At 32.6% G+C, this 45751-nt stretch carries 40 protein-coding genes and 1 pseudogene (1 of these 41 running past the window's edge); 14 read left to right on the top strand and 27 right to left on the bottom strand.

Features of this window, described 5'->3' with window-relative positions; genetic code table 11:
• Positions 1–113 precede the first annotated feature (113 nt).
• Positions 114–869, bottom strand: a complete 756-nt coding sequence (locus ACFQ1Q_RS13730) for a DUF4391 domain-containing protein (RefSeq protein ID WP_386132669.1) — start codon at positions 867–869, stop codon at positions 114–116.
• Positions 870–873: 4 nt separating this feature from the next.
• Positions 874–4074, bottom strand: a complete 3201-nt coding sequence (locus ACFQ1Q_RS13725; protein WP_386132667.1) for a helicase-related protein — start codon at positions 4072–4074, stop codon at positions 874–876.
• Between the two features lie 255 nt (positions 4075–4329).
• Here ACFQ1Q_RS13725 and ACFQ1Q_RS13720 point away from each other — a divergent pair, with 255 nt between their 5' ends.
• A complete protein-coding gene (locus tag ACFQ1Q_RS13720) occupies positions 4330–4842 on the top strand; it encodes a GrpB family protein (RefSeq protein WP_386132665.1) in 513 nt (170 codons plus the stop codon).
• Between the two features lie 13 nt (positions 4843–4855).
• Here ACFQ1Q_RS13720 and ACFQ1Q_RS13715 read toward each other — a convergent pair whose 3' ends face one another.
• The 4 genes from ACFQ1Q_RS13715 to ACFQ1Q_RS13700 are packed head-to-tail and all read right to left on the bottom strand — an operon-like array spanning position 4856 to position 9952.
• A complete protein-coding gene (locus ACFQ1Q_RS13715; RefSeq protein ID WP_386132662.1) occupies positions 4856–7444 on the bottom strand; it encodes an NAD(P)-dependent oxidoreductase in 2589 nt (862 codons plus the stop codon).
• Positions 7431–8648: an ATP-binding cassette domain-containing protein gene (locus ACFQ1Q_RS13710; protein WP_386132660.1), complete on the bottom strand. Its 1218-nt coding sequence runs from the start codon at positions 8646–8648 to the stop codon at positions 7431–7433. The genes ACFQ1Q_RS13715 and ACFQ1Q_RS13710 overlap by 14 nt, the downstream gene beginning before the upstream one ends.
• Positions 8641–9348 (bottom strand): hypothetical protein, encoded by a 708-nt coding sequence (locus ACFQ1Q_RS13705; RefSeq protein WP_386132657.1) that lies wholly within the window; start codon positions 9346–9348, stop codon positions 8641–8643. The genes ACFQ1Q_RS13710 and ACFQ1Q_RS13705 overlap by 8 nt, the downstream gene beginning before the upstream one ends.
• 1 nt (position 9349) lies before the next feature.
• Positions 9350–9952, bottom strand: a complete 603-nt coding sequence (locus ACFQ1Q_RS13700; RefSeq protein WP_386132655.1) for a hypothetical protein — start codon at positions 9950–9952, stop codon at positions 9350–9352.
• Positions 9953–11120: 1168 nt separating this feature from the next.
• On the opposite strand from ACFQ1Q_RS13700, the gene ACFQ1Q_RS13695 reads away from it, so the two are divergent.
• A complete protein-coding gene (locus ACFQ1Q_RS13695; protein WP_386132652.1) occupies positions 11121–11543 on the top strand; it encodes a hypothetical protein in 423 nt (140 codons plus the stop codon).
• 196 nt (positions 11544–11739) lie between these two features.
• On the opposite strand, the gene ACFQ1Q_RS13690 is transcribed toward ACFQ1Q_RS13695, so the two are convergent.
• Complete coding sequence (locus tag ACFQ1Q_RS13690) at positions 11740–12108, bottom strand: helix-turn-helix domain-containing protein (RefSeq protein WP_386132650.1); 369 nt, start codon at positions 12106–12108, stop codon at positions 11740–11742.
• A gap of 73 nt (positions 12109–12181) precedes the next feature.
• Positions 12182–12883, bottom strand: a pseudogene (locus tag ACFQ1Q_RS13685) (magnesium chelatase domain-containing protein); the annotation flags it as partial.
• 133 nt (positions 12884–13016) lie between these two features.
• On the opposite strand from ACFQ1Q_RS13685, the gene ACFQ1Q_RS13680 reads away from it, so the two are divergent.
• On the top strand, positions 13017–13277 hold the full coding sequence (locus ACFQ1Q_RS13680; RefSeq protein WP_386132647.1) for a hypothetical protein: 261 nt from the start codon (positions 13017–13019) through the stop codon (positions 13275–13277).
• On the opposite strand, the gene ACFQ1Q_RS13675 is transcribed toward ACFQ1Q_RS13680, so the two are convergent.
• The 6 genes from ACFQ1Q_RS13675 to pabB all read right to left on the bottom strand — a co-directional run bounded on the left by ACFQ1Q_RS13675 (position 13207) and on the right by pabB (position 22002).
• The gene (locus ACFQ1Q_RS13675; protein ID WP_386132644.1) at positions 13207–14172 is read right to left on the bottom strand and encodes a YheT family hydrolase; all 966 of its coding nucleotides are present in this window, start codon (positions 14170–14172) and stop codon (positions 13207–13209) included. The genes ACFQ1Q_RS13680 and ACFQ1Q_RS13675 overlap by 71 nt on opposite strands.
• 141 nt (positions 14173–14313) lie before the next feature.
• Positions 14314–16212 carry a CocE/NonD family hydrolase gene (locus tag ACFQ1Q_RS13670; RefSeq protein WP_386132641.1) on the bottom strand — a complete coding sequence of 633 codons (1899 nt, stop codon included), beginning with the start codon at positions 16210–16212 and terminating at the stop codon, positions 14314–14316.
• Between the two features lie 114 nt (positions 16213–16326).
• A complete protein-coding gene (locus tag ACFQ1Q_RS13665; protein WP_386132638.1) occupies positions 16327–17433 on the bottom strand; it encodes a thioredoxin-like domain-containing protein in 1107 nt (368 codons plus the stop codon).
• Between the two features lie 122 nt (positions 17434–17555).
• The gene (ade, locus tag ACFQ1Q_RS13660) at positions 17556–19202 is read right to left on the bottom strand and encodes an adenine deaminase (protein WP_386132636.1); all 1647 of its coding nucleotides are present in this window, start codon (positions 19200–19202) and stop codon (positions 17556–17558) included.
• Between the two features lie 61 nt (positions 19203–19263).
• Positions 19264–20631: a tRNA lysidine(34) synthetase TilS gene (gene tilS, locus ACFQ1Q_RS13655; protein ID WP_386132633.1), complete on the bottom strand. Its 1368-nt coding sequence runs from the start codon at positions 20629–20631 to the stop codon at positions 19264–19266.
• A gap of 54 nt (positions 20632–20685) precedes the next feature.
• Positions 20686–22002, bottom strand: coding sequence for an aminodeoxychorismate synthase component I (gene pabB / locus ACFQ1Q_RS13650; RefSeq protein ID WP_386132631.1), 1317 nt, complete (start codon positions 22000–22002; stop codon positions 20686–20688).
• Positions 22003–22097: 95 nt separating this feature from the next.
• On the opposite strand from pabB, the gene ACFQ1Q_RS13645 reads away from it, so the two are divergent.
• Positions 22098–23468, top strand: coding sequence for a DEAD/DEAH box helicase (locus ACFQ1Q_RS13645; RefSeq protein WP_386132628.1), 1371 nt, complete (start codon positions 22098–22100; stop codon positions 23466–23468).
• Between the two features lie 49 nt (positions 23469–23517).
• On the opposite strand, the gene ACFQ1Q_RS13640 is transcribed toward ACFQ1Q_RS13645, so the two are convergent.
• The 3 genes from ACFQ1Q_RS13640 to ACFQ1Q_RS13630 all read right to left on the bottom strand — a co-directional run bounded on the left by ACFQ1Q_RS13640 (position 23518) and on the right by ACFQ1Q_RS13630 (position 25071).
• A complete protein-coding gene (locus tag ACFQ1Q_RS13640) occupies positions 23518–23925 on the bottom strand; it encodes a DUF2721 domain-containing protein (protein WP_386132626.1) in 408 nt (135 codons plus the stop codon).
• A 107-nt stretch (positions 23926–24032) separates the two neighbouring features.
• A complete protein-coding gene (locus tag ACFQ1Q_RS13635; protein ID WP_386132623.1) occupies positions 24033–24686 on the bottom strand; it encodes a hypothetical protein in 654 nt (217 codons plus the stop codon).
• Positions 24673–25071, bottom strand: coding sequence for a MotA/TolQ/ExbB proton channel family protein (locus ACFQ1Q_RS13630; protein WP_386132620.1), 399 nt, complete (start codon positions 25069–25071; stop codon positions 24673–24675). Before ACFQ1Q_RS13630 ends, ACFQ1Q_RS13635 begins: the two co-directional genes overlap by 14 nt.
• 192 nt (positions 25072–25263) lie before the next feature.
• On the opposite strand from ACFQ1Q_RS13630, the gene ACFQ1Q_RS13625 reads away from it, so the two are divergent.
• Both ACFQ1Q_RS13625 and ACFQ1Q_RS13620 read left to right on the top strand, forming a co-directional pair.
• The gene (locus tag ACFQ1Q_RS13625; protein WP_386132618.1) at positions 25264–26322 is read left to right on the top strand and encodes a sensor histidine kinase; all 1059 of its coding nucleotides are present in this window, start codon (positions 25264–25266) and stop codon (positions 26320–26322) included.
• Positions 26315–27025: a LytR/AlgR family response regulator transcription factor gene (locus ACFQ1Q_RS13620; protein WP_386132616.1), complete on the top strand. Its 711-nt coding sequence runs from the start codon at positions 26315–26317 to the stop codon at positions 27023–27025. Before ACFQ1Q_RS13625 ends, ACFQ1Q_RS13620 begins: the two co-directional genes overlap by 8 nt.
• A gap of 1 nt (position 27026) precedes the next feature.
• Here the strand turns inward: ACFQ1Q_RS13620 and ACFQ1Q_RS13615 are convergent, their stop codons facing one another.
• From ACFQ1Q_RS13615 to ACFQ1Q_RS13590, 6 genes are all read right to left on the bottom strand, one after another.
• The gene (locus ACFQ1Q_RS13615) at positions 27027–28337 is read right to left on the bottom strand and encodes a DUF2254 domain-containing protein (protein ID WP_386132613.1); all 1311 of its coding nucleotides are present in this window, start codon (positions 28335–28337) and stop codon (positions 27027–27029) included.
• A 95-nt stretch (positions 28338–28432) separates the two neighbouring features.
• Positions 28433–29266 (bottom strand): hypothetical protein, encoded by an 834-nt coding sequence (locus ACFQ1Q_RS13610; RefSeq protein ID WP_386132611.1) that lies wholly within the window; start codon positions 29264–29266, stop codon positions 28433–28435.
• An 84-nt stretch (positions 29267–29350) separates the two neighbouring features.
• Entirely contained in the window at positions 29351–30751 is a 1401-nt protein-coding gene (lpdA, locus tag ACFQ1Q_RS13605; RefSeq protein WP_386132609.1) for a dihydrolipoyl dehydrogenase, read from the bottom strand.
• A gap of 185 nt (positions 30752–30936) precedes the next feature.
• On the bottom strand, positions 30937–32526 hold the full coding sequence (locus ACFQ1Q_RS13600; RefSeq protein ID WP_386132606.1) for a S41 family peptidase: 1590 nt from the start codon (positions 32524–32526) through the stop codon (positions 30937–30939).
• Between the two features lie 106 nt (positions 32527–32632).
• The gene (locus ACFQ1Q_RS13595; RefSeq protein ID WP_386132603.1) at positions 32633–33259 is read right to left on the bottom strand and encodes a CPBP family glutamic-type intramembrane protease; all 627 of its coding nucleotides are present in this window, start codon (positions 33257–33259) and stop codon (positions 32633–32635) included.
• Positions 33259–33717, bottom strand: coding sequence for an Lrp/AsnC family transcriptional regulator (locus ACFQ1Q_RS13590; RefSeq protein WP_386132600.1), 459 nt, complete (start codon positions 33715–33717; stop codon positions 33259–33261). The genes ACFQ1Q_RS13595 and ACFQ1Q_RS13590 overlap by 1 nt, the downstream gene beginning before the upstream one ends.
• A 161-nt stretch (positions 33718–33878) precedes the next feature.
• Between ACFQ1Q_RS13590 and ACFQ1Q_RS13585 the strand changes: the two genes are divergently transcribed.
• The gene (locus ACFQ1Q_RS13585) at positions 33879–35078 is read left to right on the top strand and encodes an aminotransferase class I/II-fold pyridoxal phosphate-dependent enzyme (protein WP_386132597.1); all 1200 of its coding nucleotides are present in this window, start codon (positions 33879–33881) and stop codon (positions 35076–35078) included.
• Between the two features lie 73 nt (positions 35079–35151).
• Here ACFQ1Q_RS13585 and ACFQ1Q_RS13580 read toward each other — a convergent pair whose 3' ends face one another.
• On the bottom strand, positions 35152–36186 hold the full coding sequence (locus ACFQ1Q_RS13580; protein WP_386132594.1) for a metal-dependent hydrolase: 1035 nt from the start codon (positions 36184–36186) through the stop codon (positions 35152–35154).
• Positions 36187–36336: 150 nt separating this feature from the next.
• Between ACFQ1Q_RS13580 and nhaC the strand changes: the two genes are divergently transcribed.
• From nhaC to ACFQ1Q_RS13560, 4 genes are all read left to right on the top strand, one after another.
• Positions 36337–37794: a Na+/H+ antiporter NhaC gene (gene nhaC, locus ACFQ1Q_RS13575; protein ID WP_386132591.1), complete on the top strand. Its 1458-nt coding sequence runs from the start codon at positions 36337–36339 to the stop codon at positions 37792–37794.
• A 224-nt stretch (positions 37795–38018) separates the two neighbouring features.
• Entirely contained in the window at positions 38019–38663 is a 645-nt protein-coding gene (locus tag ACFQ1Q_RS13570) for a peroxiredoxin (RefSeq protein WP_386132588.1), read from the top strand.
• Between the two features lie 78 nt (positions 38664–38741).
• Positions 38742–39050: a thioredoxin family protein gene (locus tag ACFQ1Q_RS13565; protein ID WP_386132585.1), complete on the top strand. Its 309-nt coding sequence runs from the start codon at positions 38742–38744 to the stop codon at positions 39048–39050.
• 5 nt (positions 39051–39055) lie between these two features.
• Positions 39056–39313, top strand: coding sequence for a DUF6952 family protein (locus tag ACFQ1Q_RS13560; protein WP_386132583.1), 258 nt, complete (start codon positions 39056–39058; stop codon positions 39311–39313).
• Between the two features lie 51 nt (positions 39314–39364).
• Here the strand turns inward: ACFQ1Q_RS13560 and ACFQ1Q_RS13555 are convergent, their stop codons facing one another.
• Both ACFQ1Q_RS13555 and katG read right to left on the bottom strand, forming a co-directional pair.
• On the bottom strand, positions 39365–39835 hold the full coding sequence (locus ACFQ1Q_RS13555; RefSeq protein WP_386132581.1) for an ankyrin repeat domain-containing protein: 471 nt from the start codon (positions 39833–39835) through the stop codon (positions 39365–39367).
• A gap of 109 nt (positions 39836–39944) precedes the next feature.
• Entirely contained in the window at positions 39945–42173 is a 2229-nt protein-coding gene (gene katG / locus ACFQ1Q_RS13550) for a catalase/peroxidase HPI (RefSeq protein ID WP_386132578.1), read from the bottom strand.
• A 260-nt stretch (positions 42174–42433) separates the two neighbouring features.
• Here katG and ACFQ1Q_RS13545 point away from each other — a divergent pair, with 260 nt between their 5' ends.
• Both ACFQ1Q_RS13545 and ACFQ1Q_RS13540 read left to right on the top strand, forming a co-directional pair.
• Entirely contained in the window at positions 42434–43153 is a 720-nt protein-coding gene (locus ACFQ1Q_RS13545; RefSeq protein WP_386132575.1) for a hypothetical protein, read from the top strand.
• A gap of 66 nt (positions 43154–43219) precedes the next feature.
• Positions 43220–43456, top strand: coding sequence for a putative signal transducing protein (locus ACFQ1Q_RS13540; RefSeq protein ID WP_386132572.1), 237 nt, complete (start codon positions 43220–43222; stop codon positions 43454–43456).
• Between the two features lie 110 nt (positions 43457–43566).
• On the opposite strand, the gene ACFQ1Q_RS13535 is transcribed toward ACFQ1Q_RS13540, so the two are convergent.
• Positions 43567–45192, bottom strand: coding sequence for an ABC-F family ATP-binding cassette domain-containing protein (locus ACFQ1Q_RS13535; RefSeq protein WP_386132569.1), 1626 nt, complete (start codon positions 45190–45192; stop codon positions 43567–43569).
• 152 nt (positions 45193–45344) lie between these two features.
• On the opposite strand from ACFQ1Q_RS13535, the gene ACFQ1Q_RS13530 reads away from it, so the two are divergent.
• Positions 45345–45751: the 5' portion of a TlpA family protein disulfide reductase gene (locus ACFQ1Q_RS13530; RefSeq protein WP_386132567.1), read on the top strand. It continues 1042 nt past the right edge of the window; the window shows 407 of its 1449 coding nt (coding positions 1–407); the start codon lies at positions 45345–45347; its stop codon lies beyond the right edge, outside the window.

Below are 45751 nucleotides of genomic sequence, written 5' to 3'. Positions count from 1 at the left end.
CAGAAACAATATCTGCGCTTTTACTTAATGGGTCGTTATGGTCGATTTTGTTCATGTTTTGATTATATGCTAAATCATTAATTTTTTAAAAGTATTCATAATCAATACTTATCTCATTTTAATTCTTCTATTAATTCTTCTCTTTTACCTTCAAGATTTTTTAAAGTCATATTTAAATGAACCTTATTACTAAAAACCGTTTCTTTTTTTATCTGACTTTTAAGGCTAATTATCTCTTTGTCTAAACTTTCTATTTGTTTTAAAATATCACCACCATCTTTCAATGTATTTCCTTTACTGTTTTTCCCGACAGTTCCTGTAAGTAAATTTGCTTCATACTGCTGAATAGCTCGGATAAAACCTTGATAAAATGCTTTCAAGTGAAGGTTATGGAAAGATTTTGTATTTAGTTGTTTAATAAAATCGTTATTAACTGAAGTATCTATTGATGTATCCATCCATGTCGATGTAATAACTTCATCGATTGTTCTTTTTAATTTATCAGTTTGATTAATGCTCTTTTTAGCGACTGAAACAGAAAATTTGTTTCCAACTTCAAGTAACAGCACTAAAAAGTATGGCATACTCTTTTGTATCAAATTAATTACTTGCTTTGAATATTTTGTGTCTGAAAAGTTTACCGAAATGATTTGTATCTCATCATAACTTTCTAATTGAGTTATAAATTCAGGTATTGCACTATTGACGGGTTTATAACTAGCTAACCAACGAATATCATTAATTACTTCTTTGAGAATTTTCTTTTCGCTTGCGTTTAAAGTACTATTATTACTAATAGCAACTTTTGTTATTCGCTTGTCGACTACACATCGCTTATCTACATTTAGTAATTCAATTAGATTTCTCATAACGCTAATTTTTTATTACTAAGTAAGAGACTACTTCGAAGTCATCAAGGGAACGTATTTCCTCATTAAGACTTGCTGTTCCACCAGCAGTAAATAAACTTGCAATTCCCTTTTCTTCGTTCTTACCGACAATTTCTTGTACTGTTGATTCAAGAAGTTCAACATAATTACTCATGTCTTTACCTTGCTTTGTTTCCTTTTTAAAATTATTAACTAAATCAACAAATACTTCTGTTTCTCCTGCTGATAGTTTTTGGTAAACATCAAGAATTTTTTTGCTTTGAGTAAAGCCTAATACAATCTCTCCATCAAAACTGATATAGGTAAGATAAAATGGGTCAATAGGATTATGATATTCTTCTTTTTTATTCTTTTTACGTTGTTTTAAGCAGAAAATCACACCCTCTGGTAAATCATCTATATTAATTTTAGTTACTGCATGAATACCTGTTGGTGTTTGTTCTAAGATACCCTCATGTTCTTTTAGATATTCCATTAAATCCATTTTGAAATCATTGAACGTGAAGTCGGTTATGGAAATACCACCATGCACATCTTCTAAATCAACTACTTCATTTTGCATCTGTTGTAATTGTTTTCGACGGTAATCTAAATCATTCATCTCACCATTATCCTCAATCACATTTTCTTCCCCAGTTGCAGAAATATCTAAAAGTACCATACGACCGCTTACGCGCGCTTCAAGGTTGATATATTCGTCCAATTCCATATTCGGCCAGAAATTAACGAGTTGAATTTGAGTATTGGTAGAACCGAGGCGGTCAATACGTCCGAACCTTTGAATGATTCTCACTGGATTCCAGTGAATATCATAGTTAATTAAATAATCACAATCTTGAAGGTTCTGCCCTTCAGAAATACAATCAGTAGCAATTAGAATATCTATTTCTTCTGTTAACTCAGGATAGATTTTATTTCGTTCTTTTGATCGCGGAGAGAAATTAGTAAGCAATTCATTAAGGTCTGTTCTAATACCTTTCATAGTCGTTTTATTACTTCCAGTTCCTGTTACCAACGCTGAGTTAATTGAATGATGTTCTTTTGCCCATTTACTTATATGTTCATACAGATAAAGTGCGGTGTCAGCAAAGGCCGTAAATACGATAACTTTCTTGTTTTCTGAATTTAAGGGTTCGCTAATTTTAGCCTGAATTAACTGTTTAAGTTTAACAAGTTTTGCATCTCTTTCGGCGCTGATAGTATTCGTCTCACTTAGAAGTTTTGATAGTCTCATTTTGTCTTCTTCAAGGTCTTGTTTCCAGCGAACTAAATCCATATCTTGAATAAGAACTTTTACTTTATTCCCAATCAGGTAGTCATCTAGGGTTGGGTCATCAGTATCAATTTCCTCGATAGATAAATCATCATCTGAATAATCCTCTTCGTTTTTAATTTTGTTCAGAAGGATATCTATTTTATTAAGTAAGCTCTCAAGGGTTAATCCAAATGAGTTAATAGAACTCTCCATTCTTTTCAGCAAATTAACCCGCATTAAGTGGATTAAACTTTGCTCACGGTCAACTTGTTTAAAAACACTACCTGAAGCCAAGGTCAAATCATAACTACGATTGTATTCGTCTTGTTTATCAGGACGAACGTATTTAAGTGGTGAATATGAACTTAAATTAAGTTTACGAATCTCCCTATTGATGTCTTGTAATGACGAAAACTCACTTAGTACATCTATATCAGATTTAACATTTTTAGGCTGTAGTCGTTCTGGAAATTTTCCAATATTTTTAAGGTCATAATATCTCTCAATGTGTTTTCTTGAACGAGCTATGGTAATTAAATCTAATAGTTTAAAATACCTTGCATCCAGAGACTCAAGTAATTCACTGGTGTTTTTTTCTTCACTAGGGTTTTTCAACCATTTATTAAATTGCGTTTGAGCAATTTTCATAACGTGATTGATATTATCAATTCCATATTCAGAAAAAGCGGTCTCTTGACCTTCAGTTATAAACGCAACTTGATTCTTCAAGTCATTCATTCGGTTATTAACTGGTGTAGCAGAGAGCATTAACACTTTAGTCTTTACACCTGCTTTGATGATGTAGTTCATCAATTTGCCATAGCGTGTTTCTCTATCACGTCTTGGATTATTGTTTCTGAAGTTGTGAGATTCATCAATAACTACCAAGTCATAGTTCCCCCAATTAATAGTTTCAAGATTTATTTCGCCAGACAATCCACGTTCTCTATTTAAGTCTGTATGGTTTAAAACATCATAATTGAAACGATCATCTGCTAATATGTTCCGTTTGTCATTTAAAGTATAGACAGTCCAGTTATCTCTTAGTTTTTTTGGGCATAGTACAAGTACTCTATCATTCCGTAATTCATAATATTTTATTACTGCTAAAGCCTGAAATGTTTTACCTAATCCCACGCTATCTGCCAAAATACATCCACCATATTTCTCTACTTTATCGATGGTGCCGAGCACTCCATCTTTTTGAAATTTGTAGAGCTTATTCCAAACCAATGTGTCTTTGAAGCCAGTTTTGGTTTTGATAATCTTTTCTTCATCTAAATCAACCAAGTAGTCCTTAAAAATGTTATACAAGGTGAAATAGTATAAAGAAGAAGGAGAATTGTCTTTATATGCTAATTCAATTTGATTAAGAATATCTTTTTTCACATCTGACATCAAAGCTTCATTATTCCAGTTTTGATTGAAAAAATTAAGCATCTGTTCAGTAACCTCTTGGTCATGAGTTACTGTATTCATAGTAATTTTATCGTTGGGAGCGAAGCCTAAATCTGAGGCAGATAGGTTTGACGTAGATATATTTATTCCTGTAGATTCTTGACCCTGTAGATGAATAAGATTAGTACCTATAACACCTGGGATTTTTGTCGATTTGATATCGGTTTTTGTTCTTACCCAATCAGCACACTCTTGAGCAATTTTATGAATGTTTAATTGGTTTTTAAATCGATATTCGTATTTGTCACCATTAATATCTGATGGTGTTTCTGTAAAAAATTGTCGGTCTTCGTAAGTGAATAGACCAGAGCTAAGAATTAATTTAAAGTTATCTATCTTGGATAACTCTTTTTTAAGCTTATGGAATCCGTATATAGTAAAATAGGCAGCTATAACAGATGCCTTATCATTTTCATTGATATTCTGTATTAAAGTTTCTCCTAACGTTTTTTTCGTATAGCTCTTGGTCATTATTCTGCCTTGATAAATAATTGGATGAGAGGTGTGTGCCTGACATATTAATCAATACTACCATCATATCACTTCATCAGATTTTATAAATCCCTAAAGATAAAAATTATTAGTAGTTAAATTTAACATTTAGATCATTAAATTTAACACATAGAAACTATTCAGGATTTTAAGCATAGAGATTTAAAAAATTTAATTATTACTACAATCCAAAATATTTTTATTTGATTTTGAAGTGAAAAAAATAGACAAAAAATGTATCAAAATTTAGGTTTAAAAAGAGATGAGCTAAGGATAGAAAACTACAATCCAAAATGGAAAAAGCTATTTATCAAAGAAAAAAATAGGCTTTTAGATTTATTTGACAACTATATTATTCAAATTGAACATATTGGCAGCACATCTGTTGTCGGTATGTCTTCGAAACCAATAATTGATATCGGAATATTAACACAAAACATTGACACTTTACCCTATCAAAATTTTGATAATAATTATTTTGAACTTGTTGGTAGATTAAAAGGAAGACAGAGGGTGTTTATCAAAAAAGAAGAAGATTTGAATACTCACCATATCCATTTTATAGAATACGGAGAAGATGCATGGAATAGAAAATTAAAATTTAGAGACCTCTTAATCAAATATGAAGATTTAAGATTGGAGTATAGTAAACTAAAAACTCAACTTAAAAATAAATATCAAAACGATAGAGCTTTGTATTCAGAGGGAAAAACAGAATTTATCGTGAATACCATCAATAATTTTTAACAAAGTTAAATTATTAAATTCTTTCTCCGTAAGAGTTATTTTCAATCCAATGAGTTTTAGAAAAATTATTAATTAGCGTTTTAGTATAGTAACTTCTTTTATCTTTTTGGTCATTAAACCATATTTCTAATGCCTCCTGCTGAAGATCTGAACTTAATTTAACAAATCCCTTAGTATTTAATATGTTCTCTTTATTTTCAATAATTTGAACTATTGCAGCTAATAAAATACCCCTAGTGATTTGGATATATTTCCCAGGACTAGAATCTGGTTGCCCTGTAAAATTTGCAACCATACCTCCTCTTAAAATTCTGATATCCTTATTATTTTTAGTTTTTAAAATTTTATCTTGTAACTCATAGCGTTTTGATGATTTTTCACAAGAATAAAATTTATTCTCCATCATTTGAATAAGAAAATTAAACTCAATATCTCCAGACGATACGCTTATAAATGTTTTATCTGTATTGACAGTCTCCAATAAGTCTTCAATTTTCAGATTAGCTGTTATATCCTCGCCAGTAGCACCTATAATGACGTCTGAATTATAGATTAAACTTTCTAATGTTGAAGAAATATTATAATTACCAATATCTTCAGTTGTAATTTCTTTCTTGATATCATAAAGGTTTATGTTGTAACCTTTTAAAAAATATTCTCTTGCAACGGCTTTACCAATATGACCAAAACCAACAACTCCAATTGAAAGTGGATTTAAATTACTTATTTTCTTGTGTAGTTGAATGTTAATTGCCTCACTGACAAGACTTGGCTCTATATTTACCTTCACCGCAGAACCAGCAACATCTACAATAGGAATCTTATTTTCCTTTTTGTTTAATTTGATACCTGAGGTAGTTTGTTCTATACCAAATATATTATATTTCTTTAGTGCTTTAGTTGGAGTGTTTTTCAAACAATAACCACCATCATCTAATATTATAATATTACTATTTTCAGGTGCATTAAGTATTAGGTCATTCCACATCTCTTTAACCACTTCTGTCATGGATTCAGGGTATCGTCCAAGCTTATTTTTTGCCTTATAATCGTATAAATTTATACCTAGATCGTCTTTAAGTATTCTTTTTGTTTCTGAATGTGTAGAATAAATTTTTCCGGTTAAATATATGTTTTGTGAAGGGAAGTTATTTTCTATAAGGCTCTCAAACATCGACCCTGTAGACCTTAAAAGATGCTGTACTGAAATTAAATAGAAATCGTTTAAGTCATACGACAATATTTTTTCTGAAATACCTGAAATAACAGGATATTTTGGAAAGTAATTATTTAATTTACTTTCTATCTTTATGTAGGTATTATTACACCCTTTAGGTTTGGGGAACTTTACATTACTACTAACATTAAATTCTTCATGGAGGTCATTACCGTCTGGCATTCTAATATTTGAGCGCTTATCAACTCTTCCTCGATGATGATAAAATTTCAAATTTAGATTTATGTATCTTTCTTTTAAATCATCTGGAATTGAAGTGCTCTTTCTTATTTTTTCAATTAAAAGTTTGTAAGCCTCTATTAAAACAGCTCCATCTATATCGCTTTCTTCTAAAAGAAATGGCGGGAAATCCATTGAAATATATCTAATTTCATTTTTCCTTGTAATTTTTCTATTTTTCATTAACAAGGGTTCAAATCCTATATCATAAAATTGATTATTAAAAAGTTCTTTAAAGTCATTTAAAAATTCATCGTTTTCATCTAAAAATGTTAATGCATACTCATTCCCGTATGCAACATCACTACAATATTTAAGTAGATATCCTAAATCCATTTTGTTGTAACCAATGAGTTTACTACCATCAATTCCTTTTTTTATCAAATTGTTTAAACTAGAATGATCAAAAATGAAACTTCTTAAACTCAGTGTTTGTTTCCAAGATGTCTTTAAAATATGATTTATAACCTCAATATGATTAATCAGTGTGTCGTTCGAATCTATGTTAAAAATATGTCTAGGGAAATAAGCAACTTTTACTTTTTTATCTAGTTCGCTGACATATTTAATTAGTTCCTTATTCGTCTGTACCTGATTTTTATTTCTAATATTTGTGTAAAAGTCGTCCGTACCATAAACATCCGTAAACCTTTTGTCTTTGAAATCAAATATTAAATTAAACGATAAATCCCCTGCAATTAAATCCCAATTTTCTTCACCTTCTTGCATATCCTTGCCATAAACAAACATGTCTGATGCTCCAAACACCCCTATCAAGTCTCCCTCATTAATCCTTGCGATAGGATATTCATTATTACCTTCTTTACTAACAATAAGGCCTTGACCTTCTATAAAAATTGCTAAGGGGTCAATAGAGTAACTTAAATCTTCTTTAAATTTTTTTTCACCAGCAAATTCATTGCCTTTAAATTCAAAATTTTCAAAATCAACTATTTTTCCTTTAGAAATTATATTTTCCCCAAAGTCAAACTCGGCAAAATATAGATAACACTTATTAGGGTTTTCTTGTGCTAAATCTTTAAATATAATATTGAGTTTATTAAAAAATAAGGCATTATCCGAGTTAATTGGAAGCTTTTTGTAAATCTCAAACCAAGATATAGGTGTTACACTAATTTTCTTCATTTTTATCTTTTATTTTATCTAAATCAAGAGCTATGTGCTTGATTTTAGATGTAAGTTTTAAAGAGTGAGATATTAAAATAACACCTTTATTATTTCTATTTAAAAATTCTAAAATACTAATAAAAAATTCAGTGAATTCATCATCTTGTCCCAGAGTAGGTTCATCAAAAATATACCATGCCTTGTCTAAGGCTATTGAACTAGCAATTGATAATCTTTTTCTCATGACAAATGGTAATTCAGCAGGGTTTACTTCTGATACATCGTCCAAACCAAACATTTTAATCAAAATTTGTCGTCGACTTGAGGCTGCTAAATTTTCCTTTTTATGAACTTTCAAAACTTCATCTAAAACTGTCATAGAAAAAAGTTGTTCGTCAGGGTTTTGAAAATTATAACTTACATACTTACTAGGATATTTGTAAATTTTTTTGACACTCCCATTAACAATTATATTTCCTGTTTTACATTTTAATAAACCTGTTAAAATCTTACCTAAAGTTGATTTACCAGCACCATTAGAACCTTTTAAATGATAAATGTTACCAGCATTTAGTTCTAGCGATAAATCATTAAAAACATTCTCACTACCATAATATGAAAAAGATAAGTTTGAAATTTTAATATTCGATGGAGATGAATGATAAGTAAGTCCTTCTTCAAAAAATTCACATTTATTGAATTTATACTTGTACTCTTTTTCAGGATTTATTTGAATTTGTATTTTTTTCAGATTAAAATCATAGTATTCAAATCTATTGTCAATAATATAAATTTCAATATGTTCAAACTTTTTCCTGAAAAAATTCTCTATGAGTGGTGAAACCCATTTACTATTAAGTTGTTCTAAAGTTAAATCAATAAAGAGCTTCTTAGGTTCAAGAAGTAGTGCATTAATTATTACTAATAAAGTTTGTTCTCCACCACTCAAATCAAAAGGATTCTTGCAATAGTGATTATGAAAATCATAATACTCAATTATTTCATTTACCTCATCGAGCGTCTTATCTGATGTATTACTTGAGTGTAGTAGAATTTCGTGCTCCACTGTTGGCATAATGCCGCTTATAGAATTTAATGGAATCTCTCTTATCAAAATCGATGAAGAGCTTATATTATTATTTTGTGCTTCTGCTTCATTTTTAGCTTTCTCAGAGCGTCCAGAAAAATTACTCCCATGTATGTGAAATAAACCTTTAGCCATTACTTAAGACAGTTAAACCCAAAAAACTTAAACAAACTAAAATAAGTATCAAATTATAGCAAAAACTATATTCTATTACTCCCAACTTACTTATATAACTGTTTAGAAGAGCGCCCATATCTTTTTGCGACCAATCATCAGCACGTTCATGTGAAGTTCTTAAAACACCTATAAATAATGGGATAAATAATTTTGGTAATTGAAATAATTTATTTGCCATTGCTCTTTTGCCAATAAAACCCCGAGAATACCTAGCGTCTATAATTTTTTCACCTCTTGTAATTAAGTCTCTTGTAGAAGCTATACCACCCAGAATGTATAATAGATTTTCATTTTTAACACCCATCTTCAATAAAAAATCTAAAAGTTGCCTATGGGTAATGAGAAATAAAGCTTGAAATATTGAAGTTATTACCAAAATGGTGATAACCTTTTGATTAATGAAATTCCATTTCTTTGATGGGTCATCTATAACTATTATATATAACAGAATAAATGAAAGGAAGATTGGAACGAAACCAAAAAACAAGGTTTTTAAGTGAATTTTAAGCCTATTATTTATTAAGATTATCGGTAGAATTAAGATTAAATAGAATAAACCAAGATAGACAATATCAGCACATAAAAATGCAAATAGAGAGGAAACAACTAAAATTAAAAGCCTTACTCTTGGCTCAATATGTAAATTATTAAACCTCAAACTAATCAATGAAATTATTTTCTTTTAGACTCCCACTTTTGAAAGGCTCTAATAAGATTTTTGGCACATATTTAAGGACAATAAATACAATTACAGTTTGGATGGTTTTATCGATTGGTTCTATCGAAATTCCAGAGAGGAGAACAGATTCTAATATTTGATTACCAAGCTTAGCAAAAAAAGAAGTTACTAATGCTGCTCCATTTCCAGTAGCTCCTTGAAACACATACACAATAACTGGAGCTGAAACTATTGCAGCTAAAACACCCAATAATAGCCCTAAGCCTATAACCCTTAAGAGATTTTTATACCAACCCCTTTTCGCCATTATATGTACGAATACAGCTATAGCTACTTGAGTTAAGATAAAATAAATTGCAAATGGATTTATTACTAACGAAGTAATTACAAAGCCTAAAACCCCAACTATAGCACCTCTTTTCCAACCTAAAAGCAATGTTGCAAATATGGTACCGATGCTGTCCAAATACAATGGTAAACCAAATGCTTTTACTAACGCACCAATACCAACATTAATTGCTATAGCAATAGGAATAAACGTTATGACAAGCATTCTCTCTTTCTGACTGTTTGAATCACTCATGTCTAATAAATTTTAAAATTTAAAATTAGATAGTACACACATCCAAACCCAGTTGTTTACAATAAAAAAATAGCGATAAAAAATAGCGTTATTTTTTATCGCTATTTTATTCAGAGTAAATTTAAAGCTATTAATATACACTCTAATGTAGCTGTATATCAATGATTTAAGTCGATTTTATTCAGCTGATATAAATAAAATATTTGCTAAAACAAAAATTGAGTTTTGGCAAAAAAATCGGTCCATAAAGTACACATCATATTAACGTGGTTACATCTCTTCTCACTAACCAGTAGAATTTTTGAAGAGTTTATCAAATCTCACATAAGAGTTTGCAAAGCGTATGCCAAACTAAAAACCGTATTAAAGTTTCTTGTCTACACTAAGTCACTTGAGGTTTTCTCGCCACCGTAAGTGAGGGACAAAGGGATGTCTTTCGTTGCGGTTAATCATCCTCCCACCTAAGTACTGCCAAAGAAAAAAGAGGCCGTTACACAACCTCTTTCTGTTTAATGTAATTGTAAGTTGAATTTCGAAGCCCAACTTTTAAAAAGAACAAAGATAACATCTATGTCTCACTTTTTAGTATACACATTACAAACACGATGCCAAGTACATAAAGCATTGACAAGCAGAATAATAGATTGTGTTTCGGTTTCATCTAAAACATTTTTTAAATAAAATAAGATGAAGAAATTCACAAATAAATACAGTAAGCAAATTGAGATTATAATTTCAATAATAGGATTAGTACTAACGTACATAACCTTGACCCATAATGTACACATTGTAAATGTACTCGTTTCATTTGAAACATTACAAGTTGAATACCACAACGCTAAAATAGATTCTTTGGAATTGGTTCTTTTCTTTATCCCTGTAAAGTACAGAAAGGCTATAGTCCATTTTTACCATACACACTTCTGTAAGCTTGCTTGGTGTAATTTTACGTTCTTCATAGCAGGAACTATTTATACGAACGTTATGCTTGGAAATTCTCCTTTCCATCATATCGGAATTGTAGCGATTATGGAAGGCATCGTCTTGATGTTAGAAAAGAACCCTGTTCAAAAGCTCCATAAAACCATAGATTTTATTAATAGATTATTCAGATAAATTAAAGTAATACCGCCTGTTTAAAACAGGCGGCATTTAAAAGCAAAATATTATGTCCAAAATACTTACACATATAAAACAAGGTATAATAGTATATACCACATTAGCGCTTCAGAAGATTAATCAGCTTTCAATTGATAAACTAAAGAAGCAGCCAAAAGAAACATTTCTCAAGTTTAACGAGATTGCATCTGTCTCTACTGATGGTATGCCAGACAATTGGATATCAATAAAAACGATAAACAATGAGAGTATATTTTATGAAGATAAAAGCATCATTAACTTCGTCAAAATAGCAGAAAAAAATAGCGTGATTTTTCAGAAAATTACAGGCAAGTTGGCAGTCAATATCGCTTTATTAAAATATAAAAGTAATCTATCAGTAGTTGAATTAGTAAATGGTGATATCCATAAGGTTAACCGAAGATTTAAGACCAGACTTAAGAACTCACTTTCCAAAATTTGGGAAGAATAAAGTTTCTGACTTAATAAATAGATTTCAAACCCAATCTGAGATACAGATTGGGTTTTGTATTTTTATGCTATGAAAAACTTCGACAGAGACGCACGGTTTTGGTTTGTTACAACTAAGTTTGGGAAAATACTTATGGTACTTTTTGGTATTTTCATTCTGATACTCGTTATCCTTGAAAAGGTTTTTAGCATTACCATCACGCTATAGTTTCCATATATCTGAGAATTTTTTGTAGGGATTTTTCTTTTGCTATTCTGCCACGTTCCCAACGCCCAAGAGTAGATTTATCAATTCCTATTTTCTCAGCTACAAATCGCAGAGGATATCCATTAATAATTCTATACGCATACATCTTTCCACGAGGAGTAGTTTCATCTATATTGAGAACCTTTGGAACATATCCAATGAACTTCGCAGCCTTATGAAGCACGTAAATTGAATTTTCTCGATTGCCCATCTCAAGTTCGTTAAAAAACCCACGATGAGCACCTACTAAATCATCAGCATCCCATTGTCTTAAACCTCTATCAATCCGTATTTGTCTGACTTCATCGCCAACGGTCAAAACCTCCTTCGGATACCGAAAATGCTTGGGTTTATGCGACTTTAGAGCCAGTGGTAAAATGGGGGACACAACCCAAACGCTTTGCTAGCATTGTTTTACCTGAACCTGGCGGACCAATTAAAATAATATTATGTCCGCCAGCAGCGGCGATTTCCATGCAACGTTTAATACTTTCTTGACCTTTGACATCAGCAAAGTCAAATTCAGGAAAATTCAAGCTTTTATTAAACTCCGCTCTTGTATCTATAATGGTTTGCTCAAGTGCTTCGCCTTTATCAAAATAATTGATGACTTCGGTAATGTTATTAACACCATAAACTTTTAAATCATTAACAATAGCGGCTTCTTTTGCATTCTGACTTGGGAGAATAAATCCTTTAAAACCTTCTTCTCTAGCTTTTACGGCGATTGGTAATGCGCCTTTTATAGGCTGAAGTGAACCATCGAGAGACAACTCGCCCATAATGAGATAATCCTCTAAATTTTCGGCTTTTATTTGGTTTGATGCTGCTAAAATTCCGACTGCCAAAGTTAAATCATACGCCGAACCTTCTTTACGCAAATCAGCTGGTGCCATGTTTATTGTAATTTTCTTGCCCGGAATTCTGTATCCATTGTTCTGAAGTGCCGCCGCAATACGGTAATTACTCTCTTTAATAGCATTATCTGGCAAACCTACCAAATGGTAACCAACACCTTTATCAACATTGACTTCAACAGTTATAGTTGAAGCTTCAACACCAAAAACGGCTGAAGCGAAAACTTTTTTGAGCATAGAAAATTGTTTGTTTAAAACTACAATTAAAGTTTAAACTAAACAACATTTCAAAAATTTCAAAAGGATTAACCATTTTCTCAAATCAGTTAAAACCAAGTCTTTATTCAAAATAACTTTACCAAAAAAAGCCATGACACAATATAGAGATGAAATAAAAACGAGAGAGCTCATTGAAAAAATTGAGCCATATTATCAAAGTTTAAGTAATCAAGACCGCTTAAAACTTGATGTAATAAAACAGACTATTGAGAGTACAGCTTTAGACCATTCTGGTTATGATGATATTTTAGAGACTTTAGAGGATATTGAAGTAAATTTAGTTAGCCACCGTATTTCTGTACAAACATCAAAGCCTTTTTCTCGTTATAATAAACGTTACCTTTTTCTATAAAACCGACATGTCCTCCATATTTGGGCATCTCGAGAAATAAATTAGAATTTTGTTTGGCTTCCTTTACAGGATAACATTCTGAAGACAAAAAAGAATCATTTAGTGCATTAATAAGCAATGATGGCACTTTTATATGGGGCAAGTAGTTTAAACTACTTGCCCTTTTATAATAATCAAAAGCATCTTTAAATCCATGCGCTTTTGATGTGTACACATGGTCAAAATCTATAAGGGATTTAATTGACTTGTAATCAGAAACTGAGATTTCTTCAGGAAACTGTTGCAATTTCGGTTTTAGTTTTTGCTTTAAGTGGTCGAGAAATCGGATGGCATAAGCTCTATTTTTAAAGCTTAACAATTCCTCGCAAGAACCCTTTAAATCGCATGGTGCCGAAACTGCAATTATAGCCTTAAGTTCTTTAGGCACATCTCGTTCTTCTCCGGCATATTTTAATGCCATATTTGCACCAAGACTTATGCCTTTAATATAGATTTCCTTGTATTTTTTTAACGAAATAATATGCTGAATAACGGCATCTAAATCTTCCGTAGCGCCAGAATGGTAACTACGATATAACAAATTAGGTTCGCCACTACATCCTCTAAAATTTACTGCGCAAGCGTCAATTCCGTTGTCATTAAATAATTTTGCGGCACCAGTTAAATATGGGCGTTGGGCATGACCTTCAAGTCCATGAAGTAGAATAATGACTTTTTCTGATTCTTTATTAGCATAACTCCAATCTAAATCCAAAAAATCAGTATCCGGTAGCGTGATGCGTTCTCTGATTTGGTTAACACCATTGACTTTTCTAGCTAAACCAGAAAATACTGTAGAAATAAAACCACTTTTTGTCCAAAAAAGTGGTTTGTAAGTTGATTCTATTATTGGCATATTCCCAATTGTCCTGCGGACATTTCCCCAAAGGGAAAAAACTGCAATTCGTAAAAAAGCGAAAAATTAAATTGTCGTAACATGGTTAAGAGTTATAAACCTTTGCTCCCGATAACTATCGGGATTGCGCGAGAAAAACCTTTATTTCAAAATTGTAAACTCAATTGAAGAATCGTTATACACCTTATGTGTTTGTGTTTTAAAGTCTTCTTCCTTGGCTTCAAAAATATTATCTACATACGTTTGTGGGTTTGCATCTATGTAAGGAAAAAAAGTACTTTGTACTTGCACCTGAATTTTGTGCCCTTTTTTAAATGTATGAAATACATCTTGTAACTGTAAATTTACAGGTGTTTTTTGGTTTGGTACGAAAGGTTCCGGATTAGTCATACTATTTCTAAAACGTCCACGAAGCACTTCACTTCTCACCAACATGTGATAATTGCTTAATTTTAAATGATCTTGAACATCATCTGTATTTTCTGTATCTGCAGGAAAAACATCTATGACCTTTACAATCCAATCGGCTGCTGTTCCTGTTGTTGATACATTTAGCTTTGCTAAAATATCACCAGCAAGCGTGACATCGGCTTCTAAAACTTCAGTTTCAAATGTTAATACATCTGGACGACGTGCTGCAAAACGCTGGTCGTCTGTCATAAATTTACGCGGTGTAAATACGACTTTAATATCTTCGGAATATGGAACTGGTTTCTTAGGGTTACTCACAAAATCTGACGTTGCAATATTTCTTGTCGCTTGTTTTGTTAGCTTTTCTTCTGGTTGCATAAACCAACTTTGCCTTGTTGTATTTTGTGGTGGCCATTGCTCAAAAGTCTGCCATTCTTTAGTTCCTGTGTTAAACATATTGGCTTCAGCCAAACCTGTTTCACCATTGGCTTCACCTTTAAGAAAATGATTAAAGAATTTAGTTTCAATCTCTTTCTGAAAATAATCTGAGATATTATCACCAAAATGAATATTTCCTATCACTTGTCGCTCTCTGTTTCGTGCCCAATCGCCATGACTCCAAGGTCCAAAAACTATAGTATTATAGTTATCACTGTTTTTTTCTATGTTTTTATAAGTGCTGTATGGTCCGTATAAATCTTCAGCATCGAACTGTCCGCCAACAATCATCGTTGCTGGCTTTATGTCTTTTAAATGCTGAATAATGCCGCGGCTCTGCCAAAATTCATCATAAGTAACGTGTTTTTTTAATTGCTCCATAAACACATTATCCTCGCCATAATACCCATCTAATTTACTTAGCGGCATATTATCAAGGAAAAATTGATATTGGTCTTCTGTGCCAATATCCGGAAACTCGTACCATGCTTCTTTTGTTGGCTTGTCTTTCATATATCCGAATACCGAAGTTGCTCTCCAATAACTCAATAAATACGCACCGTTATGAATAAAATCATCAAAAAAGAAATCACCAATACAGGCTTGTGGTGATACTGCTTTTAGTGCAGGATGCGAATCTAATAGTGAATATGTTGCATAAAAACCTGGATAAGAAATTCCGTATGTTCCAACGTTTCCGTTGTTGTTTTCAACATTATTTACTAACCATTCGATGGTATCGTAAGTATCGCTGGCTTCGTCTGTTTGGTTACCTGTTTTATTGGGAATGTATGCCCGCATGTTATCGTAAACACCTTCACTATTCCAACGTCCACGTACATCTTGATAGACCATGATATTGCCTTCTTCCATCAAATATTTATTTGGTCCTAATTTAGATTTGAATTCGTTTTCTCCATAAGGTCTACAACTATATGGTGTACGCATCATTAAAATTGGATATGTTTTTGATGTGTCCTTTGGTGAATAAATTGTTGTGTGCAATTTAATGCCGTCGCGCATTGCAATCATCACTTCTTGCTTATTGTAATTGTCTTTTGCAAACGTATCGACAGACTCCGACACTTTATTTGAAGCTGTCTCTGCTTCAGTGAGATTGATGTCTTTGGTGTCTTTGCAACCTAAAATAGCGATTGAAAACACTGCAAGTAGTAAAATTCTTTTAATCATGGTGGTTAGTTGGTTTGAATTTAATGCTTAAAGATAAATGAATTTTGATTTTTTGAATAGGACTTTAGAAACCTTTAGGATTTTAAACCTTGGTAGTTTTTTACAAAATCATTTTTACGGAAATATTTCAGCTAGTTTCACTTTTAATTGGTCATTATCTAGATTTCTACCTATTATAAAACCACTTTCATCAATCAGCACATTATCTGGAATACCGTTTACATAGTAGATTAATGCTGCTTCATTATCAAATGGCTCTAATTCTGTTAGGTTTACCCAAGGTAAATCATGCTTTTGGATTGATTTTAGCCATTTTTGTTTTTCCTCATCAAGTGAAACACCGACAATTTCAAATCCATATTTTTTATAAGTACTATAAACATTTTTTAATTCTGGGAACTCTTTTATGCAAGGTAAACACCAAGAAGCCCAAAATTCAATTAATGTTACTTTTCCTTTTATCTCTGAAAATTTTACAATTATATCTTCCGTGTTTTGCTGCTGAAAGTCAACATATTTGTCTCCCAACTGAGGATTTGCTTTAGGATTTAAATGTAATGCAATTAATTTTCCATAATAACTGTCTTTATAAACTTGGTTCATTAACGAAAATAACTCTTTCACCTCTTGTTTAGACCATAGTCCTTTTCTAGCATTTAGCATATAAACAGCTGGATAAGAATTAGGGTTTTCTTTTACAAAACGCTTTGTATTATAATCGCTTTTTTGAGAAACCTTTTTAGTTTTACTGCTTAAATCTTCTTTTTCCGCTTCTGTTAATTTCTTATAATTCTTAACGTAATATTTGTTAAGACTATCCCATTCACGGTCTAATTTTATATTAGCTTCAATTAATTTGTTAGAAACACTTTGTTGCTCTCCACCATTAACTTTAACAGAATAATTATTAGTTACGTCACCCTTGATTTCAGTTACGACATTCTCAATCCATAAGCCCACTGAAAATCTTGATTTATTTAAGTATAATATTCCGTGAGTTGGTTGTTCAAATTTACCTGAGAATTTAAATTTGCCATTAATAATGTAAGTAGAGTCAATATATTTTTTGGTCTTTAAAAATACCAACGTACTATCAGTTATATTTTCTAACTTACCTTTAATTTGAAAACCTTTGTTTTGCTCTGTTCTTTTTTCACAAGAAAATGAAAAGCATAAAATAAATAGTGTTCCTACTGCTACGAATACAAATCTTTTAATCATTTGGTTAGTTATTTTTGAAGTCTAAAGATAAGTGAATTGTGATTTTTTGAATAGGACTTTAGAAACCTTTAGGATTTTGCGAGATGCTGAATCAAGTTCAGCATGACAAATCGATTATTTCATTATTTAACTTCCAAATCTGTAAACTGAAAGGAATTTCCATCAAATAAGCCTTTATCTCCCAATTTTAAAACTGGAATTACGAGTAATGCCATGAAGGACAAACTCATGTAAGGCGCGTGCAATTTACTTCCTAAATCTTTTGCCATTTTATCTAATTCTGCGTAAGCTTTGCCAATGGTTTCGGCATTTTGGTCGCTCATAATTCCTGCAACAGGAAGTGGAACTATTTTTTCTTCAGTATCTGAAACGGCGCAAATGCCACCTTTGTTTTCAATCAAAAGATTTACCGCTTTGCATATAGCCTCGTCCGAAACTCCAACGGCAACTATGTTATGTGAATCGTGACCTACCGAACTCGCAATTGCGCCTTCTTTTAAACCAAAGTTTTTGATAAATGCTATTGATGGATCAGTATTCATATAACGATTAACCACTGTCATTTTCAAGACATCAGTTTCTGTGTTTGAAATGAGATTTCCGTTTTTAATCGTAGCATCTTCTATGATTTCATTGGTCACCAATTCGCCATCGAGACATTCAATAACTCTTATTTTTGCTTGCCCTAAGCGGAGTCGAAGGACTGAATTAGATTCAAATCTAAAATCTGATACTTTCTTTTTTTCGGTATTGAAATTATTCAGAATTTCGAAATCGACATGTTTTATTTTTGATACGCCATTATCAAATACCAATTCACCATTAATATAGGTTTGAAGTGTTTTGAAAGCCTTTAAATCTTCAACGACTATGCAATCAGCTGCATCTTCTACTTGCAGTAAACCTACGTCTAAATTATAATGCCTTACGGGATTTACGCATGTGGCTTGCAAAACTTTAAAAACATCAATTCCCTTGGCAATAGCACGTTCTACGAGTTGATTGATATGACCGAGTAACAAATCGTCAGGATGTTTATCGTCACTACAGAACATCATATTTTCGAAATGCTCAGGTAACAAATCGATTAAAGCGTCGAAGTTTTTGGCAGCACTTCCTTCACGGATAATGACTTTCATCCCCTTTTGAAGTTTCTCCAAAGCTTCATCATAAGTAAAACATTCGTGGTCTGTAGAAATTCCAGCGGAAATGTATTTGTCTAAATCATCGCCTCGTAAACCTGGAGCATGACCATCAATTGGCTTATTAAAATTTTTTGCCCATTCTATTTTTTTATGCACTTCTGCATCATCGTAAATAACGCCAGGATAATTCATCATTTCCGCCAAATATTTAATATCTAGATGAGATAGTAAATGCTTAATATCATTAGAATCGATGATAGCTCCTGCAGATTCAAACGAAGTCGCAGGCACACAACTAGGTGCACCAAAATTGAATTTAAACGGTGTTTTCTTGCCGTTTTCTATCATAAACTCCACACCTTTCACACCAAGTACATTAGCAATTTCGTGTGGGTCAGACACTGTGGCAACTGTTCCGTGTTTAACCGCAATTTTGGCAAATTCCGAAGGCACCAACATAGAACTTTCAATATGGATATGAGCATCTACGAAACCAGGAAGTATGTAATGATTTTCTTCACAATCTTTTTCTATGATAGATTTTATTTTACCGTCTGCAATATGGATTTCACCTTTAAAAATGTTACGGTTTAAGATATCTACAATATTTCCTTTTAATGTCATAAGCTATGATTGTCTCTTGTTTTACGATAAATAAATGCAGTCGTAATACTTTGAGTTGAAATTAAGGTATTATTTGTGTTATTGGCTTGCGACCATTATTAATCCGCATATTTAAAGTTATTTTTAATATGTGTGATGTATTATTTGATACTTTAAATCGCTCATCTACTCGCATTCCTAAGACCCAAACTATTTTATCGTTTGAGGTTAATACCCAAGTATTTTCTTTAGTTAAATAAGGCGTTTTTTCGTCTTTTAACAATTTACTAACTTTTTTCTTACCGTTTAAACCTAAAGGATAAAATACATCGTCAGTGTTCCAAAGTCTAAGTTTTAATGGAAATTTTAATTTTCCAGCATCTAAATAGATAATATTTTCAGCAATTTCACCAATATCCTCAACATGTTTAAAATTGAAATGGCCCACATAATTTTCAGAAAAACCTGATTCTACTTCTTCTTTGCTTAACAGAATTTCTGAGTGCGCTTCAGTATTAATTTCATCGAGAATAAGTTCATCTCTGTCTTTAATTAAGCGGTGTGTTTTTGAATAAACTTTCTTTCCTGTTTCTGCAGATAAGAGACTTACAATATCATTCCATTCTGTAAAACCATACTGATTAAAAATTTCAAACAAAACAGCTTTTGGATTTTTCAATTTTTCGAAATATGAAATATCATAAACTGTAGTTCTGTGATTTGCAAAAACCACGCTATCATACAAAAACTGATTGATATAATCGTCTTTTAGATATGCTGTATCTTTTAGATTTTCTAAGGTATTTTGAAAACTATCTAACAACTGCGGATTGATTTCTTTAAGAATTGGTACTAACTCGTGACGCAATTTATTTCGTAAATACTTCCGAGAAGAGTTACTACTATCGTCTCGCCATTTAATATCATTTTCTTTTGCATAATTCTCGATAGTTTCACGAGAGAATGGTAATAATGCCCTTACTATATTACCATTAATCATAGGAATTCCTATGAGTCCGTTTAGACCTGTGCCTCGAGTAAAATTGATTAGAAATGTTTCTAAATTATCGTCGGCATGATGCGCTGTTAATATGTAATCAAAATCTAGTTGTTCAGCTAAATCATTAAACCAACCGTAGCGTAATTCGCGTGCAGCCATTTGGATAGACAGCTTGTTTTCTCTAGCGTAAGCTTCGGTATCAAAACGCTGAGTAAATACTTCGACATTTATGTCTTCTCCTAACTTTATGACAAATTCTTCATCGGCATCACTTTCTTTTCCGCGCAGTAAAAAATTACAATGTACTAAAACAAAATTGAAATTTAATTGCTTACTTAAATACGCTAAAACCACAGAATCTATTCCGCCAGAGATGGCTATGATGAGTCTGCTTTCTTTTAAGAAATTAAGTTCTTGATTAATATGTTTTTGAAATTTACCTAACAACATTATCCATTAATTACACGAATATAAGAACTGCTATCCGAATACTGCGAGTGCGTGTTAACTTTCTAAAACCTCACGCATGGCCTTTGCCTTAATTAGACATTCCTCGTACTCTTTTAATGGGCTGCTTTTAGCGGTAATTGCACTTCCTACAGAATACGATACGTATTTTTTTGATGCGTTATATAATATGCTTCTAATAATTACATTAAAATCGAAATTACCCTCTGGTGTAAAATAACCGACCGAACCTGAATACAAACCACGCTTAGTTTCTTCAAGTTTTTCGATAATTTGCATTGCCGAAATTTTTGGAGCGCCTGTCATACTTCCCATTGGGAAAGTTGTTTGTATTAATTCTGAAGCACTTGTGTTTTCTTCAACTTTAGAAACTACTGTTGAAATCATTTGATGTACTTGTAAAAACGAATATACTTTACATAATTCTTCGACTTTTACACTTCCTTTTGTTGCGGTTTGTGATAAGTCGTTGCGCACTAAATCAACAATCATAATGTTTTCGCTGCGTTCTTTTTCGTCCTGAGACAAGTCGTATGCCAATTGCTGGTCTTCTTCTTTATTTTTAGAACGTTTGGCTGTGCCTTTAATGGGTTGCGAAATAACTTTTTGACCTTCTTTTTTTAAGTACCGTTCTGGAGAAGCTGATAATAAATAATTGTCATCCAATTTTAGAAATGTAGCAAATGGAGGTCGAGAAATATCATTTAACTTCTGAAATGTTTCTAAAGGCTGTATTACAGTATTTTCAGCATAAAATTCTTGACAAAAATTGGCTTCGTAAATATCACCTCGATGAATGTGAGCACGCATTTCTTCTACTTTTTTGAAGTAGTCATCTTTGGTGATTCGGAGTTTTATTTTAATTGGTTCGTTACTTTGAGACTTCTCGACTCCGCTCGAAGTGACAGCAAACATTTTATTTGAATTCTCAATACGTTCTAAATCCTCTTCAATTTCATCATAAACCATTCGCAGATACTGCACTTCAACCGTTTCATCTTTTATTAAAAAGAGTTTTTTTGGTTGAAAAAAGTATAAATCCGGAAAGTATAATCCATCAAAATTTGTGGACTTTAAATCTTCAACAGTATTCTTTAAATCGTAAGTTAAATACCCAAAAATCCAATCATTCGTTGTGGATTGGTAATCATTTAGTTTATTGAAAGCATCAAAATAATCGGTTTTTAAACTTGTAAATGCATCAACTGCTAAAACCGCATCATACGAGTTATAATTTCCTTTATGGTTATTAGAATCTAACCAAACTACATCATCGTATTGTTGTGCCCAAACCAACAGTTGTTGTTTGAAATCTGAAATGGATTTTGGATAAAAATTTCTTTGTGTTCGCAATGCAATATTTTGAAAAACAAAAATATTGAAATAAAGCTGTAATACCTATTTGGTTTTGTGAAGGATTGCTAAAGAGGAAAATGTATCTTTGCAGCATGAATAAAGAAGACATTACTTTTCGTGATTTAAATTTAAACACACCTCTTTATAATGCCTTAGATGACTTAGGCTTTACTTCGCCAACACCAATACAAGCAGAGTCTTTTGGTGTGGTTGCGTCTGGAAAAGATGTGGTTGGTATTGCACAAACTGGTACTGGTAAAACCTATGCTTATATGTTGCCTATATTGCGAAATTTAAAATATTCGCGACAAGAAAATCCACGTGTTTTGGTTTTAGTACCAACTCGAGAATTGGTGGTACAAGTTGTTAATGAGATAGAAAAATTATCTAAATACATTAATAATCGTGTGCTTGGCGTTTATGGCGGAACCAACATTAATACACAAAAACAAGCTGTTGCACAAGGTTTAGATATCATCGTAGCAACACCTGGGCGTTTGTATGATTTGGCTGTGAGCCGCGTTTTACAATTAAAATCGATACAGAAATTGGTAATTGACGAAGTTGATGTAATGCTCGATTTGGGATTTAGACATCAACTGATGAATATTTTTGACATCTTACCCGAGCGACGCCAAAACATAATGTTTTCTGCAACCATGACAACTGACGTTGACGAATTGATAACTGATTTTTTTATAAATCCAACAAAAATTTCAATAGCAGTTTCTGGTACGCCCTTGGAAAATATTGAACAGACACGATATAATGTGCCCAATTTTTACTCGAAAGTGAATCTTTTGGAAGAAATTCTTCAAGATAAAGAGACCTTTTCTCGTGTGCTGATTTTTGTGGCTTATAAGCGAATGGCAGACCGTTTGTTTGATAAGTTAGAAGAATTATTTCCCTCAGAAACATGTGTTATACACTCCAACAAAACACAAAATTATAGATTGCGAAGCATTGAGCAATTTCGCGAAGGTAAGAACAGACTACTTGTGGCCACAGATGTTATGGCGCGCGGTTTAGATATTGATGACGTATCACATGTTATAAATTTTGATACACCAGATTATCCTGAAAATTACATGCACAGAATCGGTAGAACTGGTCGTGCTGAACGCAAAGGTGAATCTATTTTGTTTTCTACTGAAAAGGAACAACAAGCTCGAGAAGATATAGAAGCGTTAATGCAAATGGAAATTATAACGCTCGAAATACCTGAACATGTAGAAATTTCTAAAGAACTTATTGAGGAGGAACGTGATGTTATTAAAGAACGTTACAACCCAACTAAGCGCCGAGACCTTGATGCGCCAGGACCAGCTTTTCATGAAAAGAAAGATAAAAATAAAAAGGAAAATCTTGGTGGTTCTTACAAATTTAAAATGGCTGCGAAATACAAGAAACCTAAAACACGTGGCGATAAAAATTATAATAAGCGGAATAAAAAGAAGAAATAATTTTAGCTCTCAACTACGTTGAAACAAAACACAATATTTTTATGGTTTATTAGCGATTTTTCAAATCATCCTCAATATCGCTTAAGTGGTGTTTTAATGCTTTTGCCGAAATCTGAATTTCCCAAATTAAAAAGGCTAAGGATATAATTAATAAAAGTAAAGCCACACCAAATACCCAAACTGCAACAACTTTGTATTCTATATAAATAAGAAACATCGTTAGCACACACAATAACAAACTACTAATACCAAAAATCTGCATTTGTCGGGTTAAGTTTAATCGTAGTTTTAGATTGTTTATTTGACGAATTAAAGAGGTTTCTTGGTGTTTTAAATACTGGTCGCGTAAATTTCTAATGACCGCTGCATAAGCTAAAAACCGATTGGTATAAGCCAACATGATTAAAGAAATTGCAGAAAATAAAAGCGCTGGTGTTGTAAGTGTGAGCTGTTCCAAAAGAATGTTTTTATCAAAGTTAGGTATAAAGTAGGAAGCATTAAAAAAAAGCGAACTTAAAAGTTCGCCTTAGACAAAATAACCCATTAAGATTAATAATTAAACTTTTAATTATTTGGCCTTTCAGGAATGTAAGCCATCTCAATTTCGATATCATTACCGTAGTTAACTATCAAGGAACATAATACAGAAACATTCGCCCCATTGTGAATAGCTGGTTTCATTATTGGTATCTTTCTGAGTACTCTTAAGATTTCTGCCTGAATGTTTACTTCTGCATCTCTAACTTTCATCCCAGTTCGGTTTCCGTTTTCATCGATAATAAAAAAAGCTTCAACTTGCTTTTGCTCTGCAAGATTTAAATCTTTAGACACCTTCAAATTAAACTCTCGTTTTATAAATGCTGTCACTTTATTGTTAAAACATGCTTTTGTTTCTTCAGTAGAAAGTTTCTCACAACCTTCGTACACGGGCGCTACATCAACATCTTTTAATACCATTCTGTTATCTGGATCGTAATCACCTAAGCCATCACTCTTTGAGATAATACTGCATAAACTTAGCATGGCCTGCTCCTCTTCTTCACTTATATTTCCTTGCACCATTACCTGCTGTTGAACAGCATTTATTTTATATATCAATTCGCTTTCTGATGTATTTGATGGTGATTTTTGCTCACAAGAAAAAATAAAAGCTATTGCGAGAAGTGATATTAATTTAGTTTTTGAAATTTTCATGTTGTCCAATTTATTGCTTAGCATTGTCTGAGTTTAAACTCCATTTATATGCTAAAATGCCTATTCTCGCTACTGTGAAAGAGAATAATCCAAACGTTATGGTCAATAACGATACTTTGATACCAGCGGCAAACAAATCTGGTCTAGTTTCTCCAATGGCTTCTAACATATCAAACAACTCAATAATTCCCATAACAGAAGCTAAACATCCCATGACCAAAGCCACTAAACTAGATTCAGCAGCTAAACCAATCATTTTATTTGATGATCTCTCATTTTTATTCTTTTTTAAAAAAGCCAAAACTATAAAAACTATTGATAGCAAAAACGCTATTAAAATAAAGTACATACCTGTTCCGCCTTCACTTAGACGCTGTAAAAAAGGATTTGATGTGATTAAAGCAATCATAATTTATATTTTTTAGTTAAACTGAAAACAAACATAAGATGAGATTTGCTTAAAAAAAGTAGAATGCGACCAATGACAAATTTCCATCGGGATTTAACACAGATGTCAAAACAGGCACAAAATCTGTTATTCGTCTACAAAATAATCTCTGCACCTAAAAATAAACTATTATTGTGCCGAGAATATACAAACGTGAAGAAAAACAAAACAACAACTAGTAGATTAAAACGAGTGCTTCTGCACGTTTTGTTTTGGCTAGCCATAATTCTCTTTTTTACACTCACGTTCAGTGCTGACAATACTATTAATAGTAATATTTTTTATTTTTCTCTGTTTTTAATGCCCATAACTATTGGCACTACTTACATTTCCGTTTACAAACTTATACCCGATTACCTCGTTAAAAAACGTTATTTTCTATTTGGGCTTTATAGTTTATACACGATAATTATATCTGTCTTTAGTATTATGTTTTCGGTATTTTATGGTATCGCATTTTTAACTGACTTTATGTTTACTAAGGTGGAATCTTTAACGCGTAACACGTTATTTATTATTGCTTGTATTTATCTAGTCGTCATTGTAGTTAGCGCTTTTAATCTCTTAAAGTTGAATTTAAAGCAATCCAAATATAATGCTGAGCTCGAAGCAAAAATTTTTGAAGCGCAACTGAAGTTAAAGGAACAAGAATTAAATTATTTAAAGATGCAGATTCATCCGCACTTTTTATTTAATACGCTAAATACAATGTATGGTTTTGCTTTAAAAAAGTCTGATGCTACTCCAGAAATGATTCTAAAACTTTCCAATTTACTTGACTATTTATTATATCAAGTCGATAAACCTTCAGTCGCCTTATCTGAAGAAATTAATCACATTACAGATTATATTAGTTTAGAAAAAATGCGTTTTAATGATACGCTTCTGGTGAATTTTAAAGCCGAAAAGTGTACTGAAAATATATCCGTTCCACCGATGTTATTTTTACCATTTATAGAGAATAGCTTCAAACATGGAAAAATTATAAATGGTCAGTTAAAGATTGACATCAACTTTAAATGTTTTAAAAATCACATCAATTTCAGTATAAAAAATTCTCATAAAAAAGGAGAAATATCTTTAAATGGAATAGGTTTAGACAATATAAAAAAACGCTTAGAATTGCTTTTTCAAAATAATCACGAATTAGATATTTTGGAAACTGAAACTGAATATTCTGTTAACTTAAAATTGCATATCTCTAATGGCTAAAAAGGTAAATTGCATTATAGTTGACGATGAAGCCATAGCCAGAGATATTGTAGCGCTACATCTCCAAAAGATTGAACGCATCAATGTAATAGCCAAATGCAAAAACGCTATTGAAGCCTTTAATACAATAAGTCAACACGAAATTGACTTAATATTTCTAGATATTAACATGCCCGAAATTTCTGGGATTGCTTTTGCCAAATCTATAAACAAAAATGTCAAAGTCATTTTTACTACTGCCTATCGCGATTATGCAGTTGAAGGCTTCGATTTGCAGGCTGTAGATTATGTTTTAAAACCTATTTCTTTTGAAAGATTACTCAAAGCCGTCAATCGTTATTTTGAAGTTTCAAATTCTAATATTACTGAAGCTGTTTCAAATTCTGAAAATTCAGATTTTATATTCGTGCGTGCCGACAGACAAATGCAAAAAATAGATTTTGATAATATTATTTATATTGAAAGTTATAGCGATTATATTAAAATTCATTGCAGAGACAAAACAATAGTCACCAGAGAAACTATAAGTAATATAGAAGTTAAATTACCTCAGCAACAATTCTTAAGAATACATAGGTCTTACATAGTGGCAATAACTAAAATTAGGTCATTTTCTAACGAATCGGTAAGGCTTAATGATAAAGAATTAACCATAAGTAGAAGCTACAAATCTAAGGTATTAAATTTCTTGCAAGCTTTATAGACTACTCCAAAATTAACTTAGCCCGTCGCTCTAAATCTTCAACATCATTTGGTTCTATAAAATGATTTTTTCCCATATTAAGCAGCATTGTCGCATGTTTTTTTATAGCCTCTTTGTTTTCTGGTTGGTCAATAAATTTATGTATTGTAATTAAGGATTCCATCATTCGTATAACCACTGATGGTACATCTTTTGAAAATTGCCGTATTTGATTAAATGCTGCATTTAGCACACCTTCAAAATCTAAAATCTCGGTAACAATTCTCAAATTGCCTTCAGCATCTAATCTAAATTTTGAAGGAAATTTTACTTTAGATAAATACACTAATGACTTTGTTAAATTATCTACACAAGCTATGGCTGTATATGGATCGTTGATTCCTGGAGATAAAGCGCGCGCAGCAATTTCTACCAATTGGTGTATAGAATGCTCTGCATCTTGTTCTGTTGTTCTCGTATCTCCTGTAACAAATGATTTTTTAAAATTATTTAAATCATCTTCACCTAAAATTTCATTTGAATAAATAGTGGCACATTGCACGTCTTTAACCGTATAATCACCGGGTTTACAATCTAATTTAAGTAACACATCATATTCTTTTGTCTTTTCTAATAACGCCTGACTATCAATGTACTGAATGTAACCGCTAGAGCGCGAATTTAAGTTATGTGTAATTTTATATTTCTGTAATTCGTTTTCAAATTTCTCATCATCCCAATCGTCTTCAGCTTGTTCACCAAGAGATTCTGGAAAAAGCGTATTTAAAGATTTTGAAAGATGTTGAGATATTTCTGAAACTACCGTATCTGCCTGAATACTCACAGCTATATGATGAATAAATACAATTAGTAAAATTACGTTTGCAATGGCTAAAAAAGTAGCAAACATTATGGTGAGATAAGGAATGTAAGCATTTCCTTCAAACTTGTTAATTACATTTAAAATAATAATACAGCAAACAAATGTCGAAATGTAAGACCCTAAAACCACTTGATTAATTCGGTCGTACATAAAATTTTTAATTTGTCGCGACCCTAATTGAGAAGATGTTAAAGACAATGCAACTAATGTCATAGAAAATACCGTACCTGCAACACCTATCATAGCACCAGAAATTGTTGTTAATAAACTACGAGCAGATTCTAAACTGTTTACAAACAAAAATCTACCAAAACCATCAGTAGGTACATTAACTACACTATCTAATTTTAAAAAACATGCTACTAAAATTAGAGCAATAACTATAACCAAAGACGGAACAAACCAAAACGTGGCTGTTAATCGGCTCCACAAGAAAAAGATTTTTTTCATCAAATTTAATTTGATGTAAGCTAATAATAAAGCATGAAACCTATTAACCGATTTGAAAGAATTAGTACAATTTTAGATTTCAATGTATAAATTAATTAGTTTTTGTATGCTTCGTATTTTGCCAATTCAATTTCTACAATTGCTTCCCATTTTTTCTGAGTTTCTTCTTTAATTCCCTTCTGAGTATCTGTATCATAACGGTCTTGAAACTCCCTATATTCAGCAAACAAAGCATCAAATACTTCTTTAGCTCTTAAGTAATCTGCAGATGTAAAATTATTTTCTTGAAATATTTTTCGAAGTTTTCTCGAATAGATTTCTGTAATGTCAAAATGAATTTGCTCATGTTTTAAAACATAATCTGTTCTGCCTTCTGGTAATGCCCAACTTTTATTGGTATTCATTGTAGCTTGAATAAAAAGCTTACCTTTTTTAAACAAACTAAATGCACTCGGCTCGAAACCAAAACCAGAATTTGTTACTGCTAAAGCTGTTGGAAACTCCTCTAAATTGGGATTGCCTTTAAAATCATCCCAAGTGAGTTTTCTGTTTTCGTTCCATGTAATTCTAGATTCGTAGTCTTTTGGATTTTTTACAAAATATAATGTTCCCCAAACGCGATGACAGGTGCTCCAACCATCTGGCTTTTTGTGTTTGGTAATTTTAATAAGATTTGCGCCTGATTCTCTTGCTTCAGCTTTAAGATTTTGAACATTTTCATAATACGAACATTGTGCTGCTAATCCGCCATCTTGAATCTTAACCTCACCTATTTCCTCTCCGATGATATCGGGATTTTCGTCATAGGCCACGACTATTACTGTGGCATTATAAGGTAATGGCTGTCTTTGGGTATTTATAACGCTTCGGACTTTGGGTCCGCACGCAGTTACTGTAAAAAGTATTAATATAAAAACTAATTTTTTCATATAGTAAAAATAAAAAAAGCGAATCAAAATGATTCGCTTTCATATAATAAGATTCTGAAACAAGTTCAGAATGACACATCAATTTTAAACGTGTAACGCTCTATCGTCGGTAGCTGCTAAAGCCGCTTCTTTAATTGCTTCTGCAAATGTTGGGTGTGCGTGTGAGTATCTCGAAATATCTTCAGCAGACGCTCTAAATTCCATTGCTGTAACTGCTTCAGCAATTAAATCTGCACAACGTGCGCCAATCATGTGTACACCAAGCACTTCGTCTGTAGTTTTATCTGCTAGGATTTTTACAAATCCATCGATATCGCCACTTGCACGTGCACGTCCTAAGGCTCTAAATGGAAACTGACCGACTTTATATTCTATATTATCTGCTTTTAATTCCTCTTCTGTTTTACCAACTGCAGCTACTTCTGGCCATGTATACACAACACCTGGGATTAAATTATAATCTATATGTGGTTTTTGACCTGCTAAGGTTTCAGCAACAAATACACCTTCTTCTTCGGCTTTGTGCGCTAACATAGCTCCACGAACACAATCGCCAATTGCATAAATATTGGAGGTCGAAGTTTGTAAATGTTCATTAACTTCAACTTGTCCTCTATCGTTAATTTTTACGCCTGCAGCTTCGGCATTTAAGCCATCTGTAAACGGACGACGACCCACAGAAACTAAACAATAATCGCCTTTAAATTCTACAACTTCGCCCTTTTTATTTTCAGCTTTTACAATAACTTCATCGCCTTTACGCTCCACAGATTGTACTTTGTGAGACATCATCATATTACACTTGGCTTTTTTAAACACTTTGTTCAATTCTTTGGACAAGCCAGCATCCATAGTTGGTAAAATACGGTCCATATATTCAATAACCGTAACTTCAGCACCTAATCTGTAATAAACTTGACCAAGTTCTAAACCAATAACTCCACCTCCAATAACAATCATATGTTTAGGGACTTCTTTTAGCTTTAAGGCTTCTGTAGAAGTTATAATTCGTTCTTTATCTAACTCAATAAATGGTAAATTACTTGGCTTACTTCCAGTGGCAATAATTGTATTTTTCGCTTCAATCTCTTGAGCATCTTTACCCTCAATAGCAATGTGGGTTTTGTCTTTAAAAGACCCAACACCTTCAAACACATCTATATTATTCTTCTTCATCAAAAAATTAATACCGCCAGTGGTTTGGTCTACTACAGCTTGCTTTCGGCCAATCATTTTTTCGAGATTAACTTTAATATCTCCAGGAATATCGATACCATGGTCAGCAAAATGCTTAGTGGCTTCCTCGTAATGATGAGAAGAACTCAAAAGTGCCTTACTTGGTATGCATCCTACGTTAAGACAAGTGCCACCTAAAGTTGGATATTTTTCAATAATTGCGGTTTTCATCCCGAGTTGAGCACAGCGAATTGCTGCAACATATCCACCAGGACCAGAACCTATAACTACGACATCGTATGATTTCATAAGAAGTATTTTTCAATTTTAATGAATAACAAAGATAATACTTATGTAAACGAATTACGAATTTTGAAATAGATATTTAGTCAGTGATTGCAGTGAAATTCGATGAATAAAACTGGCAAAGAGATTTAAACATTTTTGATGATTTTTAGTATCAAAACTGCGTACAGCTTTCTACTTACTAAAAATTACTGTTTGCTTTCAATATCTTTCAAAATCCATTCTAGCTCTGGGTCAACACCGTTTATCCTATCTTCATAGGTTGGTATAATTTTTACGTCTGGCTTTACACCGTAACCATCTGGCTCAGTTTTGTATTTTGAGTCGATGTGCATTAGTCCTATACGTGCTTTGACTTTTGTGTTTGGCAATTCATAAATTTTATAAAAACCTGCCACAGTTCCGTTGTAAGCACCACCAGTTTCTTCGCCAACAATGGTTGCGCGCTTACTTCCTTTTAGTTGGGTTGATAATACGGATGAAGCCGAAAATGAATTACCATTAGTCAGCACATATACATTCCCCTTAAAATTGAGTGATTTTGGCTCTGTTTCTTTTGCTGATTTAAATTTATAGTACAATTGACCGTCTTTTTTACTAGTATGCAACAAATCATAAACCAAAAATCCTGGAGATAATAAGCCGTAAATGACCTTAGTACCCACTGATGTTGAATTACTAAATCCTGTTTTTAAAATAGGAATTCGTGTATTTGTTTCACTTTTATTAATTAGTTGAAAATTTTTATCTGTTAAATATGAATACAATTCGGTAATTTCATTAAGTCGTCCACCAAAATTATTTCGTAAGTCAATTATTAGATTATTAGATTTTGCAGAATCAATTTTAGTAAAAACTTCTTCGTAAAAAGCCTCATAGTCACCAATACTAAAACCACGTATTTTCATAAGCGCTATTGTACTGTCTTTACCAATAAAACTTAATTCTCTATTATTAGTTTTAGTCTCGTAATTGTACCCGTATTTTTGACGATTTTTAAATTTCTCTTTAGATTTTGCTTTTTTTGCTTTCTTCTCAGCTTTTGTCAATTTCTTTTTAGGCACATTTTTTAAAGAATCAAGTTTTGCAGAGTCTATTTTCTTTTTAGGTTTTGGTAAACGCTTAAACTTTTTAATAAAAGTAGAATCGCTATTTTTTAGTTTTAAGCTTATACTATCAAATCTTCCTTTGTCATAATAGTAATATCTAAAAAAACGATTACCAGAAACACGAGGATGAAATGTAGTATTATATCCATCTGAAGCTATTCGTTTTTTAAATTGTCTAAGAAAATCTTCTGTTTTAATGCCGTCAACTTCAATAATTTCAGCATATTTTAAAAGAGAATCTTTGCCTTTTGCGCTACTTATAAATAATGTATTATCTAGATATTCGGTATCAATATTATTAATATCAAATTCTAGTTTTCTAAATTCTTTTTGTTCTTTTCTATTCAATTTTTTTGAAGGTGGTGACACCGACATGTGTCCTTGTCCGACATACTTTGTGACTTGCGATAATTGCTTGTAAAAGTCTCGACTTGTCATCGGTTGCTTTATCGCGGTTTTTAAACTATCAAACTTATAATCTAAAGTTTCCTTAGGAGTAAATTGATACAATCTTGGATGTAATCTTTTTAATTGTTTGTAAACAGCATCTACATCTTCTTGCAAATCTTCTACTGGGTGCATTTTAGAAACAGCCTCATTATAATTAGCAATACTTCCGCAAGAGTGAACTAAAACTGAAACGACAAGGAGTAATATAATTTTCTTCATATAAATTTTGATTTAATGATAAATATATAGTCTTTGTAATTAAAGACGATAAAATTTTGAAGAAGGTTGCCTAAAGAAAATTTAATTACTAAAAAAATTAGTTTCACTAAGTTGGAAATCCTAACATCTCGCCCATACCAACTGTATATAACCAGCAACCATAAATCATGTGCTCAACCATTACTAACACAGTTGAGTTAGTCTTGTAAAATGTAAATGCAAAAAGCAATCCTCCTATAAACGTGATTATCATTACTAAGGTATTTCCAAAAAACAAGTGGCCTAACGAGAATAAACCAGCATTAATAAGAATTAGCAAATTCTTGTTTTTAAAAAAAACTTGATACCGACTAAAGAAAAAAGTACGGTATAAAAATTCTTGAGGTATAACTGAAAATAAAGTATAAACACCTAAAAAAAACAACCATATCTTAGGTTTTTCTATAACATAAAATAACTTTTCTGGTGTTGTTAAGTAAACAAATACAGCTAATACCAAAGCAATGATTATAAATTTCACTAAAGTTGATTTTAAAAACGACAACCACTTATCTCTATTTGGCTTAACAAACTTTGGATGTTCTGCAAAAACGGAAATTAAAATCACATACAAAAAACCAAAAGCTCCTAGTGTTAATTTGCCTTCCATTGGCCAATCTAAAACTAAACTTATTGGTACAATTACAAAAAGCAAAAATAGCTCTAAAGCCCTAAATTTTAAAGTATTAATCATTAAATAACGATTTGTGTTGTGTGCTTTACCTCATTAATCATAAACATACTATGTGTACTACCAATATGGCTAATTGTGGTTAATTTTTTCACCATAAAATCTCTAAATGCTTCCATATCTTCTACCAAAACTTTTAGAAGATAATCATAATCACCACTGATATGATAACATTCTAAAACCTCCGCTAATTTAGCTACTTCGCGCTCAAATTGCACTACGTATTCTTGCGTATGTTGTGTGAGTTTCACATGACAAAACGCTACAAAATCCTTATCAATTTTATGTTTATCTAAAAGCGCTACATAACTATTAATGACGCCTTGATTTTCGAGTTTTTTTACGCGTTCATAAACCGCAGTAACGGATAACCCCAAATTATGAGACAACGCTTTTGTAGTTTGCTTACAGTCTGTCTGAAGTAATTTCAACAAACGTTTATCAGTTTCATCTAGATGCATGAAAGTAAATTTTTCGGTTTTATTAAAACAAGATAGTCATAAATTAGAAAATTTATCTACAAAACAAATAAAATTACGTTTTATAATCTAAATTAGATATAAGTAATTGATTATTATTCACAATTTCTTCAATTTTGAATTGAATTTAAAACATAAAAATCATGGCTTTTAAACCTGCAAACAATATTCAAGACCTTCAGTATTTTGGGGAATTTGGTGGTGTTAATCCTTCTATTTCAGATTCTTCAACCTATACCTTTTTATCGGCAAAAACGATGTTTGATACGTTTGAAGGTAATGCCGATGGCTGCTATTTGTATTCGCGTCATTCGTCACCTTCAAATTTATATTTAGGAGAAGCACTCGCTGCAATGGAAGGTACAGAAACGGCAACCGTAACTGCTTCTGGAATGGGCGCAATCACTCCAGTTTTATTACAATTGTGCGGCAACGGTGACCATATTGTGAGCAGTCGAACTATCTATGGTGGCACTTATGCGTTTCTTAAAAACTTTACGCCACGTTTGGGTATTGAAACGTCATTTGTAGATATTACTAAATTAGATATTGTTGAAGCTGCTATCACTGAAAATACCAAGATTTTATATTGCGAGTCGGTGAGCAATCCTCTTTTAGAAGTTGCTGACGTTAAAGGGTTAGCCGATTTAGCCAAAAAATACAATTTACAATTGGTGGTTGATAACACGTTTTCGCCATTATCTATTTCGCCTAAAAATTTGGGGGCAGATATCGTTATTCACAGTTTAACCAAATTTATAAATGGAAGTAGCGATACTGTTGGTGGCGTTGTTTGTGGCTCGCAAGACATGATTGACCAACTAAGAAATGTTAATGATGGCGCAGCTATGTTATTGGGTTCTACAATGGATAGTTTACGTTCGGCTTCGGTTTTAAAAAATTTGAGAACGCTTCATATAAGAATGCAACAACACAGTAAAAATGCTTTATTCCTAGCCGAAAAGTTTGAAGGCTTAGATCTAAAAACTGTGTACCCAGGTTTAAAATCGCATCCGTCTCACGAATTATTCACTTCAATGATGAATGATAAATATGGTTACGGCGGTATGCTAACTATTGATGTGGGTTCTCTTGATAAAGCCAATTCATTAATGGAATTAATGCAAGACAGAAATCTTGGTTATTTAGCGGTAAGCCTTGGTTTTTATAAAACCCTATTTTCTGCGCCAGGAAGTTCAACTTCATCCGAAATACCAGAAGACGAACAAGCCGAAATGGGACTAAGCGACGGATTAATTCGTTTCTCAATTGGTCTAGATGCTGATATTGAACGTACTTTTGAAATGATGCACAAATGCATGAAAGATTTAAGTATACTATAATTATTAAAAAAAAGAGTCAAATTGAATGGCGGTTGACTTTTAATCTGCTGAGTCAACTGCTTTCAATTTGAATTTATAAGCCTTTCAAACGCTTTATCATTGGTTGAAATAAATCTTTTGCAGTCGTATTCTTATCAAAATCTGGACTTGAATTTTTCATATCCCAACGTCCATTATTTTTAAATATTCTGAAAGAAAATAAAGATGAATTTTTGTCTTCAGGATTTAACAATGGATAACGCAAATCTTTATAGAGATACATCCTTTTTTCGCCCGAAGGAATGACATGATAAAAATCATCACTAAACCAGGCTAACAAAGACAAATCCTCATCATCCATAGGCACAGGCGACTTTTCCTTTTTTATAATTTGAAAGTCTTTCACTGTATTTTCAGAATCTAAAAGCGAATAAAATCCGAGATAAAACGCATCATCCGTTTCTGCAACGCCATACCATAATATATTATTCAGAATAGTCGGTTGTGTTCTAAAACGGCTGACTAAAATATTTTTAGATTGAAAGGATTTTTCAAAAATTGAATTGACATAAAATTTATTCCCTAATGTGAATAGCATATATGCGGAACTGATTCCAACTCCAATCTTCAACCAACGTCTTCGTTTTAAAGTTTTTCGGTTAAAAAACATTAAAACAATCATTGAAATTAAAAACGGAACCGTATACAACGGGTCAACCACAGCAATGTTATTAAAAGCTACTCGATAATCTGAAAACGGATAAAATAATTGTGTGCCGTAAGGTGTAAAACAGTCTAAAATGGGATGCGTTAATAATGACCAAAAGAATAATTTTTGCCAATCTTTTAATGTCGTCGTACCCAATCGCTTCCCAAAATTATATAATTTGTAAATCAACCAACCAAACACAAAGGTTCCTAAAATCGAAAACAAAACCGAATGCATAAACCCACGATGAAACATCATAGCTTGGATTTGGTTATCGTAAATTAAATTACCGACAAACACATCTAAATCTGGTATTGTACCTCCAATAGCGCCAAAAAGTAAGGCTTTATTGCCAATCTTTTTACCTAACACAGCTTCGCCACAAGCGGCACCGAGAACAATTTGAGTTAATGAATCCATATTTGAAGTTGCTAAAATAATCAAATGAGGATGAAGTTGAATTTGAAGTCGAAGATGAAGATGAATACTGGAACTGCAAACTGAGACTGAAAACTGAATTTGCATATCGTTACTCAAAATCGTAACATTACGACACTAAACTAACTAAGCATGCAAGACAACAATAAAGACAGTTTTAAAGCAGACGACCAAAATATAATGACAAACAAAGAATTAAGTTTTTTTGAAGCTATGATTCCTGTAGTTATATTAATGAGTCTTTTAGCTTACAACATATTCTTTGTAGAAAGCCAAGAGTGGTTTGGTGCATATACAAACCAAATTATTTTATTAATTGGTGGTGGCGTTGCGGCACTGGTTGGTTTTTTAAATAAAGTCAAGATAACTACCATGATTGCAGAAATTTGGGAAAACCTTAAAAGTGTTTTTATTCCAATAATGATTTTATTTTTAGTTGGTGCACTTGCCGGAACTTGGCTTGTTAGCGGTGTAATTCCTGCGATGGTGTATTACGGTTTGCAAGTTTTAAGTCCTGAAATATTTCTGCCAGCGTCTGTAATTATCGCTGCAGTAATCTCTATTGCTACCGGAAGTAGTTGGACGACGTCAGCAACTGTTGGTATTGCTTTAGTTGGTATTGGTACAGCTCTTGGTATTTCTTCAGGGATGATTGCTGGTGCAGTAATTTCTGGTGCTTATTTTGGAGATAAAATGTCGCCATTGAGTGATACTACTAACCTTGCGCCCGCAATGGCAGGCACAGATTTGTTTACGCACATCAAGTATATGGCAATTACAACTGTACCTACGGTTCTTGTAACACTTATTGTCTTTGGGATAATTAGTGCATCGATTGAACCAACCGGAGATGCTGACATAAGTAACTTATTGGCATCGATTGATAAGGCATTTAATATTAATCCTTGGCTATTTTTGGTTCCTGTTGCAGTTATTGTACTTATTTTATTAAAAACAAAACCTCTAATTGCTTTAGCTTCTGGTGTTATTTTAGCCGCAATTTTTGCTTTTATTTTTCAACCTGAAGTTTTAGAAAGTTTATCTGATTCAAATTTTTCTGCCATTACAAATGCCATCTTATCAGACACGAATATTACTACAGATAATGAAGCGCTAAATGAACTCTTCTCCGCCGGAGGAATGAATGGTATGTTATGGACAATCTTCCTAATTATTTGCGCCATGGTTTTTGGAGGTATTATGGATGGTATTGGTGCTTTATCCCGAATTACAAATGCATTATTATCGGTTGCCTCTAGTATATTTGGTTTATTTGCAAGTACAGTGATTAGTTGCTTGGGTTTAAACGCCATTGCTTCAGACCAATATTTGGCTATTGTTATTCCAGGAAAAATGTTTAAGAAAGCTTATGAAGATAAAGGATTAGCCCCAGAAAATTTAAGCAGAACTTTAGAAGACTCTGGTACTGTAACCTCGGTTTTAATCCCATGGAATACTTGTGGCGCTTATCAAAGTGGTGTTTTGGGAGTTGATGTTTGGCAATACTTTTTCTACGCTATTTTTAATTGGTTAAGTCCATTTACAACATTGCTTTTTGCAGCCTTAAGAATTAAGATAAAAATGCTTTAAAAAAAATAAGTAAGAATCTGACAAATATTAATCAAAAATACTATCAATCTGATAATTTTAAACCTCCAAAATTATCAGATTTTTAGTTTTAAGCGCTTTCCTAAAAATCTATTGCAAGCCCTTATTTCACAATAGGTTTTTCTTATACAACACCCTATTTTAAACTTGTTTTAAGTCGTAATTTTGCACTTCAAAAAAACAACAAACAACTTAAAAACATTAATATGTCATTTGTAGGAAAAAAGTTTCCAAATATTAGCGTTGACGCTATGAACGAAATGGGCGATACGTTTAAAATTAACGTTTTAGAAGAAGCTCAAAAAAATAACAAAAAAGTAGTATTGTTTTGGTACCCAAAAGATTTCACTTTTGTTTGCCCAACAGAATTACATGCTTTTCAAGCAGCAGTTTCAGAATTCGAAAAAAGAAATACCATTGTAATTGGTGCGTCTTGCGATACACCTGAAGTTCACTTTGCATGGTTGAGTACATCTAAAGACAATGGTGGAATTGAAGGTGTTGAATATCCAATTCTTGCAGATAGCAACCGAAATCTTTCAAGTGTTTTAGGCATTTTAGATATTACCAAAGAGGTTTATGACGAAGAAACTGACTCTGTACAAGTTGAAGGTGACAACGTTACTTATCGTGCGACTTACATCATCGATGAAGAAGGTACTGTACAACACGAAAGTATTAACAATATGCCATTAGGAAGAAACGTACAAGAATACATCCGTTTGGTGGACGCTTTAACACACGTACAAGAAAAAGGTGAAGTTTGCCCTGCAAATTGGGAAGAAGGTAAAGACGCTATGCAAGCTAACGTTGCTGGTACGCGTGAGTACCTAAAAGCACATTTAAACTAAGAAGCTAATAAATTTTCTGTCATGTCGAGCTTAATCGAAGCACTAAGTACGACATGACAGTAATTAAAAAAAAAGATTATGATAAAGGAATTAAATGAAGACAACCTGAAAAATATTGTTGCAGAAAACGAAAATGTTGTAGTACAATATTCTGCAACGTGGTGTGGAAATTGCCGTATCATGAAGCCAAAATTCAAAAAATTAGCTTCAGAAAATGAAAACACAGTTTTTGTTATTGCTGATGCTGAAAAATTTCCTGAAAGTAGAAAATTAGCAAATGTGGATAATTTACCAACATTTGCAACTTTCAGTAAAGGCGAATTTAAGAATCAAGTACAAACCAATAAGTTCGATGTACTTAAAGAATTAGTTAACGAAGTCATTTAATTATTATGAAATTACCAGTAATAAAACAATTGACCAATTTCATTGAAGAAAATGATGAAGATTTTGTTATTGAAACCATTGAAACTTTAGAAAATTTAACTGAAGTACCTTCGCTTAAAGACGAAGAACTTGATGTTATAGGTGAACTGATTTCTAATATGTATGGTGCTTTAGAAGTTAACAAAGCTATAAAAGAAGGCACACCAAGGAAAGAAGCTCTTAACGGCTTTATGCAACGCGTTATGGGTGCGATTGATAAATAAAAATAATTTTAATTTTTTACTAAATAAAAAGAGCCGCGTTTGCGGCTCTTTCTAGTTTAGAATATCCACTAAATTTTGATTTCCTTTTTCCTTAGCATAAGCTAAAGCTGTCTTGCCTTTATTATCTTTTATAGAAGTATCAGCTTTATGCTTCAACAACAACCTTACTACTGCATCTTGATTGTACATTACTGCATAAATCAATGGCGTGACGCCAACTTTATTTTGTGAATTGATATCAGCACCTTTAGAAATTAGCAATTCTGCTAACCGCAAATTTCCTTTAAAACAAACTCCTAATAGGGCAGTATTTCCTGAACTATCTTTAGCATTAACCTCTGCACCGTTGTCCAATAAAATTTTTGTAGCATCTTCGTTTCCAAAATAGGTGGCAAAGATTAGTGGTGTAAAACCTCGTGCATCTTTTGAGTTTACAACTTGTGGATTATTATTTATTTGAAGTTGTAAGCGGTCTTTAAAACCTTTTCTTATGGTATCGAAAAATAGTTCTGTGGCATTCATGAATTATTAATTTTAATGTCACTTCGACTTCGCTCAGTGACCAATTGGATAAAAGAAAAAAGGAATGCATCACAATGACGCACTCCTCCTTTTCATTATTCAATAAATTTTACTTTAAATCAAAACGGTCTGCATTCATCACTTTTGTCCAAGCAGCTACAAAATCATTTACAAATTTTAACTCGCCATCACTAGCGCCGTAAACCTCACAAACAGCTCTTAGCTCTGTATTTGAACCAAAAATTAAATCAGCACGTGTACCTTTAAATTTTACTTCACCTGTTCTTCTATTACGGCCTTCAAAATGTGTTTCGGCTTCTGAAGTTTCGCTCCAAGTATAGGTCATATCTAAAATATTCTTGAAGAAGTCATTAGTTAATTCGCCTACATTATCAGTAAATACTCCATATTCAGAATTATCATAATTTGTTCCAAGAACCCGCATTCCACCAACCAAAACAGTCATTTCTGGTATTGAAAGCGACATTAAATTTGCTTTATCAATTAACAAATCTTCTGCTTTAACATCAGCGTTGGCATTTTGATAATTTCTGAAACCATCGCCAACTGGCTTTAAATAATTAAATTGCTCAATATCAGTCTGCTCTTGAGTCGCATCTCCACGACCTGATGCAAACGGAACCTGTATTGAGTGTCCTGCTTTTCTTGCTGCTTCTTCAACTCCAGTATTTCCAGCTAATACAATTAAATCTGCAAGTGAAATCTCACCTTTAAATTCGCTTATAATACCTCTATAAACATTGAGTATCTTCTCTAATTCTTCAGGATTGTTAACTTTCCAACTACGCTGTGGTTCTAATGCTATACGCGCACCGTTAGCTCCGCCACGTTTATCAGAATTTCTAAATGTTGAAGCCGAAGCCCAAGCTGTTTTTACTAATTGAGATATTGACAAGCCAGAAGCTAATATCATTTTCTTCAATGTGTCTATGTCAGAATCACTTAAAGTATAATTGACTTTTGGAATTGGGTCTTGCCAAATTAAATCTTCAGCAGGCACTTCTGGACCAATATAATTAGCTTTTGGTCCCATATCTCTGTGTGTTAACTTAAACCAAGCTCTAGCAAAAGCATCTTCAAATGCTTTGTGGTCTTTATGAAATTTCTTAGATATTTCTAGATATGCTGGGTCTTCTTTTAACGCAATATCAGCTGTTGTCATCATTAATGCTTGCTGTCCTTCTCCACCTGCTCTTGGTGCCATACGCGCTTTTGATTCGGCAGTTGGTGTCCATTGGTGTGCGCCAGCCGGACTTTTAGTTAATTCCCAATCATAATTTAAAAGTACATCAAAATAATCAGCATCCCATTGTGTAGGATTTGGCGTCCAGGCACCTTCAATTCCTGATGTTATTGCATCTTCTAAGACACCTGTGTTATAAGTGTTTTTCCAACCTGTACTCATTTCTGCCATCGTTGCTCCATGAGGCTCAACACCAACATATTCGTTAGGATTAGCTGCACCATGCGCTTTACCAAATGTGTGACCTCCTGCAACAAGAGCAACTGTTTCTTCATCATTCATTGCCATACGACCAAAAGTTTCGCGCACATCATGAGCAGAACCTATTGGATCTGGATTTCCATCTGGACCTTCAGGATTAACATATATCCAACCCATCATTACTGCTGCTAATGGGTCTTCTAAATCTCTTTTTAATGGGTCTTTTTCGCCATCGTATCTCGCAGCGTTTTCACCCCATTCTGTTTCGCTTCCCCAGTACACATCTTGTTCTGGCTCATAAATATCTTCTCGTCCTCCAGCAAAACCAAATGTTGGGAAACCCATTGATTCTAAAGCAACATTACCTGCTAAAATCATTAAATCTGCCCAAGATAATTTGGCGCCATATTTTTGTTTTATTGGCCACAATAATAAACGTGCTTTATCTAAATTTCCGTTATCTGGCCAGCTATTGATGGGTGCAAAGCGTTGATTACCTGTTCCTGCGCCACCACGACCATCACCAACTCTGTACGTTCCAGCGCTATGCCATGCCATACGAATCATTAATCCTCCATAATGCCCATAATCTGCTGGCCACCAATCTTGCGAATCGGTCATTAAGTTGGTTAAGTCTTGCTTTAATTCTTCGTAATTAATAGTACTAAAAGCTTTTGCATAATCAAAATCTTCTCCATAAGGATGGTTTTTCGAAGCGTGTTGACGAAGTATATTTAACTTTAATTCATTTGGCCACCAATCTCTGTTTTTAATACCGTGCCCAGCACTACTTTTTTGCTTTCCGCTTAAAAAAGGGCATTTACCAGCATCACTATTGTTGATTTCAAATGTCTCAGTATTTTTATTATCCATTTTTTATGTGTTTTATTTAAGATTCGATTTGCTAAAATTATAAAATTTTAGTGCTCATTTTTTTTGTTTAAAATATCTTATAATTATTTCGCCATAGAAATTAACTATTTTAAATAAAATTTCTATTCTTTTTTTCGATTTAAAAAAATTATGTTTAAAGTTATTGTTTTTTTCTCTTAGTATTTAAAAAATGATCAAACATAAATGTTAAAGAATTGTACAGCAATGGTTTGATTCGTATTTTTATAAATAAAAAAGCTATGATGATAAAGAGAACTAATATTGAGGAGAAGTTACAAAGACTTAAACTAAAAACATCTTCAGAAATTAGTGTTTTAGATTCAGTTAGAGCAATTTTAGACGCAGATAATAAAAAAGAAGACCGAATCCTAAGTACTATCGATTCTGGTAAGTCTAAATACTCTAATGATTTTGAATTTGATTTGCTTAAGACGGAAAATATCTATCACATTAATCAAATAAAATCGATTTGCATTGATTATCGATTAAGATTTTTAGATAGTAAATATTTTAAAGGGAAATTGCCTTACGAAGCAATTACTAAAATCAAAGCTTTAGAAAAAGAGCACAATACTGAACTTAGTGGTTTTAAAATTATAGCGCCTTCAAAACTATTTAAGTTAGAAAATGCTGATGACCCGCTACTTTTTGCTCCAATAGGCAATGGTTATTTTTATTTAATACATAAATGGGGAAATGATTTAAGCCCTTTCCGAAAATTACTTATGTGGCCTTATAAAGGTTTTGGAAATTTAATTTTTGCTGTATTTGTTTTAAGTTTATTAGCGACAGCATTATTTCCTGAAGGTATTTTTTCTAACAAACCCAATTCTACACAAGCTGGCATGATTTTCTTTTTCATCTTTAAATCTGTTGCTGCTATGGTTATATATTATGGTTTCGCAGCTGGGAAAAATTTTAACTACGCTATTTGGAATAGTAAGTACTTTAATGCTTAAAAACTTTTAATAGAATTATTTTAAAATTTGTTGTAATTTGAAATAACTTATCAAAAACAAAAAATCATGAGCGACTCAGATTACACAAAAATATACGGCGGAAATTTTATAATGGTTGGCCGCGTAAAATCAGAATTAGAAGCTGCTGGTATTATCCCTATTATAAAAGATGAAGGAGAATCTCAACGCTTAGCTGGATACGGATCAGTTAATCAAGGATTCCAAGAGGTATTTGTCAATAATGAGGAGCTAAATAAGGCTTTAGAAATAACTAATAGAGTCATTGCTGAAATGAAAGGCTAGTTTTTAGTTGATTGTTTTGGTTTTCAATTAATTATACCAATTTATATTAGAAAAAAAAAAGGAACTCTTTTAAAAGAGTTCCTTTTTTGTTTAAACTATTTTAAAAAAAATTAAGCCTCAACAGCATACATTTTTTCGCGCTGTTCTTTAATCTTTTTATCACTCATATATTCATCAAAGGTCATGTAACGGTCTATAACACCATTAGGCGTTAATTCTATAATACGGTTACCTACGGTTTGTGCAAACTCATGGTCATGCGTTGTGAGCAGAACTGTGCCTTTAAAGTTTTTAAGAGAATTGTTAAACGCTGTAATACTTTCTAAATCTAAGTGGTTAGTTGGCTCATCTAACATTAAAACATTAGCACGCATCATCATCATACGGCTTAACATACAACGGACTTTTTCGCCACCAGAAAGCACATCTGCTGTTTTTAATGCTTCTTCTCCACTAAAAATCATCTTACCAAGAAAGCCTCTAATATTTACTTCTTCGCGCTCTTCTTCGGTTTGTGCCCATTGACGTAACCAATCGACTAGGGTTTGTTTTTCTTCAAAATACTCGCTATTATCTAATGGTAAGTAACTTTGAGTTGTTGTAACGCCCCAATCAAATTTACCAGAGTCTGCTTTTTCTTTACCGTTTAAAATTTGGTAAAATGCAGTAGTTGCACGACTATCTTTAGAGTAAACAACGACCTTATCACCTTTATTTAAGTTAATATCAATATTTCTAAATAAAATTTCGCCGTCTAGACTTGCCGATAATTTATCAACATTTAAAATTTGATCACCAGCTTCTCGGTCACGTTCAAAAATTATTGCTGGGTAACGACGACTTGAACGTTTAATTTCAGAAATATTAAGTTTATCAATCATCTTTTTACGACTCGTAGCTTGCTTAGATTTTGCAACGTTTGCCGAGAAACGACGTATAAACTCTTCTAATTCTTTTTTCTTTTCTTCTGCTTTTTTGTTTTGCTGAGCATGTTGCCTAGCCGCTAATTGAGACGACTCATACCAGAACGTATAATTACCAGAAAAGTGGTTAATTTTTGCAAAATCTATATCTGAAATATGAGTACAAACTGCATCTAGGAAGTGACGGTCGTGCGATACAACTATAACACAATTATCGTAATTGGCTAAGAAATTTTCTAACCATGAGATGGTTTCGTAATCTAAATCGTTGGTAGGCTCATCCATTATTAGCACATCAGGATTTCCAAAAAGCGCCTGCGCTAAAAGCACGCGTACTTTTTGCTTACCATCTAAATCTGCCATTAATGTATAGTGAAATTCTTCCTTTATGCCAAGGTTAGACAACATTGCTGCAGCGTCGCTGTCAGCATTCCAACCATTCATCTCCTCAAACTGAACTTGCAACTCACCAATTTTTTCTGCATTTTCATCTGTATAATCAGCGTAGAGCGCATCAAGTTCAGACTTTAGTTTATATAATGGCTTGTTTCCTTTTAAAACGGTCTCTAGTACGGTATCATCATCGTGTTTATTGTGGTTTTGCTCCAAAACAGACATACGCTTTCCAGGCTCTAAATGAACATGTCCTGAAGTTGGGTCCATTTTTCCTGCTAAAATCTTTAAAAATGTAGATTTTCCGGCGCCATTGGCACCGATGATTCCGTAGCAATTACCGTTATTAAAAGTGGTATTTACTTCATCAAACAAAACGCGTTTTCCAAATTGTACCGAGAGGTTAGAAACTGATAACATTTATAGTAGTTTTAATTGGGCGCAAAAGTAGAAAATTTAAGTGATTACAAAAAATATAAACCCTTGTTACTAACATTTAACGGAGCATTAACAAGAGTACAACTGTGCAACATATATTTTTGCTAGTATATATGGGAATAAAACTACATTTCATGAAATTTCGTTTGCTGTCTTTCCTAGCTTTTTTTGTGGCTTTAACGAGCTGTTTTGATAAAGCTTCGGATGATGGCGACTCTGCTTTTTTTGGAGGCGAAATAATAAATCCAAAAGGTGAAAACGTTATTCTTTACAATCGTAAAGGCGATGTAGCTGACACTTTATTATTGGACGCACAAAATAGATTTAGCCACACTATAAAAAATATAAATGCTGGTCTTTACTCTTTTAGACATGGTGGCGAAATTCAGTTTGTTATTTTAGAGCCTAAGGATAGTGTGATGATTCGTTTAAATACTTATGATTTTGACGAGTCCTTAGTATTTACAGGCAAAGGCGCAAAAAAGAACAATTATCTTATTAAAACGTTCTTAAACAACGAAAACGAATCTCAAAAACTCGT

This window comes from Winogradskyella litorisediminis (assembly GCF_042675765.1).
Taxonomy (GTDB): Bacteria; Bacteroidota; Bacteroidia; order Flavobacteriales; family Flavobacteriaceae; genus Winogradskyella; species Winogradskyella litorisediminis.
Note: the sequence above shows the minus strand (reverse complement) of the source record. Positions and strands in the feature narration are given on the sequence as shown.

What these genes read in the sequence shown, in the direction of transcription:
- ACFQ1Q_RS13710 (WP_386132660.1), bottom strand. Translation starts at nt 8,648, where the DNA reads ATGGCTAAAGGTTTATTTCACATACATGGGAGTAATTTTTCTGGACGC.
- ACFQ1Q_RS13670 (WP_386132641.1), bottom strand. Translation starts at nt 16,212, where the DNA reads ATGATTAAAAGAATTTTACTACTTGCAGTGTTTTCAATCGCTATTTTA.
- katG (WP_386132578.1), bottom strand. Translation starts at nt 42,173, where the DNA reads ATGGATAATAAAAATACTGAGACATTTGAAATCAACAATAGTGATGCT.
- ACFQ1Q_RS13595 (WP_386132603.1), bottom strand. Translation starts at nt 33,259, where the DNA reads ATGATTAATACTTTAAAATTTAGGGCTTTAGAGCTATTTTTGCTTTTT.
- ACFQ1Q_RS13665 (WP_386132638.1), bottom strand. Translation starts at nt 17,433, where the DNA reads ATGATTAAAAGATTTGTATTCGTAGCAGTAGGAACACTATTTATTTTA.
- ACFQ1Q_RS13610 (WP_386132611.1), bottom strand. Translation starts at nt 29,266, where the DNA reads ATGAAAAAATTAGTTTTTATATTAATACTTTTTACAGTAACTGCGTGC.
- lpdA (WP_386132609.1), bottom strand. Translation starts at nt 30,751, where the DNA reads ATGAAATCATACGATGTCGTAGTTATAGGTTCTGGTCCTGGTGGATAT.
- tilS (WP_386132633.1), bottom strand. Translation starts at nt 20,631, where the DNA reads ATGTTGTTAGGTAAATTTCAAAAACATATTAATCAAGAACTTAATTTC.
- ACFQ1Q_RS13630 (WP_386132620.1), bottom strand. Translation starts at nt 25,071, where the DNA reads ATGATTGCTTTAATCACATCAAATCCTTTTTTACAGCGTCTAAGTGAA.
- ACFQ1Q_RS13565 (WP_386132585.1), top strand. Translation starts at nt 38,742, where the DNA reads ATGATAAAGGAATTAAATGAAGACAACCTGAAAAATATTGTTGCAGAA.
- ACFQ1Q_RS13725 (WP_386132667.1), bottom strand. Translation starts at nt 4,074, where the DNA reads ATGACCAAGAGCTATACGAAAAAAACGTTAGGAGAAACTTTAATACAG.
- ade (WP_386132636.1), bottom strand. Translation starts at nt 19,202, where the DNA reads ATGACATTAAAAGGAAATATTGTAGATATCTTAAACCGTAACATTTTT.
- ACFQ1Q_RS13545 (WP_386132575.1), top strand. Translation starts at nt 42,434, where the DNA reads ATGATGATAAAGAGAACTAATATTGAGGAGAAGTTACAAAGACTTAAA.
- ACFQ1Q_RS13580 (WP_386132594.1), bottom strand. Translation starts at nt 36,186, where the DNA reads ATGGATTCATTAACTCAAATTGTTCTCGGTGCCGCTTGTGGCGAAGCT.
- ACFQ1Q_RS13635 (WP_386132623.1), bottom strand. Translation starts at nt 24,686, where the DNA reads ATGCTAAGCAATAAATTGGACAACATGAAAATTTCAAAAACTAAATTA.
- ACFQ1Q_RS13675 (WP_386132644.1), bottom strand. Translation starts at nt 14,172, where the DNA reads ATGCCAATAATAGAATCAACTTACAAACCACTTTTTTGGACAAAAAGT.
- ACFQ1Q_RS13730 (WP_386132669.1), bottom strand. Translation starts at nt 869, where the DNA reads ATGAGAAATCTAATTGAATTACTAAATGTAGATAAGCGATGTGTAGTC.
- ACFQ1Q_RS13570 (WP_386132588.1), top strand. Translation starts at nt 38,019, where the DNA reads ATGTCATTTGTAGGAAAAAAGTTTCCAAATATTAGCGTTGACGCTATG.
- ACFQ1Q_RS13720 (WP_386132665.1), top strand. Translation starts at nt 4,330, where the DNA reads ATGTATCAAAATTTAGGTTTAAAAAGAGATGAGCTAAGGATAGAAAAC.
- ACFQ1Q_RS13680 (WP_386132647.1), top strand. Translation starts at nt 13,017, where the DNA reads ATGACACAATATAGAGATGAAATAAAAACGAGAGAGCTCATTGAAAAA.
- ACFQ1Q_RS13695 (WP_386132652.1), top strand. Translation starts at nt 11,121, where the DNA reads ATGTCCAAAATACTTACACATATAAAACAAGGTATAATAGTATATACC.
- ACFQ1Q_RS13645 (WP_386132628.1), top strand. Translation starts at nt 22,098, where the DNA reads ATGAATAAAGAAGACATTACTTTTCGTGATTTAAATTTAAACACACCT.
- ACFQ1Q_RS13540 (WP_386132572.1), top strand. Translation starts at nt 43,220, where the DNA reads ATGAGCGACTCAGATTACACAAAAATATACGGCGGAAATTTTATAATG.
- ACFQ1Q_RS13585 (WP_386132597.1), top strand. Translation starts at nt 33,879, where the DNA reads ATGGCTTTTAAACCTGCAAACAATATTCAAGACCTTCAGTATTTTGGG.
- ACFQ1Q_RS13700 (WP_386132655.1), bottom strand. Translation starts at nt 9,952, where the DNA reads ATGAGTGATTCAAACAGTCAGAAAGAGAGAATGCTTGTCATAACGTTT.
- ACFQ1Q_RS13715 (WP_386132662.1), bottom strand. Translation starts at nt 7,444, where the DNA reads ATGAAGAAAATTAGTGTAACACCTATATCTTGGTTTGAGATTTACAAA.
- ACFQ1Q_RS13555 (WP_386132581.1), bottom strand. Translation starts at nt 39,835, where the DNA reads ATGAATGCCACAGAACTATTTTTCGATACCATAAGAAAAGGTTTTAAA.
- ACFQ1Q_RS13535 (WP_386132569.1), bottom strand. Translation starts at nt 45,192, where the DNA reads ATGTTATCAGTTTCTAACCTCTCGGTACAATTTGGAAAACGCGTTTTG.
- ACFQ1Q_RS13615 (WP_386132613.1), bottom strand. Translation starts at nt 28,337, where the DNA reads ATGAAAAAAATCTTTTTCTTGTGGAGCCGATTAACAGCCACGTTTTGG.
- ACFQ1Q_RS13600 (WP_386132606.1), bottom strand. Translation starts at nt 32,526, where the DNA reads ATGAAGAAAATTATATTACTCCTTGTCGTTTCAGTTTTAGTTCACTCT.
- nhaC (WP_386132591.1), top strand. Translation starts at nt 36,337, where the DNA reads ATGCAAGACAACAATAAAGACAGTTTTAAAGCAGACGACCAAAATATA.
- ACFQ1Q_RS13590 (WP_386132600.1), bottom strand. Translation starts at nt 33,717, where the DNA reads ATGCATCTAGATGAAACTGATAAACGTTTGTTGAAATTACTTCAGACA.
- ACFQ1Q_RS13560 (WP_386132583.1), top strand. Translation starts at nt 39,056, where the DNA reads ATGAAATTACCAGTAATAAAACAATTGACCAATTTCATTGAAGAAAAT.
- ACFQ1Q_RS13620 (WP_386132616.1), top strand. Translation starts at nt 26,315, where the DNA reads ATGGCTAAAAAGGTAAATTGCATTATAGTTGACGATGAAGCCATAGCC.